Consider the following 56,647-nt stretch of genomic DNA (forward strand, 5'->3'; position numbering starts at 1 on the left):
GCCCGGCGTCCGCGACGATCCGAGAGCGCGAACCGGGCGGAAGCCAGCCCTCGACGTCGCGGGCGAGCCCCACGTCCAGGCAGCCGTCGGCCGCGCCGTGCAGATAGAGCGTCGGCCGCTCACCGACGCGTTCGGCCGACTCCTGCTCGGCGGCGTAGGCGGGAACGTGCAGCGACGGGTCGAGCATCGCCCGGTAGTAGCCGATGGCGGCGGCCAGGTGCTCCGGATCGCGCAGGCACTCCTTGGCGTACGCGACGTCGCGGGCCGCGTCGTAACCCGGGGACCAGTCGGCCCACAGACCGTCCAGGAACGCCATGTCGCCGGTCGACACGGCGGCTTCGGCGAGCGGCGTCTGGAAGAGGAAGACGTAGAAGGACCGCTTGAGCTGCGCGTAGTCGAAGAACGTCGACAGCAGGGCCCCGAACGGCGGCAGTGACAGCGCCACCGAGCGCCGCCAGCGCTCCGGCGCGTGCGCGACCGCGGCGTACGTCGCGGCTGCGCCCCAGTCGTGCCCGACGAGCACCGCGTCGGCGTCCCCGCCGAACGCCTCGTGCAGGGCGTTCGCGTCGGCCGCCAGCGCGCCGACCTGGTAGGCCCCGTCCTTGGGCACCTCCGTCGGCGCGTAGCCGCGCAGGAACGGCGCGACCGCGTGGTAGCCGGCGTCGGCCAGCGCGGGAAGCAGATGCCGCCAGGTGTACGCCGAGTCGGGGAAGCCGTGCAGGCACAGCGCGAGCGGCCCGCTGCCGGCCTCCAGGTAACCGAAGGCCAGGCCGTTCGCCTGAATCGTCGCGATCTCCGTCATGAGCGTGACGGTAAGCGGTCGCCGCCGCCGCGTCATCGCCTCCGGGGAAGGCGGCCAGGGCAGGACATCATCGGCGACCGGGGCGACAAGACCGGCCGACGATGCTCCATGCGCGTGAGCAGCGGTCGCGGCACGCGCCGCGACCGCTCGTCACCGCGGTCAGCCGGCCGACGGCGGCTCGAACGAGGGCCGCAGCGGCATGCCGGAGCGGCCGTCGTCGTGGACCTTGACGCCGAGCACTTGGTGCAACTGGATCCAGTTCAGCTCGAACCCGAGTCGCGAGCCGGCCATGTACAGCCGCCACACGCGGGCGGTGCCCTCCCCCACCTCGGCGACCGCCTCGTCCCAGTGGTCGTCGAGGTTGCGGCACCAGCCGGTGAGGGTCTTGGCGTAGTGCTCGCGGAGGTTCTCCTCGTGCCGGATCTCGAACCCCGCGTCGTTCATCCGCGAGATCAGCCAGCCCGGCCCCTCCAGTTCGCCGTCGGGGAAGACGTACCGGTTGATGAAGCCTTCCTGGCGGATCGACGGCTGGCCGTCGTCCGGGCGCGTGATGCAGTGGTTGAGCATGCGGCCGCCCGGCTTGAGCTTGCCGTGCAGGAACGCGAAGTAGCCGGGGACGTTCGCCTTGCCGATGTGCTCGGTCAGGCCGATCGAGCTGACGGCGTCGAAGTCGCCCTCGGTGACGTCCCGGTAGTCGAGGTGGCGGACCTCGGCGAGCTCCGACAGCCCGGCCTCGGCGATCGCCTTCTGCGCCCACTCGGCCTGCTGCTTGGACAGCGTCACGCCGAGCGCCTTCACGCCGTACTCCCGCGCGGCGTGCATGACCATGCCGCCCCAGCCGCAGCCCACGTCGAGCAGCCGCATGCCCTTGCGCAGCCCGAGCTTGCGCGCCACGAGGTCGAACTTGTTGAACTGCGCCTGTTCCAGCGTCGCTTCCTCCGATGGGAAGCACGCGCAGGTGTAGGCCATCGACGGGCCGAGCACCCACTCGTAGAAGGTGTTCGAGACGTCGTAGTGGTGGGAGATCGCCTTTGCGTCGCGGCGCTTGGAATGCCGCAGCCCCGACAGCAGCGGCACCCGGGCGGGCCGCACCTCCTGCGGCGGCGGGTCCAGGCGCGTCAGCGCCGCCGCGCGCAGCAGCGGGTCGCGCATGATGCCGCGCAGCAGGATCCTCTTGTCGGCCCACGTCAGCTCGCCGAGCGCCGACTGCATGCGGTACAGCGCCGTGTGCATGTCCCCGATGATGTCGAGGTGCCCGGCGACGTACGCCCGCGCCAGCCCGAGCGCGCCGGGCGCGTGGGCGAGATACGAGATCGCGTACGGCGATCTGACCTCCACCCGGACGTCCGCGCCGAGTGCCCCGGCGCGGCTGTCGTCGTACGCCCGGAACTCCACCTGCGCGTCACGGCCGACGACGCGCTCGAATGCCTCTGCCAGCTTCATGAATCACCTGCCCCGTACGGTTTTGTCGTAGAGATCCAGCAGCCGCAGCCCCGGGTCGTAGTGCTCCTTCAGCGTGCGGTAGGTCGTGCCGTCATAGTGCCGCCAGAATTCCTCGCGGGTGTAGAAGGCCGTCGAGTACAGCGACTTGTGGCCGTCGAGGCGGGCGACCTCCCGCTCGATCAGCCGGTTGTGGTGTTCGGGCAGCCGGCCGGGCTTCTGCGGCACCGTCCCCCAGAAGCCCACGTTCACGTACGTCCGCCCGGGCTCCAGGGGATACAGCGGCCACTTGTCCTGTGCCCGCAGCGGACACAGCCATACCGGGCTCATGCCGATCTCGCGGTGGAAGAACTCGAGGAACTCGGGCAGCCGCTCCACCGGGACCTCGACGTCCTGGATGACGTCCTCCCGAGGGGGCCGGCCGAGCCAGCGGTCGACCCGCGCCGACGTCTGCAGGCGCTTGTCGAGTGCGACCAGGCGACGGTAGACGTCGGAGCGCTTCTTGGACGCCGGCCAGACACTGCGGATCAGGGGGTTCTGGACGCCGAACGCCCGCGAGCACCAGAACCAGTCGGTGTCCCAGCGCCAGAGGTAGTCGTGCGTGGTCAGGACGTCGGTCGGCGGGCCGTCCGGTCGCAGCCAGCGCGACGTGACGGAGCGGTCGCGGATCGAACGGTAGTAGATGTCCCGCCCGGTGTAGTCGGAGACGCGCTCGGCCGTGTCGGTGAACCTGCCCAGCGTGAGGTACACCTCGTCCTCGCCGAACACCGTGCCGTCGATGAAGTCCGCCTCCGCGCCGAGCTTGTCGACGGCCTCCGCACACTCCTGGGCGGAGGAGAACCGCACGTGCCACAGCGCGACGTACGGCTTGACCGGCTGCAGTTCGATCTTCAACCGCAGGGCGTACCCGAGCGTCCCGTACGAGTTGGGGAACCCGCGGAACAGCTCACGGTGCTCGTTGTCCGGCGTCGCGATGACGACCTCGCCGGCGCCGGTGAGGATCTCCATCTCCAGTACGGACTCGTGCGGCAGCCCGTTGTGGAACGACGACGACTCGATGCCGAGCCCGGTGACCGCGCCGCCCAGCGTGATCGTCTTCAGCTGCGGGACGACCAGTGGCATCAGGCCGTACGGCAGGGTGGCGTCGACCAGGTCCTCGTACGTCGTCATGCCCTGGACGTCGGCGACACGGGCGTCGGGGTCCACGCTCAGGACCTTGTCGAATCCGCTGACGTCGAGGCCGGGCGCCTGGATCTCTTCGCGGAACCGGAACAGGTTCGAGGTGCGTTTCGCCAGCCGCACCGGTGCGCCTTCGGGGATGGCCCGATAGGAGGCCAGGAGCTTCTCGACCGCGGTGTGGTGACCTGTCACCGGTCGATCTTCTCATCCCCGTGTCGGCCGTTACAGGGAGGGCGCGCACGGTGTCCGTCTCGTTTTCGCCGTCCGCGCGGGTGAGGTCGGGGGTCAGCGCACCAGTCGCAGGGTGAACGGATAGCGGAACGGCGTGCCCGCGAGCGCCAGCAGCGCGGCCACCGCGCAGACCATCCAGCTCACCGCGTACACGATCGCCCCGACGCCGAGCGTCACGATCGTCAGTATCAGGAGCGTGAGCTGGAAGTTGAGCGCCGTCACGATGTGGCCACGGACGTACGGCGAGCGCCGCGCGCCGGTGCACAGCATGATGAGCGGCCCCAGGAAGAGGGTCGTGGCGCCGAGGACGTGCGCGAGCGCGGCCAGCACCCGCTGTTCGGCCGTCGGCTCGCCGGTCGGCACCGGCGCGGGATGCGCCGCGGCGGGCACGGGCGCCAGGTCCGCCAGCACCGCGTCCAGGTCGGCGCGTGTCTTCGCGGTCATGGCGAGGTGCAGCCGCAGGTCGAGTTCTTCCTTGTCGATGCGGCCTTCGGCGAAGGCCTGCTGCAGCCGGTCGACGATCGGCTCGCGTTCGGTGTGGGACACGCGCAACGCGCCGAGCGGTACTGAGGTGGTCATGCCTCGATCGTGCGCCGCGCCCCGGTTCCGGAGCCATCCGGGAAACCCCTGATCCGCCCCTGGGGTCCTCCCCAGGGGCGACGCGTCAGCGCCCGGGGGTGCACCGCCCCAGCGCGTCAGCGCCCGGGTGGCGCACCGTCCCGGCGGGTCAGCGTCCGGGTGGCGCACCGCCCGTCGTCGACACCGGCGTCCCGGCCGCGGCGTGGGGTGACGCGCCTGGGCCCTTGGGGCGAGGCGCCACGTCCTTGCGCGGGTTCTTCGGACGGGGCACGGGCCCGTCGAAGTAGGTCTGCCCGGGTTTGAGCGACCGGCCGCCGAACAGCTCGGGCACGGTGACGAACGTGAAGCCACGCCGGGCCAGACCGGCCAGGATCTTCGGGACGGCGTTCACCGTCGTCGGGTGGATGTCGTGCATCAGGATGATGCCGCCGGGCCTGGCCCAGGAGACGGCCCGGTGCGCGACGATCGCCGAGTTCCGGTCACGCCAGTCGTTCGTGTCGACGCTCCAGAGGATCTGCGCGAAGCCCATGTGCCGCGTCACCACGGCCACCCGCCGGTTCGTCGCGCCGTACGGCGGGCGCATAAGGGCGGTTCCGCCACCGGTCGCCCTGCGGATCTCCCCCAGAGTGCGCGTCAGCTGTGACCGGATCGCGCCGTCGGACAGCACGCTGAGTTGCGGATGTGACCAGGTGTGGTCACCGATCGCGTGGCCTTCGGCGAGCTCGCGCCGGACGACCGCCTCCCGGCCACGGATGCTGCCGCCGATGAGGAAGAACGTCGCCTTGACGTGGTGTGCGGCGAGCATGCCGAGCAGCTTCGTGGTGTACGGGCCGGGGCCGTCGTCGAACGTCAGCGCGATGCACTTGGCCTTGCGGCAGTCGACCTCGGGCCGGGCCGCCGAGGCCGTGGCGGCGCCACGCGGCCAGGAGGTGTACCGCAGGCGCGCGGCGAGGTCGTGCGTCGTGGGGGCGGCGGGCGAGCCGTCGGCGGGGCGGGACCGGAGTGGGCCGGCCGGCGGTGCGGGCCACCCGGCCGCCAGGTGCGGAGCGGGACGGCCGAGGGCCGGCGGCGGAAGACGCGTCGACGCCGCGGTGTGCGCTCCGAGGCCGCTGAGCCAGCCCAGTCCCAGGACGGCCCCGGCGATCGCGGCGCCTTTACGGACGGTCTCCGACGGTACGACGAAGCGCATCAAACCCCCGTTTTGGCCTATCGCGCGATAGCGCACACCTTAGCGCCGCATTCCGGTCGATGATCTCTAGTCGGTCAAATACCGCCAAACACATGGTGCCATCGTCGGGAACCCTGCACGATGGGTCGGCGTTAGAGACGTGACAAATCGCGCGATCCGGCGCCGGAACCCGTCAGGTGACGGGTGAGAGGGCCGCAACGGGGTCTTGGGGAGGACGTCCGATGAAGTGGGGCGATCGCTTCGGAATTCGCCGCTGGCGGGGGCACAAGGTGACCATTCTCGACCGCGAGGCGACGAACGCCGACATCGAGTCGCTGATGGCGTTCGCCCGCAGCCGCAGGGGCGTCGAGTTCTACGTCGAACCCGAGACGTTCGCCACCGACACCACCGCCGTGGCGATCGCCGCCGACGGCGAGTGGACCCGCCGCCGCGTCGGTTCCCCGCAGGTCATCCGGAAGGTCGCCCGGGATCTACGGCTCCCGGTCTACGACGTGCAGATCACCGGCTATCCGCAGCGCATGCGGGACTTCAACGAACGCCGCAAACGCCAGGGCGGCGCCGCCTCCCTCTGACCCGGAACCTCACACGCCCACCGCGACGCCGAGCAGGAGCAGCAGCCGGTGAGCATGTGGTGTTGACTTCCTCCCCCTTCTGAAGAAAGGGGGATTCCCATCGGCCTTGTGGCCGATCCGGCCTTTAGGCCGGGCGCCTCACGGCGCGGGTTTCCTGTTTCAGCGCCGGCTGCGGAAGGGAGGACCCTTGCCGTCTGACACCAGCTCCACAGGCATCACCAGGGGTTTGCCTGGCTACGGCTCGACCAGCCGCAACGATGTTCTTGGCCGCGTTGATGTCCCGGTCATGCCGGGTGCGGCAGGTAGGGCACGTCCAGTGCCGGGTGGAAAGACTCAGCTTGGCGAGCAGGTGCCCGCAGTTCGAGCAGGTCTTGGAGGAGGGATACCAGCGGTCGATGACCACGAGGGTGCGCCCGGCGCGTTCGGCCTTGTACTCCAACTGCCGCCGGAACTCCCCCCACCCCGCATCGGAGATCACCCGCGCCAGCCTGCGGTTCTTGACCATGTTGGCGATCGCGAGGTCTTCGATGACGATGGTGTCGGCCCGGCGGATCAGGTTGGTGCTGGTGCGGTGCAGGAAGTCGGCGCGGGCGTTACGGACCTTACGGTGGGCGCGGGCGACCTTCGCCTTGGCCTTACGCCGGTTGGCGCTCCCGCGCTCGCGGCGGGCCATCCGCCGCTGGTAGCGGGCCAGGTTGCGGGCCTTGCACTCCAGATGCCGGGGGTTGGCGATGCGTTCCCCGTCCGAGGTCACCGCGAAATCCTTGATCCCCAGATCGACGCCGATGGCGTGCCCGGCCTCATCCATGGGGTCGGGCGTGTCGGTGTCGACAGCGAACGTCACATACCAGCGGCCGTCGGGATCCCGGGAGATGACGACCATGGTCGGGTTCAGCGCGGCCAGGTCCACGTCCTCGAAAGACCACACGAACCTCAGCGGCGTGGTGGTCTTGGCCATGTACAGCTCGTCGTTCTTCATCCGGAACGCCGAGCGGGTGTAATGCGCCGACTGCCGGGAGCTGCGGTTCTTGAACCGCGGGTACTTCGCGCGGCCGGCGAAGAAGTTCGCGAACGCCGCGTGCTGATGCCTCAGCGCCTGCTGCAACGGAACCGACGACACCTCCGAGAGGAACGCCAGGTCCTCGGTCTTCTTCCACCCGGTCAACGCGGCGTCGGTCTGCCGGTAGGAGGTCTTCTGGCCTCGCTGGTGGTACGCGGCGTGGCGTTCGGTGAGGGTCTTGTTCCACACCAGGCGCACACACCCGAACGTACGGCTGAAAACCGCCGCCTGTTCGGGGTCCGGGTAGGCCCGGCACTTGTACGCCGTCCGCATGACCAACACCTTACAACTGTCACGCTCCCATGTAAGTCGAATGACCGAATGCCGGCGGACTCCGTTCTCAGGCCGTCCCGGCTCCGCCGGGCCGCTCCTGACCGAGTCCGGAATCCTCCCCGGCCTGAAGGCCAGGGCATCCTCCGGAAAACTAGGTGAAGAGGCCTGCCGCCCGGCCACCCGCAGAGGATGCTCCGGACGCCCCCGCGGTCGGAGCATCCTCTCGCCGATCAGCCGTGCGACCGACGGGGTGTGTCAGGCCCGGACGGTCTTGAGCGCGCGGGCCCAGGACTCCAGCTGCTCGAACAGGACGACCGCCGCGTCGTCGTGCAGCCCAGCGGGCTTGAACACCGAGTAGTTCTCGAAGTCGGTGAAGAGCGAGAACGACAACTGCTGGCGTACGTGGGCCAGCTGCAGCTCGCTGGCAATGGCCCGCAGGTGTTCGATGGCCCGGGCGCCGCCGAGGGCTCCGTAGGAGACGAAGGCGGCGGCCTTGTTGTTCCACTCCCCGTAGAGGTAGTCGATGGCGTTCTTCAGAACGCCCGAGGTGGAGTGGTTGTACTCCGGGGTGACGAAGATGTATCCGTCGAACTCGGCGATCTTCGCGGCCCAGGTCTTGGTGTGCTCGCCCTGGTACTGGCCCATGGAAGGCGGGGCGGCCTCGTCCAGGTGCGGCAGCGGGTAGTCGGCCAGATCGACCAGCTCGTACTCGGCGCCGGTGCGTGCGCCGGCCCGGTCCACCACCCAGTCGGCGACGCCCTTGCCGTTGCGGCCGGGCCGGGTGCTGCCGAGGATGACGGCGATCTTCAGGTCACTCATGTGATGTTCTCCTTGCTGAGCCGGTCGGCCGGATGGTGGACCGGCGGGTATGCGGCGGGCGCGAATCGCGGCGTCGATATGGACGTGACGGCCCGCCATTCCGTTGAGCGCGGTGATGCCGTGGGCATGGCGGTCCACCGTCGCCGTAGCGGCCAGTGACAGCTCGTCGCCGAGCGTCTCGGCCTCCGTCACGGTGAACACGACGGGTGCCTGGACTCCGCGAGCCGTCAGCAGGCCGTGCAGCCTCCAGACGCCGTCGGCATCGACCTCCGCGCTGGTGGAAGTGAAGCCGATGTCCGGGTGCCCGTCCGTGTCCAGGAACGTCTTCGACCGCACCTTGCGATCACGTGCGGCGTTGCCACTGGCAAAGCTGGCCGCGTCCGCCACGGCCTGCACGTGAGAGTCGGCAGGCGCCTCGGCGACGGAGATGGTCCCCGAGCGCAGCCGGAAACCACCGCGGACGGTTCCCAGACCGAACATGTGCTTGGCGGAGAAGGCGATCGCGGAACGGGCCGGGTCGATGGCGTACTCGCCCGGAGGGGGCACTTCGGCGGTCACGTACGACTCCTATCGATTGAACTTTCAACTATCACGCTAGGGGAACTCACATGAAATTTCAAGTGTTGTCGTTTGAAGTTTCAAGAGAGCTAGACTCGCGGGCATGTCCGAAGGCCTGCCCACCTCGACCGAACAGCCGCGCTGGCTGAGTCCAGACGAGCTGGCGACCTGGCGCAGGTTCACCTTCCTGATGTACCGGCTGCCCACCGCGTTGGAGGCCCAGCTGCGCCAGGACTCGCAGCTCAGCTTCGTCGAGTACTACGCCCTCGCCGCGCTGTCGGAGCAACCCGGGCACCGGATGCGCATGGGCGACCTGGCGGTTCTCGCCAACTCCGAGCTGTCTCGCCTCTCCCATCTGATCAGCAGACTGGAAAAGCGCGGCTTCGTCCGACGCGAGCCGGACCCCACCAACGGCCGGTGCATCCACGCGGTCCTGACGGACGCCGGTCACGCCCACCTCGTCGAGGCCGCCCCGGGGCACGTGGCCGAGGTACGGAAACTGGTCTACGACGTCCTTGACCCGAACGAACTAGACGGTCTGCGCACCGCCGCAGAGAAGATCATCGACTGCATCGACTCCCGGCAGTAGGGCGACCCGGACGAGCATGACGTTTGGCCTTGGAGCGCGCTCTAAGTCAAAGGTCCGGCCGGCATCGGCCGCTCAGCTGCTTGATCCCTGGCGGTCACCTGGCGGATCTGAGCGTGATTCCCGGCAAGCGCGGCAAGACCGTTCGCGCACGGCTGATAACCGGTCGGCCGCCTGCGGGGAGCACGTCATGATCAGGTGGCATTTCGATCATATTCGGCCGGTCTGGGTGTCCTTACCGGTCCCAGAACCGGTGTTCACCGAGGATTACCCCATTGCGCCGCAGAACGCGGCCGGTGCGTTGCTACGGTGCGGCAATGACATCGTTCACCCACACCGCACCGGTACGCCAGGCGGTCATTCTCGCCGGCGGTCAAGGAACCCGGCTGCGTCCGTTCACCGACGACCGGCCCAAGCCGATGATCGAGATCGCGGGCAAGCCCATCATCGATCATCAGATCGAATGGCTGGCGTCCGAGGGCGTGGAGACGGTCATCGTCTCGTGCGGGCATCTGGCCGAGGTCCTCCAAGAGCACCTGGCCTCCCACGACCAGCCGGTCGATATCTCCACGGTGGTGGAGACCGAACCGCTCGGACGCGGCGGTGCGCTGAAGTACGCGGGCAAGCATCTACCGACGCCGAGCGGGCCGTGGTACGCCACCAACGGGGACGTGTGGACCCGGTTCTCGCTACGGCAGATGGCCGCCTACCACACCGAACGCGGCGCGACCGCGACGTTGGCGCTGGCGCGGCCCCGCCTGCCGTGGGGGGCGGTCGAGGTCGACCAGCTCGGTCACATCGTCGATTTCGCCGAGGCACCGCGGCTGCCGTACCCGATCAACGGCGGGATCTACGTGTTCGGCCCCGACATCCTCGACCTGCTGCCGGACAAGGGCGACCACGAACGCACCACCTTCCCCCAACTGGCCAAGCAGCGGCGGCTGGCCGGCTTCGCGATCGAGGGCTACTGGCGTGCGATCGACACCCACAAAGACATCCAGGAGGCCGCTAAAGAACTCGAAGGCTACCTGAACAAATAATGCCTGGTCCGTGCAGCGCAATTCCGCACGGACATAAGGCGTTTCCCGCCTTTAAATAGCATTACCGCCTGGCAATCCCGGCGGGCGCTGCCTTGATGACGCAGCACCCGCCAGGGATCTCCCGACGACGACGTCACCTCGTGCCGGTCAGCTCGCCTCGTCGAGTTGCTCCGGGGTGATGTCGAGCGGCACGGACCAGGGCGGCAGGCCGCTGACGAACAGCTCGTGCAGCAGCCGCGCCATGGAGTAATGCGGGTCGGCGGCCAGCGCCCGGTCCAACGCGAGGTTGGCCAGCGCACCCTCGCCCGCCCGCCAGGCGGCGAACGCCAGCAGGCAGGCCGGCCCGGCGAGGTAGGACTCGGGCACACGGCGCACCACGTCGCGCCACAACCCGATGTGCGCGCCGATCTCACCGTCGTCGATGCGCACCCACGCCTCGTCGCGAACCCGGAGGTTGACCAGGAGCACACCCAGCCAGGCGACCTCCTCATCAGTCGGCGGATCGCCTCCCGCCCGCGCGCGCTCGATGAGGACCCGCACCAGCCGCACCCCCTCATCGGCGACGCGGCGCCCCATCTCGCCGCTGCTCCCCTCGGCCCAGGAGACCAGGCGGCGCTCTGCCTGGAGCGCGGCCTGCCGCATCCGCTCCCCACCGACCGGCGCGATCATCCGCGCCAGCTCGTCGCGGTCCGGCAGTGCGACGAGACCCCCGGCGATGGCGGCCGCGGCCACCGCGCTGCCGCGCACGTCGACGAACGTGCCCTCCGGCGGGCAGCAGGCCGGGTCGGTGCACAGGTAGGACCAGTAGCGGGCGTCCTCGACGCGCAACACCTCGCGCAGCCGCACACCCTCGCTGGCGAGGCGGTCGCCGACCCGCTCGACGACGGGCGTCACCCGCGCGCCCGGACCGTAACCGGCGAGGATGACATCCTCAGGCCGGCGCCGCGTGATGAGCTCGGTGACATGGTCGAGGAGCGCATCCGAGGCCGTTAAGTCCAGCCGGATCGCGTATGTGCCGTCTGCGCCGCCGCAACACAGCACGACGACGCTGTCGGTGGGATGGAAGCCGACGAGGTAGGGGATGGCGGCGACGACGTCGGCGGGCGACCGGAGCCGCAAGGTGTTCGCTCTCATGGCCACGAGCCTCTCGCGCTCCGCCGCGCCCCGGCAGCCCCCGCTGAAGATCTGTGGAAAACCGTGCGTCCCGGTACGCCGCGTGGCGTTCGGTGAGGGTCTTGTTCCACACCAGGCGCACACACCCGAACGTGCGGCTGAAAACCGCTGCTTGTTCGGGGCCGGGGTAGGCCCGGCACTTGTACGCCGTCCGCATGACCGACACCTTACAACTGTCGCGCTCCCATGTAAGTCGAATGACCGTATGTCGGCGGACTCCGTTCTCAGGCCGTCCCGGCTACGCCGGGCCGCTCCTGACGGAGCCCGGATTCCTCCCCGGCCTGAAGGCCAGGGCATCCTCCGGAGGACTAGGTGAAGCCGGTTCGACGGCGGCCGGTGCCTCCAGCCACCGCCCTCCTCGGACGCAGGGTCCTTCTGTGGACGACTCTTCCTTCCCCGACCCGAACGTCTTGGGGCCGAGACGCCGGGCCCGGTCACCGGCCCGGCAGGCGCGTCGTGACCTCCTGGAGGAACCAGCCGTTGCCGTCCGGGTCGCTGAACGAGGCGAACGACCCGTAGCTCGCACGGTCCGGATCCGGGCCGGGGACCCGCCCCTGGGTCTCGGCGTGGTGGAACACGCCACCCGCGTCGTGGAACGTCTCGCTGATCTCGACGCCACGGCCGGCCAGCTCGGCCCGGGCCGCCTCAATGTCGGTCACCACCAGGTGCAGGCCCTGCGCCGAGCCCGGTGCGGCCGAGGTGATGCCGGTGCCGAAGATGATCGAGCACGCCGACCCGGGCGGTGTCAGCTGCACCACCCGGAAATCCTCCCCGGTGGCGAAGTCGGCGTCCTCTCGCCAGCCCAGCTCCTGGTAGAAGTTCTTGGCCCGGTCCACGTCGGCGACGGGCAGCACGACGACCTCAAGCTTCATGTCCACGATTTCTACTTCTCCCCCTTGTTGGTGATCTGTGCCATCGCCTCCGGCTCCTGTCCCACCGGGGGCTGGTCCCGCCATCCACCCTCACGCCACCCATCGCCAAGGCGCGGCCAAGTCTCAGCAACGATCAAGCCGCGTGCGTCGGTGATTCGACGGCATCGGCCCGCGCGCGGGCGACGATCCGGCCGCGGTCCGAGTCCGGGAAGCGGTCGAGCATCGTGCGCAGCGTTCCGGCGTCGACGTCGGCGCCGAAAGGATCCGTGCCCGGTTCGAGCCGCACGCCCTCGGCCAGGGGGCCGGCGACGACGGGGTCGAAGCCGAACGCGTCGACGAGGCGCGCGACGGTGGCGAGGTCGTCCGGGTGGTCGCCGGCGATCGCGATGGCCTTGCGTCCGGGCGTCCCGGCGGGGCGGGCCTCGTCCTCGAGGTCGTGGTAACCCATATGGTTGAACGCCTTCACCACGCGGGAGCCGTCAAGGAAATCCTGGACGATCTCGCTGGAGGACGTGCGCGGGTCGGTGAGGTCGGCGCGGACGCCGTCGACCTCCCACCAGTAGTTCATCGCGTCGATGACGAGTTTGCCGCGCAGCGCCTCGGCGGGGATGCCGCGGTACTTGCCGAGCGGGAGGGCGAGGATCGCCACGTCCGCCCGGGCGGCGGCGTCCGCCGCGGTGACCGCGACCGCGCCGGGCGCGAGGACCTCGACCGTGAGGGCGATGTCGGCGGGATCGCCGGATCCGGCGATGAGCACCCGATGGCCCGCGGCCAGGGCGAGTCGTGCGAGGACGGTGCCGACCTTCCCGGCGCCGAGGATGCCGATCGGGTGAACGTCCGCGTTGTCCATGTTCTCTCCGTTCACGACGTCAGCCCGCCAGCATGTCGCGGACCATCGGGATGACCTTCGTGCCGTAGAGCTCCACGGCCCGCAGGCGCGCGCCGGCCGCCTGCGTACCGCCGGTGTAGATGAGGTCGAATCGGCCGACGCCGAGGCTTGCGACCGCGCGGGCGATCTTGCGCGCGACCGTCTCGGGCGAGCCGATGTAGAGCGAGCCGTGCTCGATCTCGGCGTCGTACTCCTCGCGCCGGATCGGCGGCCAGCCGCGCAGCGCGCCGATACGGTCGCGGATGACGCGGTAGCCCGGCCAGTGCAGCTCCCTGGCCTCCTGATCCGTGTCGGCGATGAAGCCCGGCGAGTGCATCCCGACCGGATGCGCGGTCGTGCCGAACTGCGCGGCGGCGCGCCGGTAGAGCTCGATATGGGCGGCGAAGCGGTCAGGTGCGCCGCCGATGATGGCGAGCATGAGCGGAAGGCCGTGGCGCGCGGTGCGGACCACCGACTGCGGCGAGCCCCCCACGCCGATCCAGGTGGTCAGGCGCCCGGACTCGGTCTTGGGGAAGACGTCGGCGTTCTCGAGCGGGGCCCGTACCGTGCCCTTCCAGGTGACGGGCTTCTCGTCGAGCAGCCGGACGAACAGCTCGGCCTTCTCCTCGAACAGCACGTCGTAGTCCGCCAGGTCGTAACCGAACAGCGGGAACGACTCCGTGAAGGAGCCGCGTCCGAGGATGACCTCGGCCCGTCCGTTCGAGAGGGCGTCGACGGTCGCGAAGCGCTGGAACACCCGGACCGGGTCGTCTGAGCTCAACACGGTCACGCCCGAGGCGAGCCGGATGCGGGAGGTACGCGTGGCGATGCCGGCGAGCACGGTCTCCGGGGTGGAGATCGCGTACTCGGGGCGGTGGTGCTCGCCGAGGGCGATGACGTCCACGCCGAGCTCGTCGGCGAGGACGGCCTCGTCCATGACCTGCCGGATCGCCGCGGCGTACGAGAGGAGGGCGCCGGAGTCGTCCTCCGGGATGTCGCCGAAAGTGTCGAGGCCGAATTCGAGGTCAGACATGGAAGGGCTCCCTTGGTCGGGCGCGGACGCCCGTCCGAGATGATTGATGCGTCAATTATGTACGATGTGGTTGACGTGTCAATCAGGAGGGCCGGATGACGGAAAGCACAGACGAGCGACGCAGTGTGTTCCCGACCGTCGAGGAGCTGCGCGTCTGGCGTGACTTCATCGAGACGGCGGAGGCGCTCCGCTCCAACCTCACGTCGCGGTTGCAGAGCGAGTCCGCGCTGTCGCCGGGCGACTATGCCGTGCTCCTCGCGCTGAGCGAGGCGGACGGGCACCGGCTGCGCTCCTCCGAACTGGCCGCCGGTATCGGCTGGGAACGCAGCCGTCTCTCCCACCACCTGGGCCGCATGGAGCGGCGCGGCCTGGTCCGCCGCCAGAACTGCGCCGCCGACAACCGAGGCGCGGAGGTCGTGCTCACCGCCGAGGGCGCCGAGGCGTTCCGGCGGGCGTCGATTCCGCACCTGCGCGCGGTCCGGGAGCTGTTCATCGATGCGCTCACGCCGGAGCAGCTCACCATGGTGGACGAGATCGCCGGGGCACTCCGCGCGCACCTCGGCGCGCCGCGCGACCTCTGATCGGCGGCCCCCGACGACTTCACCGACGCCCTCGAACGCGACGCGGCCCGCGACAGAACCTGACTTCTCCGGCACGGCACACTGAGTCGGGTGGAACTACACGAGACCGTACATCTGTGGGGGCCCACGCCGGGATACCTCAACACGGCGCGCCCGTGTCGTGGTGCCGGACATCGAGTTCACCTAGTCCTCCGGAGGATGCCCCGGCCTTCAGGCCGGGGAGGAATCCGGACTCCGTCAGGAGCGGACCGGCGCAGCCGGGACGGCCTGAGAACGGACTCCACCGACATTCGGTCATTCGACTTACATGGGAGTGTGACAGTTGTAAGGTGCTGGTCATGCGGACGGCGTACAAGTGCCGGGCCTACCCCGGCCCCGAACAAGCGGCGGTTTTCAGCCGCACGTTCGGGTGTGTGCGCCTGGTGTGGAACAAGACCCTCACCGAACGCCACGCCGCGTACCACCAGCGAGGCCAGAAGACCTCCTACAAGCAGACCGACGCTGCTTTGACCGGATGGAAGAAGACCGAGGACCTGGCGTTCCTCTCGGAGGTGTCCTCGGTTCCGCTGCAGCAGACGCTGCGGCACCAGCACGCGGCGTTCGCGAACTTCTTCGCCGGCCGCACCAAGTACCCGCGGTTCAAGAACCGCAACTCCCGGCAGACCGCGCACTACACCCGCTCGGCGTTCCGCATGAACAACGGCGAACTGTCCATGGCCAAAACCCGGGCACCGCTGCGGTTCGTGTGGTCCTTCGACGACGTCGAGGTCTCCACGCTCAACCCCACCATGGTCGTCATCTCCCGAGACCCGGACGGCCGCTGGTACGTCACGTTCGCCGTCGACACCGACGCCCCCGACCCCATCGATGAGGCCGGGCACGCCATCGGCGTCGATCTGGGGATCAAGGACTTCGCGGTCACCTCCGACGCCGAACGCATCGCCAACCCCCGGCATCTGGAGCGCAAGGCCCGCAACCTGGCCCGCTACCAGCGGCGGATGGCCCGCCGTGAGCGTGGGAGCATGAACCGGCGTAAGGCCAAGGCGAAGGTCGCCCGCGCCCACCGCAAGGTCCGCAACGCCCGCGCCGACTTCCTGCATCGCGTCAGCACCAACCTGATCCGCCGGGCGGATGTCATCGTCATCGAAGATCTCGCGGTCAAGAACATGGTGAAGAACCGGAAGCTGGCGCGGGTGATCTCCGATGCGGGGTGGGGGGAGTTCCGCCGGCAGCTGGAGTACAAGGCCGAACGCGCCGGGCGCACCCTCGTGGTGATCGACCGCTGGTATCCCTCGTCCAAGACCTGCTCGGTGTGCGGGTACCTGCTCGCGGAGCTGAGTCTTTCCACCCGGCACTGGACGTGTCCGGGCTGCCGCACCCGGCATGACCGGGACATCAACGCGGCCAAGAACATCGTTGCGGCTGGTCGAGCCGTAGCCGGGCACAACCCCGGTGATGCCTGTGGAGCTGGTGTCAGACGGCAAGGGTCCTCCCTTCCGCAGTCGGCGCTGAAACAGGAAACCCGCGCTGTGAGGCGCCCGGCCTAAAGGCCGGATCGGCCACACGGCCGATGGGAATCCCCTTTCTTCAGAAGGGGGAGGAAGTCAACTCCAACCTCTTCCCCTGGCTGGTCCAGGACCTCGACGTACGCACGGTGCCGCTCGAGAAGGTCGCGGACGCCGTCGACGGCCGTACGGCGCTCGTGGCCTTCAGCGTGGTGCAGTCGGCCACCGGGGAGATCGCGCTGGCCGACCGGTTCCTGGCGGGCCTGGGCCTGCCGCCCACGGGCAGCGCGATCGTGAGCGTCGACGTGCCCGGAGCCGCCGAGCGGCTCGCGGCAGCGGGAGTGCGCGCCGCCGTACGGGACGGGCGGCTGCGGGCGGCGTTCCACCTGTACACGACGGACGCCGACGTCGACCTGGCGCTGAACGCGCTCACCTGAGACGCACATGTCTGACAAAAGGGCCAAACCGACCGCTTAACCGGAACACTGGCCAATGAGCGACAGATGATGCGAAGGTGACAGAAAGGTTTCGTCTGCTTACGGTGGTGATCGTCGGCGAATGCGCACACCCTACGACGAGAGACCATGGCTTCGTTTCTATCCGGACGGGGTCCCCGCCGACGTCGACGTGCCGGACGTGCCGCTCACGCGGCTGCTCGACGCGTCGGCCGATCGCTTCCCCGGCCATCGGGCGCTGGAGTTCCTCGGCCGCTCGATGACGTACACGCGGCTCCGCGACGCGGTGGACCGGTTCGCGACGGCGCTGGCCGGGCTGGGCGTCGGTAAGGGCGACCGGGTGGCGGTGATCCTGCCCAACTGCCCGCAGGAGGTCATCGCCTTCTACGCGGTGCTGCGGATCGGCGCGGTGGTGGTACCCACCAATCCGCTGTACACGTCGTCGGAGCTGCGGCACCAGCTGGCCGACTCGGGTTCCCGCATAGTGATCGTCTTCGACAAGGCGTACAAGACGGTGCGCGATGCCATGCCCGGAACGGCGGTCGAGCACGTCGTCGTCACCTCGCTGCCCGACTACCTGCCCTTCGTCAAGCGGGAGTTGCTCAAGCTCCCCCTCGCCAAGGCGCGCCGGCTGACCGCCGAGCTGAGCACCGAGGTGCCGGCCGACGCCCCCGTCCTGTGGTTCGACGACCTGCTCAAACAGGCGTCCGAACCGCACCCGCAGGCGATGCTCGACCCGTTCCGCGACCTGGCCGTCCTCCAGTACACCGGCGGCACCACCGGCCGGCCGAAGGGCGCCATGCTCACCCACCGGAACCTCGTCGCGAACGCGGTGCAGACCACGGCGTGGGATCCGGCGATCCGGCCGGGACGCGACGTCAGCCTGGCCGTGGTGCCGCTCTTCCACGTCTTCGGCCTGACGTTCTGCCTCACCTGCACGATCCTGATCGGCGGAACGGTCGTGCTGATCCCCCGTTTCGACCTGGACCTCGTGCTGGACGCCGTCCGCAGGCACAAGCCGACGCTGTTCCCCGGCGTCCCCCCGCTGTTCCAGCAGCTCGCCGCCGCGCCAGCGGCGAAGAAGGCGGGGGTGGGCTCGATCCGCACCTGCGTCTCGGGGGCGATGCAGCTCGCCCGTACGACGGTCGACGCCTTCAAGGCGGGGACGGGCGGGCACATCGTGCAGGGCTACGGGATGACCGAGACGTCGCCCGTGGTCATGGCCAATCCCCTCGACGGGAACGCCCGGCACGTGTCCGTCGGCGCTCCCCTGCCGAGCACCGAGGTACGGATCGTCGACGAGAACGACCCCTTCCGCATCCTTCCGGTCGGGTATCCGGGCGAGTTGCTCGTGCGCGGCCCGCAGGTCTTCGCCGGGTACTGGAACCAGCCCTCCGAGACCGCGGAGACCCTCTCCCCCGACGGCTGGTTCCGGACGGGCGACATCGCGGTGATGAGCCCGGACGGTTTCTTCACCCTCATCGACCGCAAACGCGACGTCATCATCGTCGACGGGTTCAACGTCTATCCCTCGGAGGTGGAGGCGGTGCTGCACGCCCACCCGTCCGTCGAGGAGGCGGCCGTCGTCGGTGTGCCGGACCCGGGCCACGGGGAGGCGGTCGCCGCGTACGTCATCCCGAGGTAGCCGAACGCGCCGAGCCGGGACGAGCTGCGCGCGTACTGCGCGCAGCACCTCGTCGGCTACAAGGTGCCCGCGTTCGTCGAGCTCCGCCCGTCGCTGCCGCGCACCATGCTGGGCAAGGTCCTGCGCCGGGTCCTCCGGGAGGAGCACGCACCGTCGTGAGCTCGCCTGTCCCCGCCCGGCCCGTACGGCGCCCGCCCGGCCTCGTACCGGCATCGACGCGCCGGGCGGCCCGTGTCAGTCCGCGGTGTCGAGCCGGCGCAGCGCCGCCTTGACGGTCGCGGAGTCGAACGTCGTCCAGAACGGCGGCAGCGACGACCGCAGGAAGGTGCCGTAGCGCGCGGTCGCCAGCCGCGGGTCCAGGATGGCGACGACGCCGCGGTCGGTCATCGACCGCAGCAGGCGTCCCGCGCCCTGCGCGAGCAGCAGCGCGGCGTGGGTCGCGGCGACGGCCATGAAGCCGTTCCCGCCGTGCGCGGCGACGGCGCGCTGCCGGGCCGAGGACAGCGGGTCGTCGGGGCGCGGGAACGGGATGCGGTCGATGACGACCAGCCGCAACGACGGACCGGGCACGTCGACGCCCTGCCAGAGGGACAGCGTGCCGAACAGGCAGGTCGCCTCGTCGTCGGTGAACTGCTTGATGAGCTGCGACGTGGAGTCGTCCCCCTGGCACAGCAGCGGATGCGTGAGGCGGCCGCGCAGTTCCTCGGCCGCCTGCTTGGCGGCCCGCATGGAGGAGAACAGGCCGAGCGTGCGGCCCCCGGCGGCCTCGATCAGCTCGGTCAGCTCGGTGAGGTACGCCTCGGGCAGGCCGTCGCGGCCCGGCTGCGGGAGCTGCCGCGCGATGTACAGGATGCCGGTGCGGGCGTGGTCGAACGGCGAGCCGACGTCCAGCCCCGACCACCGCAGCGGCCGCTCCGCCGCGTCCTTCTTCGCCGGCTCGTCGCCCTCGGGCGCCGCCGGCGCCTCCGCCACCCCCTCCGGTGCCGCGCCGAGCGGCGGCAGGCCCCACTGCCGGGCCAGCGGCTCGAACGATCCGCCCAGCGACAGGGTGGCCGAGGTCAGCACGGTCGTACGGCGGCCGAACAGCCGCTCGCGGAGCAGGCCGCCGACGCCCAGCGGGGCCACCCGGAGCGCGGTGGGCCGCCGGGAGTCCTCGGTGAAGGGACGGTCCAGCCAGACGACGTCGTGCCGGGAGGCCAGATCGGCCTCGAACGTCTCCAGGAGCCGCCCGGCCGTGTCGTGGATCTCCTCCAGGGCCGTGAGGGCGGCCCGGGCCGCGCCGAGCCGCTCCGCGTCGTCCTCCGCGGTCTTCAGCGTGGTGCGCAGGGCGGTCGTGCAGGCGTACGCGGCGTTCCGGACCGACAGGAGGATCACGCCGAGGGCCTGCGGGAGGACGTCCATGCGGCCCGCCGGGGTGTCGGCCAGGAGGGGCTGCAGCGCCTCGCCGGCCTCCTTGAGCCGGTCGGCGAGGTCCTCCTCGATGAGGCGGCCGCAGCGCCGCGCGGCGAACTCCACGGCCGACACGGACAGCTCCGCGGTCGCCACGGACGTCACCCGGTCCACGAGCTCGTGCGCCTCATCGATGATCACGACGTCGTGCTCGGGCAGGACCTGGAACTCCTCGAGCGCGTCGATGGCCAGCAGGGCGTGGTTGGTGACGACGACGTCGGCCTCTCCCGACTTGTCGCGGGCACGCTCGGCGAAGCACTCGGTGCCGAAGGGGCAGCGCTGTGCCCCCAGGCACTCACGGGCGCTCACCGCGACCTGGCGCCAGGCCTGCTCGGGCACCCCCGGGACGAGCTCGTCCCGGTCGCCGGTCTCCGTCGTCTCGGCCCACTCGTGGATGCGCTGCACCTGCCGGCCGGTGGCGGAGACGGACTGGGCGTCGAAGAGGATCTCGTCGGGGTCGTCGGGCTCGTCCACCTGCATCCGGTGCAGGCACAGGTAGTTGCGCCGCCCCTTGAGGATCGCGAACACCGGCGCGCGGCCGAGCAGCGGTGTCAGCGACTCGGCGAGACGCGGCAGGTCGCGCTCGATGAGCTGGCGCTGCAGTGCGATCGTCGCGGTGGAGACGACGACACAGGCGTTTTCGGCGACGGCGTGGCGGACGGCGGGGACGAGGTAGGCCAGGGACTTTCCGGTGCCGGTGCCCGCCTGAACGGCGAGGTGCTCCCCCGACTCGATCGTGTGGGCGACCGCTTCGGCCATCTTGACCTGGCCGGGCCGTTCGGCGCCGCCGACCCCGCCGACCGCGGCGGCGAGAAGGGGCCCGACGTCGGGAACGTCGGTCTTTTCAGAGGAGTCGAGGAGGTCGTCGGCCACCCGGTCAACGCTACCGGGCGGCCCGGACCGTTCGCCGCCACAGCCACGCTTTCCCCCGAGTGTGCCCGGACGGCCCGCGGTGCGGCCGCGGGCGCGGGCGATCAGGCGCGGCGGGCGGCCAGGAACTCCCCCAGCCTGCCGATCGCCTCTTCTAGGTCGTCGGCGTGCTGCAGCGTGACGATCCGCAGGTGGTCGGTCGACGGCCAGTTGAAACCGGTGCCCTGCACGACGAGGATCTGCCGGCTCTCCAGCAGGTCCAGCACGAAGCGCTGGTCGTCGTCGATGGGATAGACCTCCGGGTCCAGGCGCGGGAAGACGTACAGCGCGCCGGACGGCTTCGCGCAGCTGACGCCCGGGATCTCGTTGAGGAGCCGCCAGGCGCGGTCGCGCTGCTCGCGCAGCCGGCCGCCCGGCAGGACGAGGTCGTTGATGCTCTGGTGGCCTCCGAGCGCGGCCTGGATGGCGTGCTGGCCCGGCACATTGGGGCACAGCCGCATGTTGGCCAGCATGTCCAGGCCCTCGATGTAGGACTCCGCGTGCTCCTTCGGCCCGGAGACGACCATCCAGCCGGACCGGAAGCCGCAGACGCGGTACGCCTTGGACAGGCCGGAGAAGGTGAGGGACAGCACGTCCGGGGCGAGCGGCGCGATCGAGACGTGCTCGGCGCCGTCGTACAGGATCCGATCGTAGATCTCGTCGGCGAGGATCAGCAGCCCCCGCCGCCGGGCCAGCTCGGCCACGCCCTGGAGGAGCTCACGGGAGTACACGGCGCCGGTCGGGTTGTTCGGATTGATGATCACGATGGCCTTGGTGGCCGGGGTGATCTTCGCCTCGATGTCCGCGAGGTCGGGCATCCAGCCCTGGGTCTCGTCGCAGAGGTAGTGCACCGGCGTGCCGCCGCCGAGGGACACCGCCGCCGTCCACAGCGGGTAGTCCGGGGCCGGGATCAGCACCTCGTCCCCGTTGTTGAGCAGCGCCTGCAGGGCCATGACGATCAGCTCCGACACGCCGTTGCCGAGGTAGACGTCCTCGACGCCGACCCCGGGGAAGCCCCGCTGCTCGTAGTGCTGCACCACCGCCCGGCGGGCGGACAGGATGCCCTTGGAATCGCTGTAACCGTGGGCCACCGGCAGGTTGCGGATGACGTCCTGGAGGATCTCGTCCGGGGCCTCGAAGCCGAACGTCGCGGGGTTGCCGATGTGCAGCTTGAGGATCTGGTGTCCCTCGGCCTCCAGCTGCATGGCCCGCTTCAGGACCGGGCCCCGGATGTCGTAGAGGACGTTGGCGAGCTTGTCCGACTGGCTGACCTGCATGGAGATACCCTAACGGGCGAACCCAAGCCCGTCGCGAGGATTACCGGGCCACCGCCGGACAGGCACCCGGACGGGGGTTTGAGGCGAGAGCCGACGGCGTCCGGCGCTCCAGGACGCCCATAGCCAGTGGTACAACCTCGGCATTGGGGAGGTCACGAGCAGTCAGAGTGGTAGGCATAGGGCAAGCCCGGGCACTGTGGGCACACGAAGAGATAAATGCCTCCCATGTCGCCAAGCATCACCCCTGGCGCGCGCTGGATCCGCCGACGCTCTTCGTAGGGGAGGTCCAGCACGGTACCCGAGGCGGGAGCGTCCTCTATGGGCAACCATGCCTTCCACGACTCTCCGTCGAACTCCGCGCTCTTCACCGTGAGCAGATGGTCCATGCGCCGGCCGCAACGTGTGCAGCTTGGCCAGAACGGCTCCTGGGTCCAGCTCGGGTATCCGCCGACCTTGATGCCAGGCGCTACCGACAGGTGGGCCCAGTACGACCACTCAGTGCCGTCCTCCAACTCCTCGAAGCGTTCCTCCAACTCATCGGCGAGCTCCTCCGGGAGGTCCCAGTTGGGGTACTCAACGACCCGTTCCGGGTGCAGCACACACGGATCCGGGAGGTACTCCTCGCGGGCGCCTTCAGGCCGCGGCGGTGCGCTGAGCACCGGGCCGCGCATAGAGCCGTCCTGCCAGAACAGCTCTGGCCGGGGAACATAGCCGGCCTCGTGGTCGAAGGGACACCACAGGAGTTGCAAGACGTCCTTGCCCGCAGGAAAGGGCAGTTCGGGGACATCGGCGGCGAACAACTGGAGCACCGGCACCAGAGGCTGCGGACCCGCATGAGGAGGGGCGTAGCCGGTAGGCGGGTGATCGTCACCGCAGTAGGGCCAGGGCTGAGACCGCGGCCATAGCATCGGCCCGCCGACCGAACTATCCCGAACCCCTGGCGCCCCGCCCCGCGGATGGAGCCGGACGGCATCACGGTGAAGGGCTACGACCTCAGGAAACAGAGCCTCCACCCCGACAGGGCGCGGCGGGGTGGTACGAACCATTGCAGACAACTCCTGGGGCCGAGATCCATGAGAACCATCTCACCTAATCAGATGGACATCCCGTCCAATAGTGTGACCGGCGCAACAAACAAGCAGGCTTGATTGCATGTTTGTCGCCGTCTACCGTCGAGGCATGCCAGTGACCAGCCGCCGACGTCACAGCCGGGTCCCACGCCGTGCTCCCCGCACCCAGGAGGAGCGGCGAGCGGAAACGCAGGCCCGCCTGCTCGACGCGACCGTGGAGTGCCTGGCCGAGCTCGGCTGGTCGAGCACCTCGACGACCGAGGTGGCCCGCCGCGCCGGTGTCTCCCGCGGCGCGCAGCAGCACCACTACCCCACGAAGATGCTGCTGGTAGCGGCCGCGCTCGAACACCTCCTGGAGCGGCAGCGGCTCGCCTTCGAGCGGGCGTTCGCCGCGTCGCCGCTGGAGCGCCGCAACGTCGAGGGCGCCCTCGACCTGCTGTGGGAGACGTTCCGCCAGGCGCCCGCGCTGGCCCTCATGGAGCTGGCGATGGCCGCCCGCACCGACGAGACGCTGCGCGAGCTGAGCATCGGCATCAACGAGCGGATCATCCAGGTCATCCTCGAGGAGTTCCAGCGGCTCTTCCCCGAGTCGGTGGACGAGGAGACCGCGGGGACGCTCATCCGGACCGTGTTCGCCATGTTCGTCGGGCTGACGTTGCAGAACTCCCTCGACGACGACGCCCACGGCCACCAGGCGGCGGTGCTCACCCAGATCAAGGGCCTGGCCCGCCTGCTCATCCCGGATCCTGTCTAAGGGAGAGTCATGTCCAATCCCCCGAGCAAGACACTGGACGAGGAGATCCGCGCGACGGTCGAGGACCGCAGGTCCTACACCGGCGTGATCGAGCGCCTGTCCAAGGCGTCGGTCGACAAGCACTGGGACGCCTACGCCGACATCCCCTGGGCGGACCCGGACTTCGCGGTCGACCCGGACGATCCCCGCTGGATCCTGCCGCCCGTCGACCCGCTCGGCCGGACGGAGTGGTACCGCTCGCAGCCTCCGGGCGTCCAGTCCCGCATCGGCCTGTGGCGGGTCGCCACGACGATGAAGATCGGCCTGCAGTTCGAGAACCTGCTCAAGCGCGGCCTCCTCGGCTACGCGTACAAGCTTCCGAACGGCTCTCCGGAGTTCCGCTACGTCCTGCACGAGACGAGCGAGGAGTGCCAGCACGCGATGATGTTCCAGGAGTTCGTCAACCGGACGAACATGCCGATCAGAGGCATGCCCAAGGCCCTGGACGCCCTCTCGCAGATCGCCCCGCACATCCCCCGGATCTCCACCGAGCTGTTCTTCGTCTTCGTGCTCGGCGGCGAGGACCCGATCGACTACGTCCAGCGGAACACGATCAAGAGCGACCACGGTCTCCACCCGCTGCAGGAGACCATCATGCGGATCCACATCGCCGAGGAGGCGCGGCACATCTCCTTCGCCCGCCACTACCTCCGGCACCGCGTGCCCCGGCTCCCCGCCGCCCGCCGGCGGGGGCTCGGGGTGGCCGCACCGCTGATCCTGGGCGTGATGGCGCGGATCATGCTCACTCCCCCTGGCCCGATGGTGAAGTACTTCGGCATCCCCAAAGAGGTGATCCGCGAGGCGTACCGGACGGACGCCTGGGACGCGGAGCTGAGGAACAGCGTCGCCAAGATCCGTGACCTCGCCGCCGAACTCGGCATGATCGACGGCGTCAGCAAGCGGGTCTGGAAGGCCGTCGGCCTCTGGGACACCCCGAAGCCGCGCCGCGCCCGTGCCGCCCGTTGAGACCCACACGAGGAGTCACCGCATGACCTCCCGGATCGCCATCGTCACCGGCGGAGCCTCCGGCATCGGCCGCGCCATCGCGACCGCGCTCGCGGCGCGCGGTGACACCGTGACCGTCGCCGACATCGACGCCGAGGGCGCGAAGAAGGTCGCGGACCGGCTGTCCGCGCACGCGAAGGTCACCGCCGCCACCCTCGACGTGACGGACGCCAGCGCGGTCGCCGCGCTGTACCGGTCGGTCCGGGAGGAGCACGGCCGCCTGGACCTGGTGTTCAACAACGCCGGCATCGCGGTCGGCGGGCTGGCCGAGGAGCTCACCCTCGACCACTGGAACCGCACCATCGACGTCAACCTGCGGGGCGTCGTCCACGGCGTGCACGCGGCGTACCCGATCATGCTGGAGCAGGGGCACGGGCACATCGTGAACACCGCGTCGATGGCCGGCCTGGTGCCCGCGCCGCTGATGCTGCCCTACACCGCCACCAAGCACGCGGTCGTCGGGATGAGCCTGGCGCTGCGCGCCGAGGCGGCGAGCCGGGGCGTACGGGTCAGCGCGATCTGCCCGGGCTTCGTCGACACACCCCTGCTCGACAACGCCAATCCGGACCTGCCGGCGACCGAGACGGGGAAGAACGCCCGGCGGGCGGCCCAGCGGGTGCAGCGCAGGCTCTACCCCGCCCCGGCGCTGGCCCGTGACGTGCTGCGGGGCGTCGACCGGAACGACGCGCTCATCATCGCTCCGGCGTCCTCTCGCGCGGCGTGGCTGGCCGCACGGCTGTGGCCACGAGGCGCGGTGCGCGTCGCCGGCCTCAGCGTACGGCGCATGCGGCCCGGCCGCTGACGCGTGCGGATGCCCGGGATGCCTCCGTGCTCCTGCCCCGGGAGCTCCCCGGGAGACCGCTCCGTGCTCCTTCCCCCCGGGGGCTCCCGGCCGATCCGGCGTACGGGAGGCCGCTCAGGGCTCCTGGCCGGCCGGGAGCTCCTCGGCCGGCGGCGACGGCAGGCGCGGATAGTGCAGGTCGAAGGCCGGCCGCTCGGAGCGGATCCTCGGGATGGAGGTGAAGTTGTGCCGCGGCGGCGGGCATGAGGTCGCCCACTCGAGGGAGTTGCCGAAGCCCCAGGGGTCGTCGACGCCGACGCGCGGCGCCGTCCGCGCGGTGATGTACACGTTGTAGATGAACACGAGCGTGGACAGCCCCAGGAGGAACGCGCCGAGGCTGGAGACGAGGTTGAGCGTGGCGAACTGCCGTGCGTAGTCGGCGACCCGCCGCTGCATCCCGTCGGCCCCGAGCCAATGCTGGACGAGGAACGTCGTGTGGAATCCGACGAACAGCATCCAGAAGTGGATCTTTCCGAGCCGGTCGTTGAGCATCTTCCCGGTCATCTTCGGCCACCAGAAGTAGAACCCGGCGAACATCGCGAAGACGACGGTCCCGAAGACCACGTAGTGGAAGTGCGCGACGACGAAGTACGAGTCGGTGACCTGGAAGTCCAGCGGCGGCGAGGCGAGGATGACGCCGGTCAGGCCCCCGAACAGGAAGGTCACGAGGAACCCGATGGACCACAGCATCGGTGCCTCGAAGGACAGGTGTCCCCGCCACATCGTGCCGACCCAATTGAAGAACTTCACCCCGGTCGGGATCGCGATCAGGAATGACATGAAGGAGAAGAACGGCAGCAGTACCTGGCCGGTGGCGAACATGTGGTGCGCCCAGACGGCCATCGACAGGCCGGTGATCGCGATGGTGGCGCCGACCATGCCGATGTACCCGAACAGGGGCTTGCGGCTGAACACCGGGATCACCTCGGTGATGATCCCGAAGAACGGCAGCGCGATGATGTACACCTCGGGATGGCCGAAGAACCAGAACAGGTGCTGCCAGAGCATGGCGCCGCCGTACTGGGGATCGAACACGTGCGCGCCGAGCTTCCGGTCGGCCTCGAGGACCAGCAGCGCGGCGGCCAGGATCGGAAAGGCCATCAGCACGAGGATGCTGGTGAACAGGACGTTCCACGTGAAGATCGGCATCCGGAACATCGTCATGCCCGGCGCCCGCATACCGATGATCGTCGTGATGAAGTTGACCGCGGTCAGGATGGTGCCCATGCCGGACAGGACCAGCCCCATGATCCATAGATCCCCGCCGGTGCCAGGCGATCTGACGACGCTGTTCAGCGGCGCGTAGGCGGTCCAGCCGAAGCTCGCCGGGCCGCTGGGCACGAAGGTCGACGACAGGACGAGCAGCCCGCCGAACAGGAACAGCCAGTAGCTCAGCATGTTCATGCGCGGGAACGCGACGTCCGGCGACCCGATCTGCAGCGGCATGATCACGTTCGCGAACCCGGCGAACAACGGGGTCGCGAACAGCAGCAGCATGAGGGTCCCGTGCACCGTGAACAGCACGTTGTACTGCTCGTTGCTCATCAGCTGCAGCCTCGGCCGCGCCAGCTCGGCGCGGATGAGCATCGCCATGAGGCCGGCGACCAGGAAAAAGAAGAACGAGGTCGCCAGGTAGAGATAACCGATCACCTTGTGATCGGTCGACGTCACCCATGATTCGAGAATCCGCCCCTTCTCACGGGGCCGGGACCGCTCTGCCGCGGCCGGGGGCGTTCGACCGAGTAGGACCATGAGGTCTCCCTGCCCTGAGGGCATCGCCGCAATCCACTATTCGCCGTCGTGCCGCCATGCGCAAGAGCAGCGCTAGATGTCCACATGTGGCCCCGAGTTCCCAATTCTTGCATCTATTTCATAACGTCTCTTGATTCACACGTGCCCCACCGAAATCCTCGCGTCGCGGCGTCCCCCACGCCGCTCACGAAAGGACTGGTGGATGTCCCGAGACGGACGACGTCGTCGCGTGCTGACGGCCGCGGCCCTGGCACTGCCGCTCATCGCGGCGGGCCTGTCGGCCACGACGGCGCAGGCGAACGACCGGAGACCGGTCGCCGGCACCAAGCCCACCTGGGCGCGTGCCACAGCCGACCGCGGCAGGACCAATGACGAGCAGCGGCTCGACGCGCGGATCTGGCTGGCCGGCAAGGACCCCAAGGGCCTGGACGCCTACGCCCAGGCGGTCTCCACTCCCGGCAACCCGCTCTACCGCAAGTTCCTGCGCCCCGCCGACTTCAACGCCCGCTTCGCCCCCACGAACGAGCAGGTGAACGCCGTCAAGTCCTGGCTGACCTCCTCGCATCTGCAGGTGGACACCGTCGGGTCCAACGGCCACTACATCCACGTCACCGGGCGCGTCGCCCAGGCCAAGAAGGCGTTCGGAACCGACTTCCGCAACTACGCCGCCCAGAACACGGTCGTGCGGGCACCCGCGAGCGAGGCCACCGTCCCCGCCGCGGTCGCCTCGTCCGTGCTCACGATCACCGGCCTGGACACCGCCAAGCACGTCCGGGTCCACGGCGACACCCTGCCGCCGCCCGAGCCGAACTACTGGGTCGCCCAGCCGTGCGCGAAGTACTACGGACAGAAGGTGGGGACCGCGCAGCCCAAGGCATTCGGCAAGCACCAGCCCCGGGCGATGTGCGGCCTGCTGCCCAAGCAGCTGCGCGGCGCGTACGGCGCCACCGCGAGCGGGCTCACCGGCAAGGGCTCGACGGTCGCGATCGTCGACGCCTACGCCGCGCCGAAGATGCTCGAGGTCTCGAACCTCTACTCCAAGAAGTACGGTGACCGGCCGTTCGCCAAGGGCCAGTACCGCGAGGCCCTGCCCGCCACCTTCGACTACACCGAGGAATGCGGTGCGGCCGGGTGGTACGGCGAGGAGGCGCTGGACGTCACGGCCGTGCACGCGGTGGCGCCCAAGGCCAAGGTCGTCTACGTCGGCGCGCAGAACTGCCTCGACACCGGCCTGGACGACGCCCTCATCAAGATCGTCGACCAGCACCTGGCCGGCATCGTCAGCAACTCCTGGGGCGACCTGTCCCAGAACTACACGCAGGCGATGATCGACGCGGAAGAGTCGATCTACAAGCAGGGCGCCATCGAGGGCATCGGCTTCTACTTCTCCACCGGCGACTGCGGCTACGAGGTCCCGAACACGCCCTGCCAGGCGCGGTACGGCGCGAACGGCTCGAAGAAGCGCCAGACGGACATGCCGGCCTCCGACCCGTGGGTGACCGCGGTCGGCGGCACGACCCTCGCGGTCGACGGCCATGACCGGTACAAGTTCGAGACCGGCTGGAACTTCACCACCGACAGCCTGTCCAAGGACGGCAAGACGTGGGACCCGGCGCCTCCCGGCCACTACCCGGACAACTACGCGGGCGGTTCTGGTGGCGGCACCAGCGAGCTGTTCACCCAGCCCGGTTACCAGCGGGCGGTCGTGCCGTCGTCGCTGAGCCGGACGCTGCCTGACGGTACGAAGGCGGCCAAGCCGATGCGCGTCATCCCGGACATCGCGGCCGTCGCCGACTCGACGACCGGCATCCGGTACCCGATCTGGGCGCAGCTGCCGGACGGCACGTTCGGCTACGCCGAGAGCCGCGTCGGCGGCACCAGCCTGGCCTGCCCGGTCATCGCGGGCCTGCAGGCGCTCGCCCAGCAGCGCCAGGGCGGCGCGCCGCTCGGCTTCGCCAACCCGGCGATCTACCTGCGGGCGGGCAAGGGCGTGTACCACGACGTGACCGACCACCCGCTCGGCAAGAGCCCGGTCGCGTTCGTACGGACCAACTACACCGACCCGTACGCCAAGCAGGGCCCGCTGGTCTACGTGCTGCGCACCACCGGCAACTACGGCATCCCCAAGGGTGACGCGCTGCCCGCGGTCCGCGGCTACGACGACATCACCGGCGTCGGCACCCCAACCGCGAAGTACCTGCTGTCCTACCGATTCTGACCGTTCACAACCGGTCGTAGCCGACGGGCGAAAGGGGGCCGGGTGCGTTCGCGCACCCGGCCCCCTTTCGCGTTGCCCGGGGAGCCCGCCCTCCGGCCGTCGTGATCACGACATCGAAGCCCCGCCGCCGCAAGACCGGCCGACCGCTCTCCTACTCTTCGGAACCAACCAGTCGGCGCCCGTCGACATCGCCGCCGAGCGGTACCATCGCGGACTGGCACCCTTGATCATCGCTACCGGTGGGGTCAATCGCCATAATGGCATCATCGAGGGCCGTGAGTTCCGCAGGCTCCTCATCGAGCGCGACGTCCCCGATTCGGTCATTCGATACGAAGACCAATCGGCGGACACGTGGCAGAACGTCGAGTTCTCTCGTGAATTGATACGCGAAGCATTGAGTCTGGGTTTGCAGGTCACCGCCGTCAGCAAGTGGTATCACCGCCGGGCGATCCATGTCCTGAGAACCCTGCTTCCTGAAGTCGGGCCTTTCCATGCCATATCGTGGGAGCCGATGTACGCGGGAGAACTGGTCACCCGTGACCGCTGGCCGGGCATTCCGGACGGCCGACGAAGGGTCATCCGCGAATGGGAGGAAGTGTCGCGCCGCCTCATTGACGGCTCCTTCCAAGCGGTCAACATCTCCGACGGCGCCTGGACGCTTTCGATGGGATGAGCACGCTCGCAAGCGGCTTGGAGGAGCTGGGCGACGCGTTGGGTCGCGTGCGGCCTACGCATTGACCGGGGGTGCCGGCCGCGAGTAGTAGACCTTGACGCTCCCGCAGCTTCTCGCCAGGCTCCGGACCGGCCCGGTCACCGGCAGCCGGACCTCGCCGAAGGGAGCGATCGAGATCAGCCCGCCGATGGGCAGGCTACGCACCATCTGCTGGGTGGCCCCCGGCGGCGGGTGCTCCCAGAGGATGCACACCACCCGCACCGCGACCGTGACGCCGTTCGTGTTCTGCAGCAGCAGGGTGTCGAAGTCCTGGAGAGGCTCGGTGAACCGGGTGCCCAGCAACCGGCGCGCGTGCAGTTCCTCAGCGGCACCCGCCGGCCGCTTCGACCGTTCCTTGTGCCGTACGGTCACCTGGACGTCGGCGACGTCCCGGAAGCCGGGCCCGTCGAAGGCGAGGACGTCGAACCCGGCCGAGCGAGGTGGGAGGACGACCAAGCCGCGGTCACTCCCGTACGCGGTCCGGACCGTGACGCCGGGGAGCGCATGCCCCGCCCGGTCGAGCGGGACGAACGTCAGGGTCGGCGCCGTGGCGGTGAGTCCGTAGTTGGTCATCGTGAGGACTTGGTCCATGTAACCGGATCCGCTGGTCCGACTGAAGGCGAAGGCGATCTGTGGGTCCGGGTTCGACGAAACGAGATTGACGATGACGACGCCGAACAGCAGCACCCCGAGACCGGCGCTCGCCAGCCTGATCCATCGGCGCGCGAACCGCCGGGCCCGTTCCACCTCTGGTGGGGTGTCACGGGTCATGAACCCCTTGAGTCCCGAGGGCGGCTCGTACTCCCGCCGCAGTCGGTCGGCGATCTCGACGACCTCCGCTGCGGGGCGCGCGAGGCGTCCGGCGCGCAACGCGATCGGCGCGCCGAACCGCCGCAGGTTCGCGTGGACCTCCAGGCGGGCCGGGAGCGCCACGTCCTCCAGCGCCTGGCTGGATTCGCCGACGCGTACGACCAGCCGCTCGCCGCCTCGGCGGGCGCTCTGCTCGACCGCCGTCACGTTGGCCCACGAAAGGCGCATCTCGCACTTATGCCAGGTGATCCCGCGCGCGGTGAGGGTCAGGCCGCGCCTGGCGCGGAGTGCGGTCAGGACCGCGTTCGTCTCCAGGAACGCGATGCCGGGGATCCACAGGACCATCGGCCCTCCGGCGTCCCAGCCGAGAAACCACCTCAGTGCGATGGCGACCGGCCAGAACACCGGCCAGAACCAAACTGCGTGGCTTCGATACGCGATCCGCTGCTCATCCTGCGGTGCCGTCACTGAATTCCCGTCCATCGTTCCCGCCCCGACTCAGCGGCGAAGATCATAAAGCCGGATGTGTCGGGACCGCGCGAATATCGCGGGCCGAGGCCGGAACCGGCCTCGGCCACTGGGAGTGGCACCGACTTCGCGCATCCAGACTCGCCGGTACAGTCCCGGGTATCTCGGTCTCGGAGGGTGAACGCGTCCGCTGTCGTGGGCGGCCTGGTTCGGGCTGGGGCGGGCGTAACGCTCTGTGAAGCCACCAGGACTGGCTCCTTTATCGGGACGAACCACCCGGCAGCGCGAGCTTTCGCCGAGCCTTATGCCCGGCCCTCCGGCGACGCCCGCGTCGCCGCCGAGCTCTCCGGACAGCACTGGTCCGAACTCGGCGGACACATCAACCAGCTCTTCGACACCGACCAGTTCACCGGAACTGCGACCGCTTAGAGCCCGCGCGGATAGGTCACAGTGCGGTCGCGGTGGGATGCCCACGTTGCCATCTCAGCCCGGCGTCCAGCGACGGAGTTTCTCGGGGTTGCGCACTACCCAGATGTGCTTGATCCGGTCGCCCGCGACGTCGAAGGCGAACACCGTCACGGTGACGCCGTCTTGCTGAGCCACCAGGCCGGGCTGACCGTTGACCGTACGCTCCAGCAACGTCATATTGCCGGGCCTCCGGCGGGCGAGTTCGACCCAGGCGTGCGCGATCTGCTCGCCGCCTTCGATGGGGTGCAGGAAGGTCATGGCGCGGCCGCCGCCGTCGCCGATCGCCGTGGCGTCGGGGTCGAGCAGGCCGATGAGGGCGTCGATGTCCTTGGCTTCCCATGCCTGCTTGAAGTCCCTGACGATGCCGGCGCGCTGGGCTGCCGGAGTCACGGAAGGCTGCGAGGCCCGGATGCGGCGGCGGGCCGAGGAGGCCAGCTGGCGGCATGCCGCCGGGGTACGGCCGACGATCTCAGCCACTTCGGCAAAGGAGTAGCGGAAGACATCGTGGAGGATGAACGCGACGCGTTCGGCCGGGGTCATCGATTCGAGCACGACCAGGAAGGCCATGTTGACCGACTCATCCAGGGTGACTCGGTCGGCTGGGTCGACGGTGGTACCGCCCGGCCGCCCAGTGCTCGACTCCGTACGTTCGGGCAGCGGCTCGGGGATCCATTCGCCCACGTAGGTCTCTCGCCGTGCCCGGGCGGAGTTGAGCAGGTTGAGGCAGACGCGGCCGGCGACCGTCCTCAGCCAGGCGCCGGGGGACTCGATGGCGTCCTGCTGCTGCGGGGACATGGCGTACCAGCGGGCGTAGGTCTCCTGGACGGCATCCTCGGCCTCGGCCAGCGAGCCCAGAAGCCGGTAGGCGAGATTGATCAGCTGCCGCTGCTCGCTGATGATCACGCTGAGAGCTGGATCGAGCCGGCCGTGTCCTGGCCTGGACTGTTTGGTCATGGGTGTCGCCGGCCCTCCTCGGTCTCATCGGCCCTCACCACTTCGACAAGACACCGCACCGGAATGTGAGGTCGGCGCCCCACCTCACATTCCGCGGGGCGGTCTTGTCGTACCAGAAGAGACGAACACACCATCCAGCGGGCAGGAAGCTCGGGAGACACCAGGACCCGCTCCTCCGTCCCCCGCGATCGCGCTCGGACGGCACCACCTGCTCGTTATGACCCGCCACACACGACCAGCCAGGAGACACCATGACGACTTCGGTTCCAGCAGCATCGTTCACTGATCCGGCGGCCGCGCAGACCCTGGAGCGGGTGGCCGCTGCGTTGAGGGAGAACAATTTCGCCGTCGAAATCCTCGATGACGCCGCCGCCGCGCGTACCCGCGTCAGAGACCTGATTCCCGAGGGCGCCAGCGTGTTCACTGGGGCCAGCGAGACCCTCCGCCTGTCCGGCATCGATGAGGACATCAACAGCAGCGGGCGATACGAGTCCGTCAAGGCACGCAGCGTGACCATGGACCGCGCCACCCAATTGGCCGAGATCTGGCGGACGATCGCCTGCCCCGACGTCATTGTGGGCAGCGTCGCCGCGGTCACCGAGACCGGCTCCCTTGTGGCCGCCTCGGCCAGCGGAAGCCAGTTGGCCGGCTACTCGGGCGCCGCGGCCCGCGTGATCTGGGTCGTCGGAGCGCAGAAGGTGGTCCCTGACCTGAGCACCGCGCTGCACCGCATCGAAAACCACTGCCTCTCGCTGGAAAACGAGCGCGCCATGAAGGCCTACGGGGTGCCCAGTGCCCTCAACCGCATTCTCGTCCTCAACGCAGAACCCCACCCCGGGCGTGGCACCGTCCTGCTGCTCCGCGAAGCCATCGGATTCTGACACCCCCCGTCGGGCAGCGGGCCCAGATCCTCGTGCACGAGTAGCGGTGTCAGACCTTGACTCCCGCGCGGGTGAGCATGTGGAGCATGCCGTCGATATAGGCCGCCAGGCCGGATGCGAACTGCTCGTCGGACGGCAGCTCCACGATCTCGTCGACCAGGCTCACCACCTGCGGGAAATCCTCGGTGGGGAGCCCGTGGTAGAAATGCCTCCGCCGCCGGCGTGCCTCGGCGCCGTCGGCCGCGTCCGCGCGGCCCCAGCGGCGTGGGACCTGATAGCCGGCGAAACCGATCGTGTAGGTGATCAGGAACCCGTAGCACCGCACCGCCAGCGGGCCGGGAATCCCCGCGTCCACCAGCCGCTGCAGAACTGCCTCCATCGCGCCTCCCACGGCGCGCCGGCTGTCGGTGATGCGCGTGGTGAGCAGCCGGACGACGCTGGGATGTTCGCGCATCATTCGAGAGAACGCGTGCGCGACGGTGTGCAACGCCTCTGCCGGCCCGGCGTCGGGTTCGTCGGGCAGGTGCATCCCGCCCAGCACCCGGTCCCCCATCGCGTCGAGGATCTCGTCCTTGTTATGGAAATACCCGTACAGCGTCATCGTGCCGACGTTCAGCTCGCCTGCGAGCCGGCGCACGGTCAGCCGGTCGAGGTCTGCTTCGTTGTCCGCGATGCGCAGGGCGACATCGATGATGCGGTCGCGCGTCAGTGAACGGTCACGCCCTCTTTGTCCCCGAGACATGAAATCCCTTCGTAACGCCGGTCAAAGCGTACGGTACGTCGGTGTTTCCGTCTCCGGGGTGATCGAGCGGCCGGCGACGCGACGCGTTCGCCGCCGGCCTCGATGCGGTCTTCGCTACCGGGCGGCCTCGGCAAGTGTGCGCTTGACGAGCCGGCCCTCTTGCATCACCAGCACCACGTTCGCCGGGTCGCCGAGCGTGTCGATGTCGGCGACCGGATCACCGTCGCACACCACGAGGTCGGCGATCTTTCCCACCTCGACGGTGCCGAGCGTCTCGTCCAGGCCCAGCAGCTGGGCGGCGTTCAGCGTCCCGGCGCGGATGGCCTCCAGCGGCGACAGGCCCAGCTTGACCATGTGGCCGAGTTCCCGGAGGTTCTGGCCGTGCGCGAAGACGCCCGAGTCGGTGCCGAGCGCCACCTTCACCCCACGCCGGACCGCCTCGCCCAGCCGGTCCACGGCGGCTTCGGCCATGCGCATCTTCTGCTCATAGGCCGCGGCCGTGTAGAGCCCCCGATCGATGTGGAAGGTCGACAGGGTCGGGACCACGAACGCACCCGTCTCCAGCATGAGGTCGATGCCCTCATCGTCGATGAGATAGCCGTGTTCGATGCTGGACACGCCGCCGCGCAGGGCGTTCTTGATGCCCTGCGTGCCCTGCGCGTGCGCGGCGACCGGCCGGCCGCGGTGCCGGCGGGTCTCCTCCACGACCGCCGCGATCTCCTCGACGGTCAGGCCCTCGTCCTCGGGCTGGTCGCTCGGGCTGTTCACACCACCGGTCGCGCAGACCTTGATGACATCGGCGCCCTCGCTGAGCAACCGCCTCGTCGCCAACCGGACCTGGTCGGGATCGTCGGCGAGCTCGCTGAACGGCCCCACAAGGGCCGACGGGTCGTACCCGCTCGGCAGGCTGAAGTCGGCGTGGCCGCCGGTGTGGCTCATCAACCGCAACGCGACGTGCAGCCGGGGACCCTCGATCAGGCCGAGAGCCACCGCGTCCCGGTAACCGGCGTCGATGCCGCCGAGGTCGCGCGCCGTCGTGACTCCCGCATGCAACGTGTCTCGCATACGCTGCGCCCGCTCGAAAACGGTCACCGTCGGCCGGTTGGTCACCAACCTTCCGGTGAAGTCGGCGTTGCTGTCCATGAGGAAGTGCACGTGGCAGTCGAAGAACCCCGGCAGCAGCGTGCGCCCGTCGAGATCGACGACCGTCGCGCCGTCGATCCGCGGCCGTGAACCCTCCGGCCCGACGTAGGTGAATCTGCCGCCCTCCACCACCACAGCCGTCGACTCGGCGGGGGCGGCGCCGGTTCCGTCCACCAGCCGGGCACCGGTGAACACGGTCGGAGCCGGCGAGTGCTGCCTGCGATTCTCGGTCATGCCGTACCTCTTCTGCTCGTGAGTCATCGACGGCGCTCCGGCGTCTCCTCCGCGAAGACCGGCGGGCGAAGCGACGCCCAGGGGCGTTCGGCCTCCAGCTGCGCCGCCACGGAGACCAGGAGGTCTTCCCGGCCGTAGGCCGCGGCCAGCTGGATTCCGATGGGCTCGCCGGACTCGGTGAGCGTCGCGGGGACCGCGATCGCGGGCTGCCCGGTCGTGTTGAACGGCGCGGTGAAGGTGAGCACGTCCACCGATCTCTGGAGGCCGTCGGCTTCCTCCCACGGCCACCCCACCGGCTTGGGCGGCGTGGCGAACACCGGGCTCAGCAGCAGGTCGAAGTCCTGCCACCAGTTCGCCATGTCGGCGCGAAGCCGGCCCTGCCAGGCAAGCGCGTCGGCGAGTTCCAGCCCGGTGATCTCCCGCCCCCGCCGTATCCAGAACCGGGCGACGGCATCGAGATCGTCGGGGCCGGGCCGCTCGCCGAGTTCCGCGATCAGCGCCTCGATGGTCTGGACGGCGGTGACGCTCAGCGCGTCGAAGAAGGCCTTCAGGCACATCGGATCGAGCATCGGCTCGGGGTAGGCGTCCTCGATCTTGTGCCCGAGCCGCTCGAGGATCCGGGCGGTGTCCAGGACGGCCTCCCGCACCGGCTCCACGACCTGTGGGGCGTGGTCGGGCGCGTGGGCGAGAACCCCGATCCGGAGCCGTCCCGGATCGCGACCGACCATCGAGGCCAGGCCACCCGGCGGAAGGGGCGCGGGGCCGCCCCGGTCTCCGGGCGCACCGCCGCTCACCGCGTCGAGCACCGCCGCCGTGTCGCGCACGGTCCGCGTGACCACCGCGGGGACACTGTGCCCCCATCGGTTGGGCTTGCCCGGGCCCGCGCTGATGCGCCCCACGCTCGGTTTCAAGCCGACCAGGTGACAGAACGCGGCCGGCATCCGGATCGACCCACCGCCGTCGCCGCCCTGCGCCACGGGCACCATTCCCGCGGCGACCGCGGCCGACGCACCGCCCGACGAACCACCGGAGGTCAGGTCGGTGCGCCACGGATTCCGCGTGACACCGTGGACACGGCTCTCGCTGACCGAGACCAGGCCGAACTCCGGCGTCGAGGTCTGGCCGACGACGACGAACCCGGCTTCCCTGAGCCGCTGGTTGATGAGGGCGTCCTCCCGCGCGACGCGGCCGTGCCTGGCCACCCACACGGATCCGTAGTTCGCCGGGTCTCCCTTGCTGTCGTTGAGCGCCTTCACCAGAGTGGGCACACCCGCGAACGGGGCGTCCCGGCGCACGGTGTCCGCCTCGGCGAGCGCCTGGTCGTACCTCCGATGCGTGATGGCGTTGATCTGCGGGTTCGTCGCCTCGATGCGCTCGATGGCGGCCGTGACCAGCTCTCTCGGTGACGCCTCGCCCCGCCGTACGAGGTCCGCCTGAGCCACGGCGTCCATCGGCGACGTCATTTCGATCCCTCCCGATCCGCGGGGAAGTGGCACGCCACCGCATGCCCCGCACTCAGCGTGGACAGTTCCGGAGCCTCCGCCCGGCATCGAGATTCGGCCCTGGGACATCGAGCGGCGAACACGCACCCCCGGGCTTCTTCCGGCCGATCACCCGTGTCCGGTGGGCTCGCCGCGCCCGATTCGGGCCGGTCGCGCGGATCGGGTGACGGAACGGCTTCGAGCAGCGCCCTGGTGTACCAGTGCGCCGGCGAAGCGAACAGCGCTTCCGCCTCCGCGATCTCCACGACCCGGCCCGCGTACATCACCATCACCCGGTCCGAGATGGCCTGCACCACCGCGAGGTCGTGGGAGATGAAGACGTAGGTCAGCTCCTCCGCCTGCTGGACCTTGAGGAGCAGATCCAGTACCTGGGCCTGTACGGAGACGTCCAGCGCCGAGGTCGGCTCGTCCAGGACCACGACCTGCGGCCGGGCGGCGATCGCGCGGGCGATGGCGATGCGCTGCTTCTGCCCGCCGGAGAACTCGTGGGGCAGCCGGCCCGCGGTCTCCGGAGGCACGCCGACCTCCGCCAGCACCTCGTCGATCCGCCGCCGTGCCTCGCCGCCGGTCACGCCGCCGGCGGCCAGCGGCTCGCGCATCGATGTGACCACGCGAAGCTTCGGGTTCAGCGAGCCCGCCGGGTGCTGGAACACCATCTGCACGGCACGCCGGAAGGCTTTCAACCGCTTGCCCCGCAGCCTGCCGTAGTCGGCTCCGTTCATCTCCAGCCGGCCCGCGCTGGGCTGGTCCAGCCGGACCAGCATCTTGGCGAGGGTGCTCTTGCCGGAGCCGGACTCGCCGACGACGCCGAGCACCTCTCCCCTGCCGACCCGCAACGAGACGTCCCGGACCGCATGCACGACACGGCCTCGTGCCCGGAAACTTCGGCTCAACCCGTCCACCACGAAGAGCGGGGCACCATCCAGGTCGGTTCCCCCGCCCGCGCCCTCCGCCGGCCGGCGCCTGGCGCGCTCGCCCAGTTTGGGCACCGAGCCGAGCAGCATCCTGGTGTAGTCCGAGGTCGGACGCAGGAGCACGTCCTCCACGGCGCCGCTCTCGACGATCTCGCCGTCCCGCATGACCGCCACCCGGTCCGCGGTCTGCGCGATGACGCCGATGTCATGCGAGATCAGCAGGATCCCGACGCCGAACTCGTCGCGGACCGTCCGCAGCAGGCGCAAGATCTCCGCCTGCACGGTGACGTCGAGCGCCGTCGTCGGTTCGTCGGCCAGCAGCAGGCGTGGCTCGCCGGCCAGCGCGAGCGCCATCGCCACGCGCTGCCGCAGCCCGCCCGAGAGCTGATGCGGGTACTGCCGGGCCCGGTGCTCCGGTTCCGGCACTCGTACCCTGCGCAGCAGCTCGAGCACCGCGTTCTGCCGTGCCTTGCCCTTCAGGCCACGGTGCCGCGCCACCACCTCGCCGATCTGCCGGCCGACCCGCATGCTCGGGTCCAGCGCTCCCATGGCGTCCTGGAAGACCATGGCGACCTCGCTGCCGCGCAGTCGCGTGAGCGCCTTGTCGTCGGCGGCCGCCAGGTCGGTGCCGCACACCTCGAACGTCTCAGCGGACACGTGCGCCTGTTTGGGCAGCAGTCCGAGGCATGCCATGGCGACAGAGGTCTTCCCACTCCCACTCTCGCCGATCAGGCCGACGATCTCCCCGGCTCGAACCGTCAGGTCGACGGCGCGGACGCTGTCCGGCGCCGTGCCGTAGCGAACATTGAAATCGCGGCACCTCAGCACGGCTTCTCCGCGCCGCGCGTCGTCCTTCTGCGTCTGTCCGGGGTCGTCCGCAGCTGCGACCTTCATGGTCTCTCCGTCACCCGATCCATGCGTCTTTCAGGAACATCCGGGTGCTCGACGGTTCGGTCTTGAATCCCGCGAGCTTCTTGGACCACACGTCGTACACCGGGGGCGCGGCATACGGGACGAGCATGTACACCCGCTCCGCGACGTACCGGTTGATGTCCGCGTACGTCTGACGCCGTTTCTGGTCGCCACCCGTCTCGTGGATGGCGTTCGACATCTGCCTCCACAGCTCCGGGTCGTTGACCTTCGTCGTCTTCGAACCCTTCTGGAACCACAGGCTCAGGTACTGGCTGGGGTCGGCGTTGAGCGCGGACGTCAACTGGATCATGTCGGCGTTCCAGTTGCCGGACAGCAGGTTGCTGGTCAGCTGCTCGAAGGGGACCTGCATGATGTCCACCTCCACGCCGATCTTCGACAGCTGTTCCTTGATGAGCTGCGCGGTGGCGAGCTTGTCCGGCCGGTTCGACCGGATCGCCAGCTTGAGCTTCACGGCTCCCGCCCCCGACGCGGCGAGAAGCTGCTTCGCCTTGTTCGGGTCGTACTGGGTGCCCGGCAGGTCTCCCGTTTGGCCCGCCATGACCGGGTCCCCGGGCGGGATGATCCCCGAGGCGACGCCGGCCCCCTGCGATCCGACGCTGATCAACTGCTTCCGGTCGATGCCGAGGCTGATCGCCTGGCGCACCTTCTCGTTCGCCAGCGGACCGCTCACCGTGTTCAGGCCCAGCCAGTAGGCGCCGACGTCGTATCCGTCACTCACCGTGAACCTGCGCTTCAGCACGGACGCGTTCTTGGGCAGGACGACCTGAATGACGTCCACGGTCCCGGACTGCATGGCCTGCACGCGGGTCGACTCATCAGGTATGACGCGGTAGTCGACCTCGTTGATGTACGGCTTTGGCTTGTCCCAGTAGCCGTCGAATCGAACGGTCTTGATCAGGGAGCCTTCCCTGAAGTCCGCGAGCTTGTACGGGCCCGTCCCGTCCTCCTTCGTCTTGAGGTCGTTGGCCGAATGAGACCGGACCCACTGCTCGTTGACGATGCCGGCGCTCCACGGCTGGGCGAGCAGGTGCAGCAGCGAGGACTGCGGATCGGCCAGCTTCACCACGACCTTGTCGTCGCTCGGAGCGGTCACGTCCTTGAACTTGTAGAGCGGCCCGTACGGCGAATGCACCGCCGGGTCGACGATCCTCTTGAGGCTGAACACGACGTCGCTCGCCTTCAGCGGGCTGCCGTCGTGGAACGTGACGCCTTGGCGCAGCGTGAACTCGTAGGTGGTCGGCGACGTCTGCTTCCACGAGGTCGCCAATGCCGGCTTCAGGGTGCTGCCGTCGGACCCGAGTGAGAGAAGGCCCTCGTAGAACTGTGCGGCGAAGCGCTTCGCGTCGAACGCCTGGGCCAGGATGGGATCGAGCCCGCTCAGCGGCTGGCTCTCGTCGCCGACGGTGAGAATGCCGCCGCGATGGGGCGTGCCGCCTCCCGTACCGGACTGCGTTTGGCCGCTGCCCCCGCAGCCCGCCAATGTGATCGACGTGGCGGCGATCGCCGCCACGGTGAACGCCAGTCTCCTGACCGGCATACGTGAGGTCATGGTGCTGTCTCTTTCTTTGCGGGCCTGATGGGGAGGAGCGATTGGTCGCCGGCGCCGTGCGGGGCGCCGGTCAGACGACAGAGCGGCGTGAGGTCGCGAAGCCTTCGCCGATGAGTCCCCAGCCGATCGAGGACAACAGCAGGGCCCCGCCGGCGCCGAGGACCAGCCATGGGGAGTCCGTCAGGTAGTTCTGGGATTCGGCGATCATCCGCCCCCAGCTCGGGGTCGGCGGCTGAACGCCGAGGCCGAGGTAGCTCAGCGCCGACTCCAGCAGGATGACGATGGCCGCCGAGTTCGCGAGCTGGACCATCATCAGGGGAAAGACGTTCGGCAACAGGTGCTTCACGACGATCGTCGAGGACCGCACGCCGGAGATCCGCGCGGACAGAACGAATTCCAGCTCGCGGAGTTCGACACACCGCGCCCGGACGATCCGCGCGAAGTGCGGAAGCGACACGATCGACAGCACCGCGATCAGGGTCGTCATCGAGGACGAGAAGACCGTCACGGCCGCCAGCCCGAGCAGGAGCGACGGGAACGACAGCAGAAGGTCGACCCCGCCCATCAGCAGGGCATCGAGCCAACGACCGCCGACACCCGCCGCGAACCCGACGGCCGAACCGGCCACCAGCGCCAGCACCGAACCCGCCAGCGCGATCGACAGCGACGTGCGCCCGGCGACGCACAGCCGGACGAAGTAGTCCCGGCCCAGATCGTCCGTGCCCAGCCAGTGGGTCCCGTCGGGGGCGGCGAAGGGCTTCCCGGCGACCTCGCTCGGGGAGAACGGCCGGATCAAGGGCGCCACGTACGCGAGGGCGAACATCAGCACGAGGAGGCCGAGACCGACGGCGACTCCGACGCCGATTCGGGCACCCCGCCGCCGGGCACGAGCGGCGGATGCGTTCTCGGGGGATTCGTTCCTGTCCGCGGGCGCGTCGGACAGCACCGGCGACTCGCTCATCGCGATCCACCCACTCTTGGATCGATCAGCAGGTGGATCAGGTCCACTACGAGGTTCATCACGATGTACACGAGTCCGAGCAGCAGGATGCAGGCCTGCGTCACCGAGTAGTCCTTCTGCATCAGCGAGTTCACCGTGAGCTGGCCGATGCCCGGGATGGCGAAGACGTTCTCGATCAGGATGGAGTTGCCGACCAGGCCGGCCAGTTGCAGCCCGGCCACCGTGACCACGGGGCCCGACGCGTTCCGCAGACCGTGCCGGAGTGTCGCCTGCAGGCGCGTCGCCCCGGTCGCCAGCGCGGTGCGGAGGTAGTCCTGTTCGTAGACCTCGATCATCGAGGTGCGCATGAACCGGCACAGCGTCGCGCCGAGGGGAAGCCCCAGTGCGAGCGCCGGCAGGACGGTGCTCTGCAGGTTCCGCACCGGGTGGTCCGAGAACGGGACGAATCCAACGCTCGGCCAGCTCGGCACGGCGATCGAGGCCACCAGGACCAGACAGACACCGAAGACGAACACCGGGGTCGCCAGTCCCAGGAAGGCGGCGCCGCGGGCCATCCGGTCGAAGGTCCGGCCCTGGCGGAGGGCCGCGATCGCGCCGGCGGGCACGCCCCACAGGATCGACACGACCGTCGCGGCCAAGGCGAGCTCCAGGGTGTTCGGGAGTCTCTCCTTGATGAGCTGGAGCACCGGCAGTCCGTTGTAGACCGAGACCCCGAAGTCCCCGTGAAGGAGCCTGCCGAGCCACATCAGGTACTGCTCGGTCAGCGGGCGGTTGAGCCCGAGATCCTGAGCCAGCCGTGCCCGGGTCGCCGCGTCGGAGTACGGCCCGGCCAGAACGTCGGCCGGATTCCCGGGGAGCAGCCGGACGAGTCCGAAGGCGACGATCGACAACACGAACAGAACGGCGAGCCCGCGAAGAACCCGCCGGGCGATGAACGCTGTCAACGGTGGCAGGGCGATTGCCCGCCCGACCAGTCCCGCAGCCACGGAACGGTGGCTCGGTGGGCCCAGCCCGGTCGCGTGCATCCGCAGACCTCCTCGTCGGGGTACGTACTAAGTACGTGATATTGGGCGGAACCCTGCCCAGACGAAGGGCTGTGGCCAAGCGACTCGTCCCGCTCAGCGGACCGGCGCGTTCAGGCAGGCAGCATGGCTGCCGCCCGGAAAAGACCCGTCGATGTGGCAAGCCGGTCGTTCGCGTCTTCGGCGGCGTGCGCCGATGGCGGCTGCGGGGTCAGAGGAGTCCTCGGGTCCGTCTCATGCGCGCATGACGGAGCGGAGTTGCTCGCGGGCGTCGCGCATCTCCGGCAGGCCCGCCCAGCGGCCGGACAGCCGGTAGACGTCGGCGATGTGGGTGTTCACCCGTACGGAGGAGACGAGCGGCGCGATGCGCGCCAGCGCGGTCATGCGGTCGGCGGCCATGGACGCGTCGTCCGCCCGCAACGCCGCCTCGACCTCCCACGCCTGGTAGGCGACGAAAAGGAGGGCGGAGCACTGCGCGCCGAGGCGGACGGCCTCGGCGATGGTGGCCCGCGCTCCGTCGTGCTCACGCATGCCGAGCATGGCGACCCCGACGTTTCCCAACATGTCGGACGTCTCGTGCGTGGGCAGGCCGTCGACGGCCAGCGCCTCCTCCAGCACCTCGCGTGCCGCGCGCTCCCGCCCGGGGACCAGGGCCAGGGAACGCCCGAGCCGCAGCCGCAGCCACGCCTGGCGGTCCGGGGACAGGTCACCGAGCCGCAGGCCGAGCCGCGCGTACATCGCACCGCGGTCACCGCGCCGCTGGTCGATGTTGATGCGGCTCAGCGCGCTGTACGCGTCGGCCTGGGCGCGGGTGCTGCCGGAGCGGCGCGCCAGGTCGAGGGCGAAGACCCCGGTCTGCTCGGCCGCGGTGTAGCGCCGGGAGTCGTACAGCACACGCGCCGCCTCGCAGGCGAGGCCGGAGGACGCCTCCTGCAGCGCTCGATCGGACCCGTTGATCGCCGGTCCGACCTTCCGGAGATGGCGCAGTGCCGTGGAGACGATCGGGATTCCGCCCTGCTGATAGCGGTCGTGCACGAGCCGTTCGGCGAGTTGCCGGACGTAACCGGGATCCTGATAGGGGCCGACCTTCGGAGAGGGCACGAATGTGATGGATGCGGCCGCCGCGACGAACTCTCTGCGCCTCACGGGATCGTCCTCCGAAATGGGCGATATGCGTACCTCCCAACCTACGCGGCTCAGTAGTCGTTCCGTCCGGGCGATTCCGGGATCGCGCATGCCTCGCGAAGCCTGGGACACCCAGCTCTGGGATACGCCCAGCTCACGGGCCAGATCCAGTTGCGACCAGCCGCGCAATCCCATGATCGATCGAAGCGCCTCCGGGAGGCCGTGACCGTCCATATTCGCAGAGTAGTGCGCACCGCACTCACCCGGCTACCGTCACCACCCGGAACGCATGCATCATTTCCAACAGAACAGAGCACCTCTAGAAACAGCGACATTGACCAGCGGAAACAGCAGGTGTCGACGGCCCGTTCGAAGACCGGCGATTCCGGAACGGAACACCGATGGGCGTATGCCCCACTCCCCACCGCGAAGCGCTCGAACACGCGCTCCGCGCCCTCGCCGACGCGGTGACCGGATTCGGGCTCCACGTCACGATCACCGGGCCCCTGACGCTGTCGGTACGCGGTGAGCGGCCCGCGCCCGAGGAGCCGGACGGCCGCCTCGCCTGCCTCATCGAACCGGCGGAGCCGCTCAGTCAGTCCGTCACGATCGAGTCCCACGGCAGCCGGCTCTGGTGGTGCTGGCTGTGGACCGACGCCGGCCCCGGCGGACCCGAGTCCGAGCCGATCCGGCCGATCGAGGAGATCGACGAGGTCGCCCGGCGCATCCGCACCGTCGTCGCGCTGGCCTCCACCACCTGACCCGCCGGCGGTCCCGGTCGGGGCGACCACGGGAGGATCACCCTTCGACCCCGCCGTCAGCGCACAGAGCGGCAGAGCCCGCATCGAACCGGACCTCCCCGTCGACCCGCGCCTCGAGATCTCGCTGAAGACTCATAAGACTCCGGTTACCCGCCGAGCAGGTTTCAACCGCGTGCGCCGGGAACCGCACCCTAGGTAGGCACACGAGGAGGAGAGATGACGCGCACTGTCGCCGATTACCTGGTGGAACGCCTCCGCGAGTGGGGTGTGGAGTACCTGTTCGGCTATCCGGGTGACGGGATCAACGGCATCATCGCCGCACTGGGACGCGCCGACGACAAGCCGCAGTTCGTGCAGGCCCGGCATGAGGAGATGTCCGCCTTCCAGGCCGTCGGGTACGCCAAGTTCAGCGGGAAACCGGCCGTGTGCACGGCGACCAGCGGCCCTGGCGCGATCCACCTGCTGAACGGCCTCTACGACGCCAAGCTGGACCACGTCCCCGTGGTCGCGATCGTCGGGCAGACCGCCCGCTCGGCGATGGGCGGCAACTACCAGCAGGAGGTCGACCTGCTGTCGTTGTACAAGGACGTCGCCAGCGAGTACGTCCAGATGGCGACCGTCCCGTCCCAGCTGCCGAACCTCCTCGACCGGGCGATGCGGATCGCCCTGGACGAGCGGGCTCCGACGGCCATCATCATCCCCTCCGACCTGCAGGAGGAGCCGTACGAGCCGCCGACCCACACGTTCAAGAACGTCCCGTCCAGCGTCCCGGGCTACACGCCTCCCGTCACCGTCGCGCCGCCGCGGGAGGTCGAACACGCCGCGGAGATCCTGAACGCCGGTGAGCGGGTCGCGATCCTCATCGGCCAGGGCGCCCGGAACGCCGCCGCCGAGGTGCACAAGGTCGCCGAGCTGACCGGTGCCGGCGTGGCCAAGGCCCTCCTGGGCAAGGACGTGCTGCCGGACACCCTGCCGTACGTCACCGGCTCCATCGGCCTGCTCGGGACCCGGCCGTCGTACGAGATGATGCGCGACTGCGACACGCTGCTGATCGTCGGCTCGAACTTCCCGTACTCGCAGTTCCTGCCCGAGTTCGGCAAGGCCCGGGCGGTGCAGATCGACGTCGACGGCAAGCTCATCGGGATGCGCTACCCGACCGAGGTGAACCTTGTCGGCGACGCGGCCGAGACGCTGCGCGCGCTGATCCCCAAGCTGAAGAAGCAGAAGAACCGCGCCTGGCGCAAGAAGATCGAGAAGAACGTCGAGCGGTGGTGGGGCACGGTCGAGCGCGAGGCCATGGTCGGCGCCGACCCGATCAACCCGATGCGGCTCTTCTGGGAGCTGAACGAACGGCTGCCCGACAACGCGATCCTGAGCGCCGACTCGGGATCGGCCGCGAACTGGTACGCCCGTCACCTGAGGTTCCGTGCGGGCATCCGCGGCTCGCTGTCCGGCACGCTCGCCACGATGGGCGCCGGTGTGCCGTACGCCATCGGTGCGAAGTTCGCCCACCCGGACCGCCCCGCGATCGCCTTCGTCGGCGACGGGGCGATGCAGATGAACGGCCTGGCCGAGCTCATCACGATCCGCCGCTACGTCGACCAGTGGAGCGACAGGCGGCTGATCGTCGCCGTGCTGCACAACAACGACCTGAACCAGGTCACCTGGGAACTACGGGCGATGGGCGGCGCCCCGAAGTTCGAGGAGTCCCAGGTGCTCCCCGACATCTCCTACGCCGGGTTCGCGCGGTCGATCGGCCTGGAGGGGATCCACGTCGACAAGCCCGGCGACATCGGCGCCGCCTGGGACCACGCGCTGAGCGCGGACGGGCCGGTCCTCCTCGACGTCCGGTGCGACCCGGACATCCCGCCGATCCCGCCGTACGCAGAGTTCTCCCAGATCAAGGACATGGCCGAGGCGGTCATCAAGGGCGACGCCGACCGGGTCGGCGTCGTGAGGAAGGGCATCAAGACCAAGGTCCAAGAGCTGATCCACCACTGACCGCGCGGGCCGGCCCCGCGCCCGACCACCGCGGACCGGCACGCCGATGCGGGCCCCGTCCGGGGCCCGCCTACGGCTAACTAGCCGTGCTCCACGTGCTCGGATCGGTGCGGTCCGCCCTCGACCTCGCGTCTGACCTCCCGCTCGGCCCGTTGCCGGGCCTCCGCGAAGTAACGCTTGGGATCACGGATCATGCGCTCCGATCGATCGTCGGAGTCCTGCACGACGATGTCGTCCGCCATATCCACTCCCTTCCTATGCGCAAGTGTCGGTGCCGTCACGGCGTAGGTCAATCTGGATCATGGTCTGCCGTCGTACGCCGTGGCTCCGTCCGGTCATCGGCCGATCATCGGCCGATCCGCAGCAGTCCCTCGTCCGGAGCGCCGTACGCGAGGGCGTCCGCGAGCAGACCGGCCAGCAGCCGCACGAACGGCACCTCCGCCTCGGTCACCCCGGCGACGTCGATGGCGTCCACCGTCAGGATGCCGAACGCCCGGTGGCCGGCGACCACCGGGACCGCGACGAAGGACCGGTACCCGTGCTGCGCCGAGCCGCGCCAGCCCGGCGGCGGATCGGTCACGACGTCCAGCCCCACGGCGTGCTGGTTGTGCCGGATCATCGCGAACACCGAGTCGCCCTCGATCGTGCCCTCCTCGAAGACCGTCACCGGCTCGTCCGCGCGCCCGGCGTACTGCGCGGGCTCCAGCCGGCGCGGCTTGTCGTCGGCCAGGCGGAACCAGCAGGCCCGGACCCGTTCGGCGTCGATGAGGTGCGCGGCCGAGTCGAGGATCATCGGGACGGTGGCCTCCCGCAGGTTGCTCCGCTCCTGCCGGCTCGTGGCGGTGGCGATGCGCCCGAGCTGCCGGACGATCGGGTCGAGCGCGTCGTTCAGCGTCACGCGCATGTCGACGGCGGCCTCGATCGCGGCCTGCTCGGCCTGCTTGCGCAGCCGTTCCTTGCGGATCTGCTCGTATCCGGGGACGGCGGCACCGAGGACGCTCATCACGATGCTGACCGCGATCCACAACGGCTTGAGCGCGCCGCCGTCGCCGGCCTCGGCGCCCGCCAGGGCGACCAGGCCGACGGAGGCGACACTCACCCCGGTCGTGAGATAGATCCGACGGACGGGCCGGTATCGCCTGGGAGGAAGCCGCACCCACCGCAGATTAGGGGATCTTCGCGGGATTCGCTTGACCTACGGTCACGAGATCGGTCATATCCGCCCCGTGGGATCCCGGTCGGCGGGATCAGTCGAGGGGCGCGCGGACCACGGCGACCGGGCAGTTCGCCCGGTGCACGACGGCCTGGCTGACCGAGCCGAGCAGCATGCCGCTGAGACCGGCGCGGCCGCGCGAGCCGACCACGAGGAGTTCGGCGCCGGCGGACTCCTCGATCAGTCCCTGGGCCGACGGGCCGACGCGGACGACCGTACGGACGTCACGGCGCGGGTCCGCGAGGCCCGCGAGCATGGCCTCGGCCGCCTCGCGGTCCTCTTCTCCGTCCACGACGTGGACGGCGGTGACGCCACAGCCGCGGTCGTGCGCCTCGGCGAACGCGAACCGGATCGCCGCCTCCGACAGCCCGGTGCCGTCCACGCCGACGACCACCCGGCCGGCCGAGGGACCGGGCGCGGCGTCGGGCAGGCCGGGGCGGACGACGACGACCGGTATGTCCGCGCGGACCGCGACCTCCATCGCGGTCGAGCCGGTGGCCAGGCTGGACATGGCCAGGAAGCCGGTCGATCCGACGACGATCAGCGCGGCGTCGGCGGCCTCGGCGAGCAGCCGGTCCGGCTCCCGCCTCGGCAGCACGCGGACGACCGCGCCGCGCCGCCCGGCCTCCTCGATCGCCCAGTTCACGGCCTCGTCCCCGGAGGGTGTTCCGTCGACGTAGGCGATCACGGACCCGGCCTGGCCGGGGATCTGGGATCCGCTCATCGCCGTTCCCGCGGATCGGTTGCCCCGGCGACCATCCCGCTCCTCCCGCCAGTCCGTCGGCCTCGGAGTCCCCGGCTCGGCGAGGCGAGGGGGAGAGCCGCAGACGGGACGAGGGTCCCGCGTGTGACCCACTACAGGATTTCCAGCCCTTAGAGCCGCTAAGCGTGACAAAAGTCCCTTTTCCGGGTCCCAGGCGGCCCTCCCCCGGACGGCCGCTCCTCCGGACCATGAGGGTGCGCCCCGCAGTCGGCCCCGACGACCCCGGCTGGGCGCCCGGCCACCTCCGGGGCGGCGCCTTTCCCCCGTTCCCCGCGTGACGAAACGGCGATTAAGGGAAGACCTGAGAGAAAGGCATGAGATGGCCAAAATCGCGATCATCGGGGAAGGGGCCAAGGTCACGGGCTTCGGGCTCGCCGGAGCGATCGTCCTGCCCGCCGAGGAGCCGGAGGCCGTCCGCGCCGCCTGGCGCTCCCTGGGCACCGACGTCGCCATCGTCGTCCTGACCTCGCGGGCGGCCCGCAGCCTGGACGGCAAGACGTCCTCGTGGCCGCTCACCGTCGTGATGCCGCCATGATCATGCCGGTCACGCGTCGCGGATGGGCGGTCGTGAAGCGTGCGGAAGGAGAGCACGAGAAAGGGAACGCCCATGCGGACCACATCCCACCACTGCGTACTCGGTGGCGACATCGCAGCGGTGATCTTCGGCGTGGACGGCGTCCTCGTCGACACCGCCCAGACGTCGGCCACGGCCTGGAAGGCCGTACTCGACCCGTTCCTGCACTCGCACGCCGCCGTTTACGAGACGGAGTGCCGGTTCTTCGACACGGCCACCGACTACCGCCGGCACATGCAGGGCCGGACCACGCTGGTCGGCGTACGGGAGTACCTCGCGATCTGTGAGATCCCTCTGTGCTACGACGCCCTGCGCGGCCTGACCGCGCGCCATGAGGAACTGTTCCTCATGGCCATCCGCCGGCGCGGCGTCAAGGCCTTCGCCTCCACCGTCACGGTGCTCCACGCGGTACGCCTGCGCGGAGTGCGCACGGCGGCCGTGTCCGCGAACCGATACGCCGCCGAGCTGCTCCGAAGATCGGGCCTGGCGGGCCTGTTCGACGTCCGCCTGGACGGCCTGGACGCGGCCGGGTGCCATCTCCCGGCGTCGTCGGATCTCGGCCTACTGCGGGAGGCGGCACGACGAATGCGGACGCCCCCGGCGCGCACGGCCGTCATCGAGGAGAACCTCGCCGCCGTCCAGGCCGCACGGCGCGCCGGCTTCGGCCTCGTCGTCGGGGTGGACCGGGGCGGGCGTTCGCTCCTCCTGCCCGAGTACGGGGCCGACAGCGTCATCACCGACCTGTCCGACCTGCGGATCGGCGAACCCGTCGCCTGACGCGCCGGGGCCCGACCGCCGTGACGTACCGAAGACTCGGTGACGGCGAGGGCCGATCAGCGGCTCGTGCGGTGCGCGCCGTTCGGTGCCCACCGCGCCGGCGGCGAGCGCGGCATGCCGCATGCCGACCGCGCATCGTGCCCGCCCTTGGCGCCGCTCACCGGCGGGGACGCACGACGGCGACCGAGCAGGGCGCGTGGAGGAGCATCGCGTGGCTCACCGAGCCCAGCCGGAGCCCGGGGACACCGCCGAGGCCGCGGTCCCCCACGACGAGGAGCCCGGCGCCGACGGCGGCCTCCAGCAGCGCGTGCCGCGGCGTCCGCATGATCACTCGCGTCTCGGTCTCGACGTACGCGTACTTCTCGCGCCACGGAGACACCGTGCGCTCCAGCCGGGCACCGCTGAGCGTCCGGAGCTGCTCGGGGTCGCGCAACATGCCCATCTCGGCCGACGCGATCGCCTCCGCCTCCCAGCACGCGAACACCGCGCGCACGGACCGGCCGTGCAGTGCCGCCTCCTCGAACGCGAACGCCAGCGCGGCCTCCGAGGACGTGGACCCGTCCACGCCCACGACGATGGGGCCGGCGGCCCCCGGATCCCCGCGCATGACCATCACCGGGCAGTGGCCGTACGCGCCCAGCTGCAGGGCCGTCGATCCCGCGCCGAGGCCGGCGAATCCTCCCCGCCCGTGCGAGCCGACGACCGCCAGCGCGGCGTTCTCGGACTCCTCGATGAGGATCGCCGAGGCCGGCCCGGCCGCGAACCGCGGTCGTACCGCCAGCGCCGGGCAGATCCGCCGGGCGACGAACACCCCGTGGTCGAGGGTGTGCCGTCCCATCTTGCGGGCCGTCTCCAGCGCCTCGGGCCCCGAGGGCGGAACCGGGTACGGCCAGTGCCAGGCGTGGCAGACGGTGAGGGGCAACCTGCGGGTCCGAGCCTCCTCGACCGCCCGGCGCAGCGCGTGCTCGGCTCCCGGCGATCCGTCGAAACCCACCAGAACGTAGGTGCCGTCGAAGGATGTCATGAGACCAGCCAACCGCGCCGCGCCTTCCCCGAGCAGAGGCCAAGGCCCACCGAGGGGAAGGACTCTCGGACCTTCAGGCCAGGACCAGAGACCCTCCCCAATTCCTTGCGAGGACGCCTAACCTGCGGGTAGAGGTGGTCGTGATGGAGGTGTCCCATGCGTGCACTCACGATCCAGGTGCTGGGGTTCATCCGTTACCTGCGCCCAGATCGCAACCCTCTGCGGCGTCCGCTCGACCGGCTCCACTCCCGGCTCGTGGCGGCGCTGGCGACGACGTTCCTCATCACGGGCGTCATCGCCTCGGCTCTCATGATCCACTTCGTCGGCGGCGCCGGCCTGCGGGCCGAACTCCACCAGGCGCGGACCCGCCACCAGGTCGACGCCGTGGTGACCGCGACCGGGGCGGCCGCGTCGAGGAACGGCGTGGAGCAGGAGACACGGCTGCGCTGGAGCGACGGAACGGGCAGGTTCCACACCGGCGGCGTCGTTCCGGCCGGTGACGACCGCGTCGGCGCCCATCGCCACGTCTGGATCGACCAGGCGGGCGACCTCGCGGCCCGGCCGCGCACGCACGCGCAGACGCTGACCGACACCACTCTCGCCGTGCTCGCCGCCCTGACGTCCCTCGCGATCCTGCACGCCGGCGCGTACGCCGCGGTGAACCGCCGTCTCGAGCGCCGGCGAATGGTGCTGTGGGAGGACGCGTGGGCCGCCACCGCCCCTCGCTGGACCGGACGCTCCTGAGCCGGGCCCCTGTCGGCCCGTCGGGGGGCGGCCGGTCCCCGTACGGTCACAGATCGCCGTCCGCGACGTCGGCGGTCGGCGACCGCACGCCGTCGAACTCCTCCTGGGCCACGCCCAACCGCATGATCATTTGCGGGTACGTGCCGTCGCAGAAGCGCGTGCGGAGGAACTCCCTCAACTCCGGGACCTCCAGCACCTGAGTGTGGAAGGCGGCCGACACGTCGTCCTCGGCGGCCCGCAGCAGCACCCGCTGCAGGGCCTCGCCCGCCCGGATCCAGTCGGCCCGGCCGTCTCCGGTGGTCGTCAGCAGGACGACGACCCCGGTGGCCTCCCGCCGCTCCCCGCCGACCAGGCCCCAGCCCTGCCCGCGGGCGAAGTCGCGCCCGGCGAAGTCGGGGTCGATGTGGTCGGGGTCGCGCGGACAGCCCGGTTCGTGCACGCCGTCCAGCCGCTCACCGCCCGGTGCGGGCGCCCAGCGGGCCACCTCCGCGACGTAGGCAGGGTCCATCTGCTGTACCTGCTCGGCGGCCTCGGACAACGCGGCGAGCGCGATGCGCACCCGGGGGTCGGCCACGATCCGCAGCGAGACGTGCTCGGCGCAGGCGTGGGCCCGCAGGGCCTGCAGGAGGCCCACCGGTAGCGCACCGGCACGGAAGCCTCCGCGATGGGTGCGCCGCCGCTTGATCTGGTCGTACATCCGCCGCTCCTCATCGGTGGCGGGCTGCGGCGGGCCTGGGGTCACGTCGGCGATCAGTCCCGGCCGGTCGGGGTCCGGCGCCATCCGCACGTCCAGCCGGCGCCCGAGACGCCGGACGGCGAGCCGCAGGGTGAACAACGCGGCGCCGCAGCCGATCAGCATCTCCCTGCCCTGCGGATCCGCGACGTCCAGGCGGCGGTCGGTGTCGGCGTGCAGCGTCACCGTCTCGCCCTCGGTGTCGAACCACCATGGGCGGGTGTCGTGCGCCGAGGGCGCCCACACCGCGGCGTCGACCAGCACGTGCGCGCCCTTCCCTCGCTCGGGTGTGTCCGCGCGATCCATCGTTTCTCCTCCCATGGTCAGGCCCGGCGCCTGCCGGGCGGCCCCGAGCCGGCCGCCGGCGATCGTCAGGGCGCGGCCGGTACGACGGCCAGCGGACAGTGCGCCCGGTGCAGCAGCGCATGGGAGACCGAGCCGAGCAGCAACCCCGTGAAGCCGCCCCGGCCGCGTGTCCCCACCACCAGCAGATCCGCCCGCGCGGAGGCACCCGCAAGTACGCGCGCGGCGCGACCGTGCACCACCTCCGAGGCCACCTCGACGGCGGGGAACTTCTCCCGCCAGGCCACGAGCGCCTCCTCGACGCGCCGCAGTTCCTCCTCCGCCACGATCTGCGGGTCGTACACCAGCGGCTGCATGTCGCCCGGGCCGGCCGACGCCGGGTGCGACCACGCGTGCACCACCCGCAGCCGCGCGCCCCGCAGCGCCGCCTCCTCGAACGCGAACGCGATGGCCGGCTCGCCCGCCATCGCCGCGGCGTCCACCCCGACCACGACCTCACTCGACGCCACCGGTTCCAGGTTCCGGACCACCACCACGGGCAGCCGCGCGTGCGAGACGACCTGCAGCGTCGTCGAGCCCAGCAGGAGGCCCGCCGCCGCGCCGGTCCCATGCCCGCCCAGCACGAGCATCGCCGCGTCGCCGGACCGCTCCAGGAGCGCCCGGGTCGCCGATCCGGGTACGACCTCACCCTCGACCGCGACGCCGGGGGCGCGCTCGCGCGCGGCCGCCACGGCCTCGTCGACGACCTCGTGCCCCTGGGACAGCAGCCACCTGCGCACTGAGGCGAAGCGGGCGTCGACCGGTGTGTCGTACAGCCATGGCGCGACGGCGTGCAGGATCCGCAGGGGCAGGCCCCGGCGGACCGCGTCCTCGGCCGCCCATCGCACGGCGGACGCGCCGCTGTCGGACCCGTCCGTTCCCACCCGGATCACCTTCATGATCGGCTCCCTCCCCCGCCGGGGGTTCGTGGCGCCCGGCACCTCACGTCCAGCACATCCGCGCGGCGATGAGGACCCCAGGGGCGAAAGGTCCTCGGTGCCCTCCCGTTGGTCCCGGATCAGCGGCCGGGACGGCACCGGTGTCGCGGGCAGGGCCGCCGCACCCGTACGGCGATCGGCCGGTGCTCCCGGAATCGCGGTGCGGGGACAGGGCTCCGTTTGCCGTCCATGGCCGGCCCGAGCCCGTCACATGAGGGTCCCATTGTGCAGGCCGCCAAGGCCATTCCCTTCCCCTGCCGGGCACCTTAATGATTCGCGCCCGCGCTATGCGTCGAATGACTCTCCATATGCCGCTGAATCACGCCAGGAGGGGTGGTCCGGCGAACGCGCGCGCCCCGTCGGCACTTTGATGGGGCCCGCACCCACCTCCCGAGCGGAAAGAGCGACTCCGGCGGTACGGACGCGCGCCGGCCCCGCCGACGCACCGGGACCGACCGGGGTGCGGGCTGCGACCTCGACCCCTGTGATCGCCCGTCGCCCCGCGATCCAAAAGCAGTCATATTTCCGACTTAAAGTGCAGACATCAGATATGGAGAATGAGAGTCAATTATCACCATATATGGCCTCATGCGGTTGATTCTGGCCAGCCGGGGAGATGCTGTTGTTTGTGGCGATCGGACCGAAATAGTCCAATTGCCGGGCGCGATCGATCATGACCGCGCCACACACCGACCCAAGGAGGTTGCCTCAGATGAGGATTCCGAAGCGGATGGCACTCGCCGTCTCTGGCCTGGCCTTTGCGGGAGCGACCGCCCTGACGCTGGGGGCCGCCGCACCGGCCGGCGCCCAGACGGTGAGCAGCACCCCTCAGCACGCCATCAGCGGCCACTTCTGGGGCGGCTGTGGGGGCGGCTGGGGCTGGGGCGGCGGCTGGGGCGGCGGCTGCGGCGGCGGCTGGGACGACTGCTGGGACGACTGCTGGTGCTGATCCCGGCCATCCACTAGGAGAGCCGGTGATGGCGCTCGCGAGGCCACGTGATGCGACCGGGCGCCATCGACATGGAGGGTCCCGCGCCCCCGAGGGGTGCGGGGCCCTTCGCACGCTCATCGCGGAGGGCAAACCGTTCCGTGCTCGGCCAGGGAAAAACGTGAAGCTTACTCACTAGTAAGTTGACGGACGTTACGGGTTTGTTACAGATAAGTAAGAGGCCCGGGTCAAGACCTCCCCCGCTACCTCCCGGGCCGGAAGGAGCCCCCCGATGAGCAAGTCCCTGGGTCGGCGCGCGGCCACCGCCGCCACGGTCATCGCGCTCGGCGGCCTCGGTGTCGTCGCAGCACAGGCACCGGCCGGCGCGTCGACCTTCACCACCACCTACAGCTGCAGCTCCATCCTGGGAACCCAGACCATCACCGTCAACGGGACCGCCACGGCGTCGCCCAACCCCACCACGGTCAACACCTCGACCCACTTCACGGTCCACGTCTCGACCAGCCTGTCGTCCCCGCTGGCGATCAACTCGTGGAGCGCCACACTGGGCGCCGACGTGAGCGGTGCGCAGACCGCGTCCTTCCAGCTCACCGGATCCGGCGGCTCGATACCCGCGAACCAGGCGATCACCGCCGACGTGGCCGGCAACTGGACTCCGACCGTCACCGGAACCGACCAGTTCCAGGGCGGCAACCTCAGCATCAAGGCGAACGTCGCGATCTTCGGGAACATCACGGCCACGTGCACCCCGAGCACCCCGCGCCCCGTCGCCGAGACGCTGACCGTCACCTCCTGACCCCGCCGACCGGGACGGCCTCGCACGCAACGGTGCGGGGCCGCTCCGGCCCCGCCGGTCATACCTCGGACGCCTGCTCCCGGCCCGAGAGGACCGGCTCCTCGGGGAGACCCTCGCCGGTCGCCGGCTCCGCCCGGCCGCCGATCTGCGCCACGCCGGCCGTACTTGTCACCGGACGATCTCAGGAGACGTCACGGGAAGGTAGCGAAACCGCCTGCTGCGGGCTTGGTCAACCGGGGCGCGACCAGCGGGCGAGCCTGCGTCCCACCAGGAGGTAGGCGATGGCCGCACCCGCCGTGTTGAGGATCACATCGTCGACGTCGAAGCTGCGCCCCGTGATCCCAAAGCCCTGGACCGCCTCGATCCCCAGCGAGATCACGGCCGCCGCGAGGGTGAGTCGTACGAGGCCGCGAAGGCGGGCGAACAGGACGGGCAGCAGGACTCCGAGCGGCATGAGAAGCGCGAGGTTGCCGCCGATCTCGAGCAGCGCCTCCTTGACACTCGGCCGGTCGAGGTAGAACCGCAGGGTGGCCCCGGGGTGGGGATTGTCGTGCACCTGGCCTCCGGCCCCTGGCACCGGGCGCAGCGTGAGCCGGGCGAGTACGACGGCGAAGACCACGGCCGCGGCGAGTGCCACGAGGATCCACAGCCAACGGATGAGTCGCGCGGCGAGAGACCGGGAGACCTTGTTCGTGCCACGCCGCTTCGCGACGAACAGCATCTTCGCCTTCCCAGAGAGTCGGGGGCCACTGATGGGGACGTGCGACCGATACCCGCCCAACCGCGAGATATTCGCCGCAGTACGGTTCCCGTACGCTGGTTCATTGGCCGAACTCATGG

Annotated in this window: 52 protein-coding genes and 1 pseudogene (1 of these 53 cut by a window edge); 20 read left to right on the forward strand and 33 right to left on the reverse strand. The window is 70.0% G+C overall.

The genetic code is table 11. The features are described from left to right. The 5 genes from NE236_RS28375 to NE236_RS28395 all read right to left on the reverse strand — a co-directional run. Positions 1-802, reverse strand: partial view of an alpha/beta fold hydrolase gene (locus NE236_RS28375; RefSeq protein WP_252845238.1) — the 5' portion only. It extends 68 nt beyond the left edge of the window; only the first 802 of its 870 coding nucleotides appear in the window; the start codon lies at positions 800-802; its stop codon lies beyond the left edge, outside the window. Between the two features lie 159 nt (positions 803-961). Further along, positions 962-2,245, reverse strand: coding sequence for a class I SAM-dependent methyltransferase (locus NE236_RS28380; RefSeq protein ID WP_252845239.1), 1,284 nt, complete (start codon positions 2,243-2,245; stop codon positions 962-964). A 3-nt stretch (positions 2,246-2,248) separates the two neighbouring features. Continuing rightward, entirely contained in the window at positions 2,249-3,613 is a 1,365-nt protein-coding gene (locus tag NE236_RS28385) for an FAD-binding oxidoreductase (RefSeq protein ID WP_252845240.1), read from the reverse strand. Positions 3,614-3,706: 93 nt separating this feature from the next. Beyond that, on the reverse strand, positions 3,707-4,231 hold the full coding sequence (locus tag NE236_RS28390) for a DUF1707 and DUF4870 domain-containing protein (protein WP_252845241.1): 525 nt from the start codon (positions 4,229-4,231) through the stop codon (positions 3,707-3,709). A 148-nt stretch (positions 4,232-4,379) separates the two neighbouring features. Then, a complete protein-coding gene (locus tag NE236_RS28395) occupies positions 4,380-5,420 on the reverse strand; it encodes a polysaccharide deacetylase family protein (RefSeq protein ID WP_252845242.1) in 1,041 nt (346 codons plus the stop codon). A 221-nt stretch (positions 5,421-5,641) separates the two neighbouring features. Here NE236_RS28395 and NE236_RS28400 point away from each other — a divergent pair, with 221 nt between their 5' ends. Then, a complete protein-coding gene (locus NE236_RS28400; protein ID WP_252845243.1) occupies positions 5,642-5,992 on the forward strand; it encodes a hypothetical protein in 351 nt (116 codons plus the stop codon). 124 nt (positions 5,993-6,116) lie between these two features. On the opposite strand, the gene NE236_RS28405 is transcribed toward NE236_RS28400, so the two are convergent. Both NE236_RS28405 and NE236_RS44710 read right to left on the reverse strand, forming a co-directional pair. After that, on the reverse strand, positions 6,117-7,325 hold the full coding sequence (locus NE236_RS28405) for an RNA-guided endonuclease InsQ/TnpB family protein (RefSeq protein ID WP_252845244.1): 1,209 nt from the start codon (positions 7,323-7,325) through the stop codon (positions 6,117-6,119). Between the two features lie 255 nt (positions 7,326-7,580). Beyond that, entirely contained in the window at positions 7,581-8,702 is a 1,122-nt protein-coding gene (locus NE236_RS44710) for an NAD(P)H-dependent oxidoreductase (RefSeq protein WP_252845245.1), read from the reverse strand. Between the two features lie 103 nt (positions 8,703-8,805). On the opposite strand from NE236_RS44710, the gene NE236_RS28415 reads away from it, so the two are divergent. Both NE236_RS28415 and NE236_RS28420 read left to right on the forward strand, forming a co-directional pair. Then, the gene (locus NE236_RS28415; protein ID WP_252845246.1) at positions 8,806-9,291 is read left to right on the forward strand and encodes a MarR family winged helix-turn-helix transcriptional regulator; all 486 of its coding nucleotides are present in this window, start codon (positions 8,806-8,808) and stop codon (positions 9,289-9,291) included. A gap of 314 nt (positions 9,292-9,605) precedes the next feature. Beyond that, complete coding sequence (locus NE236_RS28420) at positions 9,606-10,328, forward strand: nucleotidyltransferase family protein (RefSeq protein ID WP_252845247.1); 723 nt, start codon at positions 9,606-9,608, stop codon at positions 10,326-10,328. 147 nt (positions 10,329-10,475) lie between these two features. Here the strand turns inward: NE236_RS28420 and NE236_RS28425 are convergent, their stop codons facing one another. The 5 genes and pseudogenes from NE236_RS28425 to NE236_RS28445 form a co-directional block, all read right to left on the reverse strand. Beyond that, complete coding sequence (locus NE236_RS28425; RefSeq protein WP_252845248.1) at positions 10,476-11,462, reverse strand: DUF4192 domain-containing protein; 987 nt, start codon at positions 11,460-11,462, stop codon at positions 10,476-10,478. 73 nt (positions 11,463-11,535) lie between these two features. Beyond that, positions 11,536-11,658, reverse strand: a pseudogene (locus NE236_RS43895) (helix-turn-helix domain-containing protein); the annotation flags it as partial. A 277-nt stretch (positions 11,659-11,935) separates the two neighbouring features. Next, the gene (locus NE236_RS28435) at positions 11,936-12,373 is read right to left on the reverse strand and encodes a VOC family protein (protein ID WP_252845249.1); all 438 of its coding nucleotides are present in this window, start codon (positions 12,371-12,373) and stop codon (positions 11,936-11,938) included. A gap of 133 nt (positions 12,374-12,506) precedes the next feature. Beyond that, entirely contained in the window at positions 12,507-13,223 is a 717-nt protein-coding gene (locus tag NE236_RS28440; protein ID WP_252845250.1) for an NADPH-dependent F420 reductase, read from the reverse strand. Positions 13,224-13,242: 19 nt separating this feature from the next. After that, positions 13,243-14,274 carry an LLM class flavin-dependent oxidoreductase gene (locus NE236_RS28445; RefSeq protein ID WP_252845251.1) on the reverse strand — a complete coding sequence of 344 codons (1,032 nt, stop codon included), beginning with the start codon at positions 14,272-14,274 and terminating at the stop codon, positions 13,243-13,245. A 95-nt stretch (positions 14,275-14,369) separates the two neighbouring features. Between NE236_RS28445 and NE236_RS28450 the strand changes: the two genes are divergently transcribed. From NE236_RS28450 to NE236_RS28465, 4 genes are all read left to right on the forward strand, one after another. Continuing rightward, positions 14,370-14,855 (forward strand): MarR family winged helix-turn-helix transcriptional regulator, encoded by a 486-nt coding sequence (locus tag NE236_RS28450; RefSeq protein ID WP_252845252.1) that lies wholly within the window; start codon positions 14,370-14,372, stop codon positions 14,853-14,855. 338 nt (positions 14,856-15,193) lie between these two features. Then, the gene (locus tag NE236_RS28455; protein WP_252845253.1) at positions 15,194-16,402 is read left to right on the forward strand and encodes an RNA-guided endonuclease InsQ/TnpB family protein; all 1,209 of its coding nucleotides are present in this window, start codon (positions 15,194-15,196) and stop codon (positions 16,400-16,402) included. 23 nt (positions 16,403-16,425) lie between these two features. Beyond that, entirely contained in the window at positions 16,426-16,797 is a 372-nt protein-coding gene (locus NE236_RS44715; RefSeq protein WP_308209167.1) for a hypothetical protein, read from the forward strand. Between the two features lie 121 nt (positions 16,798-16,918). Next, entirely contained in the window at positions 16,919-18,460 is a 1,542-nt protein-coding gene (locus tag NE236_RS28465; protein ID WP_252845254.1) for an AMP-binding protein, read from the forward strand. A 234-nt stretch (positions 18,461-18,694) separates the two neighbouring features. On the opposite strand, the gene NE236_RS28470 is transcribed toward NE236_RS28465, so the two are convergent. The 3 genes from NE236_RS28470 to NE236_RS28480 form a co-directional block, all read right to left on the reverse strand. Continuing rightward, a complete protein-coding gene (locus NE236_RS28470) occupies positions 18,695-20,782 on the reverse strand; it encodes an ATP-dependent DNA helicase (RefSeq protein WP_252845255.1) in 2,088 nt (695 codons plus the stop codon). Between the two features lie 101 nt (positions 20,783-20,883). After that, positions 20,884-22,095, reverse strand: a complete 1,212-nt coding sequence (locus NE236_RS28475) for a pyridoxal phosphate-dependent aminotransferase (protein ID WP_252845256.1) — start codon at positions 22,093-22,095, stop codon at positions 20,884-20,886. Between the two features lie 152 nt (positions 22,096-22,247). Further along, positions 22,248-22,904: a DUF1963 domain-containing protein gene (locus NE236_RS28480; RefSeq protein ID WP_372494450.1), complete on the reverse strand. Its 657-nt coding sequence runs from the start codon at positions 22,902-22,904 to the stop codon at positions 22,248-22,250. Between the two features lie 370 nt (positions 22,905-23,274). Between NE236_RS28480 and NE236_RS28485 the strand changes: the two genes are divergently transcribed. From NE236_RS28485 to NE236_RS28495, 3 genes are read left to right on the forward strand one after another with little or no spacing between them, the layout of a single operon-like run. Continuing rightward, positions 23,275-23,919 (forward strand): TetR/AcrR family transcriptional regulator, encoded by a 645-nt coding sequence (locus tag NE236_RS28485; protein WP_252845258.1) that lies wholly within the window; start codon positions 23,275-23,277, stop codon positions 23,917-23,919. 9 nt (positions 23,920-23,928) lie between these two features. Beyond that, on the forward strand, positions 23,929-24,924 hold the full coding sequence (locus NE236_RS28490) for an AurF N-oxygenase family protein (protein WP_252845259.1): 996 nt from the start codon (positions 23,929-23,931) through the stop codon (positions 24,922-24,924). 22 nt (positions 24,925-24,946) lie between these two features. Then, on the forward strand, positions 24,947-25,765 hold the full coding sequence (locus NE236_RS28495; RefSeq protein WP_252845260.1) for an SDR family NAD(P)-dependent oxidoreductase: 819 nt from the start codon (positions 24,947-24,949) through the stop codon (positions 25,763-25,765). Positions 25,766-25,879: 114 nt separating this feature from the next. Here the strand turns inward: NE236_RS28495 and ctaD are convergent, their stop codons facing one another. Next, positions 25,880-27,556 carry an aa3-type cytochrome oxidase subunit I gene (ctaD, locus tag NE236_RS28500; RefSeq protein ID WP_252845261.1) on the reverse strand — a complete coding sequence of 559 codons (1,677 nt, stop codon included), beginning with the start codon at positions 27,554-27,556 and terminating at the stop codon, positions 25,880-25,882. A 202-nt stretch (positions 27,557-27,758) separates the two neighbouring features. Here ctaD and NE236_RS28505 point away from each other — a divergent pair, with 202 nt between their 5' ends. Both NE236_RS28505 and NE236_RS44720 read left to right on the forward strand, forming a co-directional pair. Further along, positions 27,759-29,774 (forward strand): S53 family peptidase, encoded by a 2,016-nt coding sequence (locus NE236_RS28505; protein ID WP_252845262.1) that lies wholly within the window; start codon positions 27,759-27,761, stop codon positions 29,772-29,774. Beyond that, complete coding sequence (locus NE236_RS44720; protein WP_308209168.1) at positions 29,686-30,447, forward strand: YdcF family protein; 762 nt, start codon at positions 29,686-29,688, stop codon at positions 30,445-30,447. The genes NE236_RS28505 and NE236_RS44720 overlap by 89 nt, the downstream gene beginning before the upstream one ends. Positions 30,448-30,501: 54 nt before the next feature. Here NE236_RS44720 and NE236_RS28515 read toward each other — a convergent pair whose 3' ends face one another. Further along, entirely contained in the window at positions 30,502-31,764 is a 1,263-nt protein-coding gene (locus tag NE236_RS28515; RefSeq protein ID WP_252845264.1) for a hypothetical protein, read from the reverse strand. 483 nt (positions 31,765-32,247) lie between these two features. Continuing rightward, the gene (gene sigJ, locus NE236_RS28520; RefSeq protein ID WP_252845265.1) at positions 32,248-33,186 is read right to left on the reverse strand and encodes an RNA polymerase sigma factor SigJ; all 939 of its coding nucleotides are present in this window, start codon (positions 33,184-33,186) and stop codon (positions 32,248-32,250) included. Between the two features lie 251 nt (positions 33,187-33,437). Between sigJ and NE236_RS28525 the strand changes: the two genes are divergently transcribed. Next, positions 33,438-34,067 (forward strand): LUD domain-containing protein, encoded by a 630-nt coding sequence (locus tag NE236_RS28525; protein WP_252845266.1) that lies wholly within the window; start codon positions 33,438-33,440, stop codon positions 34,065-34,067. A 49-nt stretch (positions 34,068-34,116) separates the two neighbouring features. Here the strand turns inward: NE236_RS28525 and NE236_RS28530 are convergent, their stop codons facing one another. The 8 genes from NE236_RS28530 to NE236_RS28565 all read right to left on the reverse strand — a co-directional run bounded on the left by NE236_RS28530 (position 34,117) and on the right by NE236_RS28565 (position 44,213). Then, positions 34,117-34,809, reverse strand: a complete 693-nt coding sequence (locus tag NE236_RS28530) for a TetR/AcrR family transcriptional regulator (protein WP_252845267.1) — start codon at positions 34,807-34,809, stop codon at positions 34,117-34,119. 114 nt (positions 34,810-34,923) lie between these two features. Next, positions 34,924-36,213 carry an amidohydrolase family protein gene (locus tag NE236_RS28535; protein ID WP_372494451.1) on the reverse strand — a complete coding sequence of 430 codons (1,290 nt, stop codon included), beginning with the start codon at positions 36,211-36,213 and terminating at the stop codon, positions 34,924-34,926. Then, entirely contained in the window at positions 36,210-37,649 is a 1,440-nt protein-coding gene (locus NE236_RS28540) for an amidase (protein ID WP_252845268.1), read from the reverse strand. The genes NE236_RS28535 and NE236_RS28540 overlap by 4 nt, the downstream gene beginning before the upstream one ends. Beyond that, positions 37,646-39,496 (reverse strand): dipeptide ABC transporter ATP-binding protein, encoded by a 1,851-nt coding sequence (locus tag NE236_RS28545; RefSeq protein WP_252845269.1) that lies wholly within the window; start codon positions 39,494-39,496, stop codon positions 37,646-37,648. Before NE236_RS28545 ends, NE236_RS28540 begins: the two co-directional genes overlap by 4 nt. A gap of 10 nt (positions 39,497-39,506) precedes the next feature. Beyond that, positions 39,507-41,084, reverse strand: a complete 1,578-nt coding sequence (locus NE236_RS28550; RefSeq protein WP_252845270.1) for an ABC transporter substrate-binding protein — start codon at positions 41,082-41,084, stop codon at positions 39,507-39,509. Positions 41,085-41,154: 70 nt separating this feature from the next. Further along, entirely contained in the window at positions 41,155-42,045 is an 891-nt protein-coding gene (locus tag NE236_RS28555) for an ABC transporter permease (RefSeq protein ID WP_252845271.1), read from the reverse strand. Next, on the reverse strand, positions 42,042-42,989 hold the full coding sequence (locus tag NE236_RS28560; protein ID WP_252845272.1) for an ABC transporter permease: 948 nt from the start codon (positions 42,987-42,989) through the stop codon (positions 42,042-42,044). Before NE236_RS28560 ends, NE236_RS28555 begins: the two co-directional genes overlap by 4 nt. A 312-nt stretch (positions 42,990-43,301) precedes the next feature. Then, a complete protein-coding gene (locus tag NE236_RS28565; protein WP_252845273.1) occupies positions 43,302-44,213 on the reverse strand; it encodes a hypothetical protein in 912 nt (303 codons plus the stop codon). 380 nt (positions 44,214-44,593) lie between these two features. Between NE236_RS28565 and NE236_RS28570 the strand changes: the two genes are divergently transcribed. Together NE236_RS28570 and NE236_RS28575 are read left to right on the forward strand one after the other, a co-directional pair. Further along, the gene (locus tag NE236_RS28570) at positions 44,594-44,953 is read left to right on the forward strand and encodes a hypothetical protein (protein WP_252845274.1); all 360 of its coding nucleotides are present in this window, start codon (positions 44,594-44,596) and stop codon (positions 44,951-44,953) included. A 216-nt stretch (positions 44,954-45,169) separates the two neighbouring features. Further along, positions 45,170-46,954 (forward strand): thiamine pyrophosphate-requiring protein, encoded by a 1,785-nt coding sequence (locus NE236_RS28575; RefSeq protein WP_252845275.1) that lies wholly within the window; start codon positions 45,170-45,172, stop codon positions 46,952-46,954. A gap of 80 nt (positions 46,955-47,034) precedes the next feature. Here the strand turns inward: NE236_RS28575 and NE236_RS28580 are convergent, their stop codons facing one another. From NE236_RS28580 to NE236_RS28590, 3 genes are all read right to left on the reverse strand, one after another. Beyond that, the gene (locus tag NE236_RS28580) at positions 47,035-47,196 is read right to left on the reverse strand and encodes a hypothetical protein (protein ID WP_252845276.1); all 162 of its coding nucleotides are present in this window, start codon (positions 47,194-47,196) and stop codon (positions 47,035-47,037) included. 104 nt (positions 47,197-47,300) lie between these two features. Continuing rightward, on the reverse strand, positions 47,301-48,053 hold the full coding sequence (locus NE236_RS44725) for a GAF domain-containing protein (protein WP_252845277.1): 753 nt from the start codon (positions 48,051-48,053) through the stop codon (positions 47,301-47,303). Positions 48,054-48,201: 148 nt separating this feature from the next. Continuing rightward, the gene (locus NE236_RS28590) at positions 48,202-48,891 is read right to left on the reverse strand and encodes a universal stress protein (RefSeq protein WP_252845278.1); all 690 of its coding nucleotides are present in this window, start codon (positions 48,889-48,891) and stop codon (positions 48,202-48,204) included. Positions 48,892-49,249: 358 nt separating this feature from the next. On the opposite strand from NE236_RS28590, the gene NE236_RS28595 reads away from it, so the two are divergent. Further along, complete coding sequence (locus NE236_RS28595) at positions 49,250-49,465, forward strand: V-type ATP synthase subunit F (protein ID WP_252845279.1); 216 nt, start codon at positions 49,250-49,252, stop codon at positions 49,463-49,465. Between the two features lie 72 nt (positions 49,466-49,537). After that, positions 49,538-50,281, forward strand: coding sequence for an HAD family hydrolase (locus NE236_RS28600; RefSeq protein ID WP_252845280.1), 744 nt, complete (start codon positions 49,538-49,540; stop codon positions 50,279-50,281). Between the two features lie 157 nt (positions 50,282-50,438). On the opposite strand, the gene NE236_RS28605 is transcribed toward NE236_RS28600, so the two are convergent. Further along, entirely contained in the window at positions 50,439-51,305 is an 867-nt protein-coding gene (locus tag NE236_RS28605) for a universal stress protein (RefSeq protein ID WP_252845281.1), read from the reverse strand. Positions 51,306-51,461: 156 nt separating this feature from the next. Between NE236_RS28605 and NE236_RS28610 the strand changes: the two genes are divergently transcribed. Beyond that, positions 51,462-52,049, forward strand: coding sequence for an Rv1733c family protein (locus tag NE236_RS28610; protein WP_252845282.1), 588 nt, complete (start codon positions 51,462-51,464; stop codon positions 52,047-52,049). Positions 52,050-52,095: 46 nt separating this feature from the next. On the opposite strand, the gene NE236_RS28615 is transcribed toward NE236_RS28610, so the two are convergent. Together NE236_RS28615 and NE236_RS28620 are read right to left on the reverse strand one after the other, a co-directional pair. After that, a complete protein-coding gene (locus NE236_RS28615; RefSeq protein ID WP_252845283.1) occupies positions 52,096-53,088 on the reverse strand; it encodes an Acg family FMN-binding oxidoreductase in 993 nt (330 codons plus the stop codon). A gap of 65 nt (positions 53,089-53,153) precedes the next feature. Next, positions 53,154-54,023 carry a universal stress protein gene (locus NE236_RS28620; RefSeq protein WP_252845284.1) on the reverse strand — a complete coding sequence of 290 codons (870 nt, stop codon included), beginning with the start codon at positions 54,021-54,023 and terminating at the stop codon, positions 53,154-53,156. Between the two features lie 751 nt (positions 54,024-54,774). Between NE236_RS28620 and NE236_RS28625 the strand changes: the two genes are divergently transcribed. Together NE236_RS28625 and NE236_RS28630 are read left to right on the forward strand one after the other, a co-directional pair. Continuing rightward, on the forward strand, positions 54,775-55,011 hold the full coding sequence (locus tag NE236_RS28625) for a hypothetical protein (RefSeq protein WP_252845285.1): 237 nt from the start codon (positions 54,775-54,777) through the stop codon (positions 55,009-55,011). A gap of 271 nt (positions 55,012-55,282) precedes the next feature. Beyond that, on the forward strand, positions 55,283-55,807 hold the full coding sequence (locus NE236_RS28630; RefSeq protein ID WP_252845286.1) for a hypothetical protein: 525 nt from the start codon (positions 55,283-55,285) through the stop codon (positions 55,805-55,807). A 229-nt stretch (positions 55,808-56,036) separates the two neighbouring features. On the opposite strand, the gene NE236_RS28635 is transcribed toward NE236_RS28630, so the two are convergent. After that, positions 56,037-56,528, reverse strand: coding sequence for a VanZ family protein (locus NE236_RS28635; RefSeq protein ID WP_252845287.1), 492 nt, complete (start codon positions 56,526-56,528; stop codon positions 56,037-56,039). Between the last annotated feature and the right edge of the window lie 119 nt (positions 56,529-56,647).

Source organism: Actinoallomurus purpureus (genome assembly GCF_024055795.1).
Taxonomy (GTDB): Bacteria; Actinomycetota; Actinomycetes; order Streptosporangiales; family Streptosporangiaceae; genus Actinoallomurus; species Actinoallomurus purpureus.

Bases quoted from the DNA above. Each gene is read 5' to 3' on its own strand.
- NE236_RS28380 (WP_252845239.1), bottom strand. From the start codon at position 2,245: ATGAAGCTGGCAGAGGCATTCGAGCGCGTCGTCGGCCGTGACGCGCAG.
- NE236_RS28390 (WP_252845241.1), bottom strand. From the start codon at position 4,231: ATGACCACCTCAGTACCGCTCGGCGCGTTGCGCGTGTCCCACACCGAA.
- NE236_RS28395 (WP_252845242.1), bottom strand. From the start codon at position 5,420: ATGCGCTTCGTCGTACCGTCGGAGACCGTCCGTAAAGGCGCCGCGATC.
- NE236_RS28400 (WP_252845243.1), top strand. From the start codon at position 5,642: ATGAAGTGGGGCGATCGCTTCGGAATTCGCCGCTGGCGGGGGCACAAG.
- NE236_RS28405 (WP_252845244.1), bottom strand. From the start codon at position 7,325: ATGCGGACGGCGTACAAGTGCCGGGCCTACCCGGACCCCGAACAGGCG.
- NE236_RS28415 (WP_252845246.1), top strand. From the start codon at position 8,806: ATGTCCGAAGGCCTGCCCACCTCGACCGAACAGCCGCGCTGGCTGAGT.
- NE236_RS28420 (WP_252845247.1), top strand. From the start codon at position 9,606: ATGACATCGTTCACCCACACCGCACCGGTACGCCAGGCGGTCATTCTC.
- NE236_RS28425 (WP_252845248.1), bottom strand. From the start codon at position 11,462: ATGAGAGCGAACACCTTGCGGCTCCGGTCGCCCGCCGACGTCGTCGCC.
- NE236_RS28435 (WP_252845249.1), bottom strand. From the start codon at position 12,373: ATGAAGCTTGAGGTCGTCGTGCTGCCCGTCGCCGACGTGGACCGGGCC.
- NE236_RS28440 (WP_252845250.1), bottom strand. From the start codon at position 13,223: ATGGACAACGCGGACGTTCACCCGATCGGCATCCTCGGCGCCGGGAAG.
- NE236_RS28445 (WP_252845251.1), bottom strand. From the start codon at position 14,274: ATGTCTGACCTCGAATTCGGCCTCGACACTTTCGGCGACATCCCGGAG.
- NE236_RS28450 (WP_252845252.1), top strand. From the start codon at position 14,370: ATGACGGAAAGCACAGACGAGCGACGCAGTGTGTTCCCGACCGTCGAG.
- NE236_RS28455 (WP_252845253.1), top strand. From the start codon at position 15,194: ATGCGGACGGCGTACAAGTGCCGGGCCTACCCCGGCCCCGAACAAGCG.
- NE236_RS44715 (WP_308209167.1), top strand. From the start codon at position 16,426: ATGGGAATCCCCTTTCTTCAGAAGGGGGAGGAAGTCAACTCCAACCTC.
- NE236_RS28465 (WP_252845254.1), top strand. From the start codon at position 16,919: ATGCGCACACCCTACGACGAGAGACCATGGCTTCGTTTCTATCCGGAC.
- NE236_RS28475 (WP_252845256.1), bottom strand. From the start codon at position 22,095: ATGCAGGTCAGCCAGTCGGACAAGCTCGCCAACGTCCTCTACGACATC.
- NE236_RS28485 (WP_252845258.1), top strand. From the start codon at position 23,275: ATGCCAGTGACCAGCCGCCGACGTCACAGCCGGGTCCCACGCCGTGCT.
- NE236_RS28490 (WP_252845259.1), top strand. From the start codon at position 23,929: ATGTCCAATCCCCCGAGCAAGACACTGGACGAGGAGATCCGCGCGACG.
- NE236_RS28495 (WP_252845260.1), top strand. From the start codon at position 24,947: ATGACCTCCCGGATCGCCATCGTCACCGGCGGAGCCTCCGGCATCGGC.
- ctaD (WP_252845261.1), bottom strand. From the start codon at position 27,556: ATGGTCCTACTCGGTCGAACGCCCCCGGCCGCGGCAGAGCGGTCCCGG.
- NE236_RS28505 (WP_252845262.1), top strand. From the start codon at position 27,759: ATGTCCCGAGACGGACGACGTCGTCGCGTGCTGACGGCCGCGGCCCTG.
- sigJ (WP_252845265.1), bottom strand. From the start codon at position 33,186: ATGACCAAACAGTCCAGGCCAGGACACGGCCGGCTCGATCCAGCTCTC.
- NE236_RS28525 (WP_252845266.1), top strand. From the start codon at position 33,438: ATGACGACTTCGGTTCCAGCAGCATCGTTCACTGATCCGGCGGCCGCG.
- NE236_RS28530 (WP_252845267.1), bottom strand. From the start codon at position 34,809: ATGTCTCGGGGACAAAGAGGGCGTGACCGTTCACTGACGCGCGACCGC.
- NE236_RS28535 (WP_372494451.1), bottom strand. From the start codon at position 36,213: ATGACTCACGAGCAGAAGAGGTACGGCATGACCGAGAATCGCAGGCAG.
- NE236_RS28540 (WP_252845268.1), bottom strand. From the start codon at position 37,649: ATGACGTCGCCGATGGACGCCGTGGCTCAGGCGGACCTCGTACGGCGG.
- NE236_RS28545 (WP_252845269.1), bottom strand. From the start codon at position 39,496: ATGAAGGTCGCAGCTGCGGACGACCCCGGACAGACGCAGAAGGACGAC.
- NE236_RS28550 (WP_252845270.1), bottom strand. From the start codon at position 41,084: ATGACCTCACGTATGCCGGTCAGGAGACTGGCGTTCACCGTGGCGGCG.
- NE236_RS28555 (WP_252845271.1), bottom strand. From the start codon at position 42,045: ATGAGCGAGTCGCCGGTGCTGTCCGACGCGCCCGCGGACAGGAACGAA.
- NE236_RS28570 (WP_252845274.1), top strand. From the start codon at position 44,594: ATGGGCGTATGCCCCACTCCCCACCGCGAAGCGCTCGAACACGCGCTC.
- NE236_RS28575 (WP_252845275.1), top strand. From the start codon at position 45,170: ATGACGCGCACTGTCGCCGATTACCTGGTGGAACGCCTCCGCGAGTGG.
- NE236_RS28580 (WP_252845276.1), bottom strand. From the start codon at position 47,196: ATGGCGGACGACATCGTCGTGCAGGACTCCGACGATCGATCGGAGCGC.
- NE236_RS28590 (WP_252845278.1), bottom strand. From the start codon at position 48,891: ATGAGCGGATCCCAGATCCCCGGCCAGGCCGGGTCCGTGATCGCCTAC.
- NE236_RS28595 (WP_252845279.1), top strand. From the start codon at position 49,250: ATGGCCAAAATCGCGATCATCGGGGAAGGGGCCAAGGTCACGGGCTTC.
- NE236_RS28600 (WP_252845280.1), top strand. From the start codon at position 49,538: ATGCGGACCACATCCCACCACTGCGTACTCGGTGGCGACATCGCAGCG.
- NE236_RS28605 (WP_252845281.1), bottom strand. From the start codon at position 51,305: ATGACATCCTTCGACGGCACCTACGTTCTGGTGGGTTTCGACGGATCG.
- NE236_RS28610 (WP_252845282.1), top strand. From the start codon at position 51,462: ATGCGTGCACTCACGATCCAGGTGCTGGGGTTCATCCGTTACCTGCGC.
- NE236_RS28615 (WP_252845283.1), bottom strand. From the start codon at position 53,088: ATGGATCGCGCGGACACACCCGAGCGAGGGAAGGGCGCGCACGTGCTG.
- NE236_RS28620 (WP_252845284.1), bottom strand. From the start codon at position 54,023: ATGAAGGTGATCCGGGTGGGAACGGACGGGTCCGACAGCGGCGCGTCC.
- NE236_RS28625 (WP_252845285.1), top strand. From the start codon at position 54,775: ATGAGGATTCCGAAGCGGATGGCACTCGCCGTCTCTGGCCTGGCCTTT.
- NE236_RS28630 (WP_252845286.1), top strand. From the start codon at position 55,283: ATGAGCAAGTCCCTGGGTCGGCGCGCGGCCACCGCCGCCACGGTCATC.
- NE236_RS28635 (WP_252845287.1), bottom strand. From the start codon at position 56,528: ATGCTGTTCGTCGCGAAGCGGCGTGGCACGAACAAGGTCTCCCGGTCT.